Raw genomic sequence first — 57,165 nt, forward strand, 5'->3', positions numbered from 1 at the left:
CCCTCGTAGCGGAGCTACTAGGGCATTTCGGCAACGCGGCATGGGGGTCCCCCCTGGCCTTTCAGGCCTTGGGGGAGTGCGTGCCAGACGCCGCGACGCCGCGCCGACCCATCGGACAGACCCTAGGGTCTGTCCTAGGGGTTCTTGGCCAGGAGGGACTCGATGCCCGCGATCATCAGGTCCAGAGCGATCGTGAAGTCGCGGGCCCACATCTCCTCGACCGTGTCCCCTTCCCGCGCGGCCATCAGCTCGTCCGCACTCTCCAGCAGCCCGTGCGTGGCGAGCTCCTCGCGGACCGTGCCGACCGCCTCGCGGTAGTACGCCTCCTGGGACATCCCCGCCTCCGCGCACCGCGCGCGAAAGTGGCCCTCGATGGTCCCGAAGCCGTACACGAACTGGAAGACCGCCGAGATCGCGCCGTTCTGCGTGTACGCGGGCAGCCCCGTGTTCCGTACCGCGTTCTGGATGGCGAGGGCGAAGGCCAGCCAGTTGGGGCCGATGTTGAGGAAGCGGCCGACCAGCGGCGACACCCAGTAGTGGCGGATGAGTGCCGCGCGGTACTCGTCCGCCAGGGCGCGGAGCTGGTCGCGCCACTCTTCCGGGGACGTCTCCGTGTCGGGGAGCCGCATCTCGCCGCAGACCGAGTCGAGGGCGAGCTCCAGGAGGTCGTCCTTGGTGTCCACGTACCAATAGACGGACATCGCCGTGACGTTCAGTTCACCGGCGAGCCTGCGCATGGAGAACTTGTCGAGGCCCTCCGCGTCCAGGAGCTGGACCGTGGCCTGCGTGATGCGGTCGCGGTCGAGGCCGCTCGGCTGGTCGACCTTGCGGCCGCCGCCGCGGGGCGCCTTGTCCTGCAGCCAGACACTCGTCTTCGCCGCGTTCTTCGTGCGGCCGGCTGCCTTCGCCATGGCGCACCTTCCTCGTCGGTCCTCGGGCCTGGAGAGGTTCTCGTCTCCGGGGGGTGGGGGAGGTGGATCATCGACCGATCATTAACCGGAGCCGGATGATCCGCCTCCCCCTGATGCTATGCCGCTGTCTTACCCACGGAGTCTGCCCTCTCTGCCCTGCGCAGCAACGCGGCTGCCAGGACACCTCCGACGAACACCGCCGCCGCGCCCACGAGCTGGCTCGTCTCCAGGCCGGAGGAGAACGCGTCGGCGATCCGTTCGCGTTCGCCCGCCGACTTCGCCGCGGCCATGGCGGCCGGGAACGACGCGGCGGAGACCGCGACGAGGGAGGCGAAGCGGGAGTTGAGGACCGCGCCGAGCACGGCGACGCCGAGGCCGTTGCCGAACTCCGCGAGCGTGCCGTTGATGCCCGCGCCCACGCCCGCCTTCTCCGGCGGGATGGCGCTCATGATGGCGTTGGCCATGGCGGGCATGGCGAGCGCGATGCCCGCGCCCATCACGATCAGGCCGAACAGCAGGCCGTTGTAGTTGTCGCCGCCGAGCAGCGCTATGGCCGCGAGGCCCGCCGCGAGCAGGCTCATGCCGGACGCGATCGTGACGGGCGTGCCCATCTTGCCGTGCAGCTTCGCGCCGACGCCCGCCAGATTCAGGGCCACGATGGTCACCGCGAGCGGCGCCGTGCGCAGCCCCGCCTCCAACGGCTCGTACCCGAGCACGAACTGCAGGTGCTGGGTGAGCAGGAAGAGCGAGCCGCTCAGGCCGAAGGCGACCAGGATGGCGCCCGCCACGGCGCCGACGAAGCGCTGGTTGCGGAAGAAGTGCATGTCCAGCATGGGGTACGGGATCCGCAGCTCCCAGTACGCGAACGCGCCGAGGACCAGCACGCCGATCGCCGCGGAGACCAGGACCTGGCCCGACGTCCAGCCGTGCTCGGGGCCGGAGATGATCGCGTAGACCACCGAGGCCATGCCGATCGTCGAGAGCAGCGCGCCGAGCAGGTCGGGGCGGTCGCCCTGCGGATTCTTGGACTCGGGGACCAGCTTCAGGACCGCGACGAGGCCGAGCAGCGCCACGGGGATGTTGATCAGGAAGATCGAGCCCCACCAGAAGTGGTCGAGCATGAAGCCGCCGAGCAGCGGCCCTGCCGCGAACCCGAGGGAGTTGATGGTCGCCCAGAGGCCGATCGCCTTGACGCGCTCCGCGTCGTCGAAGATCTGCACGACCACCGCGAGCGTGGTGGTCATGAGGAGCGCGCCGCCGATGCCCATGCCCGCCCGGGCGGCGATGAGCTGCCCGGAGCTCTGGGCGAGGCCCGCGGCCAGCGAGCCGATGCCGAAGAGGGCGAGGCCCGCCGCGAGCATCTTCTTGCGGCCGTAGCGGTCGGCGGCGCTGCCCGCGGTGAGCAGCAGGCCGGACTGGACCAGCGAGTACGCGTTGATCATCCACTGGATGTCGGACGTGGACGCGTCCAGCTCCCGGGTGAGGGAGGGGATCGCGACGCTCAGGACGGTGTTGTCGAGCAGCACGGTGAGCTGAGCCAGGCAGATGACGCCGAGGATCAGCCAGCGCTGCGGGTGCCTCTGCGAGGCGGTGGGGGTCTCGGCGGTCGTTGCCGTCATTCAGCCCTCCCTTTCCGGGTTTCTGTTCTACGGTGTACGAGGCAGGTGTGCGACGTACACCGTAGAGCAGTTCCCGTACGCTGTACAAGGGCTTTTGGCGGAACTACTTCTTCGGCTGTGTCAGGTCGTAGAACGTGGCGCTGCCCACCGTCACCTTCTTGTACGTGGACTGGACCCACGACGTGATCGAGGACGAGGTGCCGTTGCCGCCGCCTCCGCCGCCCATGCCGCCCATGCCGCCCGCGATGAAGTAGTGGACCTTGCCGTCCGCCACGTACTTCTTGAACTGCGCGAGCGTCGGTGACGGGTCGCTGCCGTTGAAGCCGCCGATCGCCATCACCGGCTCACCGGTGGCCAGTTGGTAGCTGGCGGCGTTCTGGGAGCCGATGGCCGCCGCGGCCCAGGTGTAGTCGACGGCGTCCGTCTCCAGGAGCTTCTTGGCCTTGGCGGAGACTTGGGCGCCGTTCAGGAGGCCGCCCATGCCGCCGCGCATGCCGCCGCCCTTGGGGGCGGTGCCCTTCGCCTGCTGCCCAGGGGTGGCGCCGGGGCCGTTGCCCGGAGGCTGTGCGGTGCCGCCGCCCGGCTGCCGCATCCCGCCGCCGTCGCCACCCGGACCACCCGGGCCGCCACCGCCCGGACCGCCGCCGCCCCGCGGCCCGCCCATGCCGCCCATGCCGCCCGCCGAAGCCGGACCCGCCGTCACGATCGACCCCGTGTGCGCGCTGTCCACCGTCGACAGGGTGTACGCCACCGGGCCCGCCAGGGACGCCGCGAGGCCCAGGCCGACCGTGGCCAGCGCAAGACGGCGGCCGAGGCGGCCCACGACCAGCAGGCCCACCGCCCCGACGAGACCCCCGACGAGCACCGCCCAGCGCAGCCACGGCAGGTAGTCCGAGGCCCTGCCCAGCAGCACGTACGCCCAGACCGCCGAGCCCGCGACCGTCACCCCGAGCGTCGCCCCCGCCCACCGCGAGGCGCGTTCCTCCCACAGGACCGTGGCGCCCATGCCGACGAGCGCGGCGATGTAGGGGGCCAGGGCCACCGTGTAGTACTGGTGGAAGATCCCCGCCATGAAGCTGAAGACGCCCGCGGTCATCAGGAGCGAGGCGCCCCACGCCACGAACGCCGCCCGCGCGGTGTCCGTGCGGCGCGCCTTGCGGGTGAGGACGAGGCCCGCCACGAGGAGGATCAGCGCGGCGGGCAGCAGCCAGGAGATCTGGCTGCCGATCTCGGAGTTGAACATCCGGCCGAGGCCGGTCTCGCCCCACTGACCACCGCCACCGCCGCCGCGGGGGCCGCCGCCCCCGCCCACGCTGCCGGTCTCCTCGCCGTTGATGCGGCCGAGGCCGTTGTAGCCGAAGGTCAGCTCCAGGAAGGAGTTGTTCTGCGAGCCGCCGATGTAGGGGCGCGAGGACGCGGGCCACAGCTCGACGATCGCCACCCACCAGCCCCCGGCGACGAGCATCGCGCCCGCCGACACCGCGAGCTGGCCCAGGCGCCTGCGCAGCCGCACCGGCGCGCACACCGCGTAGAGGACCGCGAGCGGCGGCAGGATCAGGAACGCCTGCAGCGTCTTGGTGAGGAAGGCGAGGCCGACCGCGACGCCCGCCCACACCAGCCACTTGGTGCGGCCGTGCTCCAGGGCGCGCAGGACGCAGTACACCGTGACCGTCATCAGGAGCGCGAGCAGCGCGTCCGGGTTGTTGAAGCGGAACATCAGCGCGGCGACGGGCGTGAGCGCGAGGACCGCGCCCGCGATCAGGCCCGCGGCCGCGCTGAACCGGCGCCGCACCGCCGCGTACAGCACGCCGACCGTGGCGACCCCCATCAGGACCTGGGGAACGAGCACCGCCCAGGAGTTGAGGCCGAAGAGGCGCACGGAGAGCGCCATCGGCCACAGCGACGCCGGAGGCTTGTCGACGGTGATCGCGTTGCCCGCGTCGAGCGAGCCGAAGAAGAGGGCCTGCCAGCTCCGGCTGCCCGCCTGGACGGCCGCGGAGTAGAAGGAGTTGGCGTAGCCGGACGCGCTGAGGTTCCAGAGGTAGAGGACCGCGGTGGCGAGCAGCAGGCCGAGCAGCGCGGGGCGCGCCCAGCGGGGGTCGTCGGGGCGGCCGCGCCACAGGCGGGCGGCCAGGGCGCCGGGACGCCGGTGCGCGGCCCCGTCCGGAGCCGCCCGCAGCGGCGCCGGTGTGGGGGAGGTGGTCGTCATCGTGCGTTCCTCGGGTCGTGGGGTGCGGTCATGTCGTACGGCGGGTTCTGGAGGTCGTACGCGGGGTTCTGGAGGTCGTGCGCGTGCGTGATGTCGTCAGTGGGGGTCGGCGTAGGGGCGGGAGCGGAGACCGTGTCCGTACGGCGGTCCGGGAACACCCACGCCCGCAGCAGCAGGAACCGCAGCACCGTCGCCGCGAGGTTCGCCGCGATCAGGACCGCGAGCTCCGTGGAGTGCGCGGGGGCGCCCGATGCCGCGCCGAGCGCCGCGAGGGAGCCGCTGGTCAGGGCGAGGCCGATGCCGAAGACGACGAGGCCCTGCGCCTGGTGGCGGACCGCGCGGTCCCGGCCGCGCACCCCGAAGGTGAGCCTCCGGTTCGCTGCCGTGTTGGCCACCGCCGACACCAGGAGGGCGAGCGCGTTGGCGGCCTGCGACCCCGTGAACGTACGGAAGCCGCTGTAGAGGAGGAGGTAGAACAGGGTCGAGAGGGCGCCGACCACGCAGAAGCCGACGAGCTGGCGGGCGAGGCCGCCGGGGACGCCGGTGAGCTGCCGGTCGCGCGGGTCGTCGCCGAAGGGGCGGACCAGCCGGTCCAGCGGCAGCGCGCCGACAGCGAGCGCGCGGCCCACCCGCCACACGCCCTTGAGGTCGTCCGTGGCCGTCCGCACCAGGTGGACCGTGGAGTCGGGGTCGTCGACCCAGTCGACCGGCACCTCGTGGATGCGCAGCCCGGCCCGCTCGGCGAGGACGAGCATCTCGGTGTCGAAGAACCACCCCGTGTCCTCGACCAGCGGCAGCAGCACCCGCGCCACATCGCCGCGGATCGCCTTGAACCCGCACTGGGCGTCGGAGAAGCGGGCGTGCAGGGAGCCGCGCAGGATGAGGTTGTACGCGCGGCTGATGAACTCCCGCTTGGGCCCGCGCACCACCCGCGAGCTGCGCGCGAGGCGTGAGCCGATCGCCAGGTCCGAGTGGCCGGAGATCAGCGGGGCGACCAGCGGGAGCAGCGCTTTCAGGTCGGTGGAGAGGTCGACGTCCATGTAGGCGAGGACGGGCGCGTCGGAGGCGGACCAGACGGCGCGCAGCGCCCGGCCGCGGCCCTTCCGGTCGAGCCGGACGTGCCGGACCTCCCGGACGGAGCCGGTGAGTTCGGCGGCGACCTGTGGGGTGCGGTCCGTGGACGCGTTGTCCGCGACGGTGATGCGGAAGGGGTAGGGGAAGGTGCGGGTGAGGTGGTCGTGCAGGCGCAGGACGCACGGCCCGAGGTCCTTCTCCTCGTTGAAGACCGGGATCACGACGTCCAGGACGGGCACGTCGCGCCAGGTGGCGGGGAGGTGGTCCCGTGACGGCAGGACGTCCGAGGAAGAGTCGGTTCGCATGCGACCGACACTCGCCAAGTGGTCTGTCAGGGCTGTGTGGTGAGCCTGTGGTCCGGCTGTGAGGTGGCGGAGGGCGTGCTTCCGGCGGCTGGGAGCGCGACGACGAACACCGTGCGCCCCGGCACGCTCTCGACGGTGACCGTGCCGCCGTGCGCGGTCACGATGGCGCGGACGAGCGCCAGACCCAGGCCGGTCGAACCGGCCTGGCGCGAACGGGAGGCGTCCCCGCGGGCGAACCGTTCGAAGACGGCGGGCAGCAGATCGGCCGGAATGCCGGGGCCGTCGTCCTGGACCTCCAGGCGGACGCCGGGGCCGTCCCCGCGCACGCGGGCCGTGACCGTCGTGCCGGGTGGGGTGTGGGTGCGGGCGTTGGCGAGGAGGTTGACGACGACCTGGTGCAGGCGGGCGGTGTCGGCGCTGACCAGAGCGGGCTCGTCGGGGAGTTCGAGGCGCCAGTGGTGGTCGGGCCCGGCGGCCCGCGCGTCGCTGACGGCGTCGACGACGAGCGGCGCAAGATCAGTGCTCCGGTACGAGAGCGGCTGCTCCGCGTCGAGCCGTGCGAGCAGCAGCAGATCCTCGACGAGACCGGTCATCCGCTCGGCCTCGGACTCGATCCTGCCGAGCGCGTGCCGGGTGTCGGGCCCGGTCGACTCACGGCCGCGGCGCGTCAGTTCGGCGTATCCGCGGATGGAGGCGAGCGGGGTCCGCAGCTCGTGGCTGGCGTCCGCGACGAATTGGCGCACCCGCGTCTCGCTGCGCTGGCGCGCGTCCAGGGCGGAGTGGACGTGGTCGAGCATGCGGTTGAGCGCGGCGCCCACCTGCCCGACCTCCGTGCGCGGGTCGGCGTCGGGGGCGCGCTCGTGCAGGGCCACCTCGCCGCTGTGCAGGGGGAGCTCGGCGACCCGGGTGGCGGTGCTCGCGATCCTGCGCAGCGGGCGCAGCGCGACGCCGACCATGGCGGCCCCGGCGAGCGAGGCGGCGACGAGGCCCGCCGCGGTGACACAGACCTCGACGACGATCAGGGTGTTGAGGGTGTTCTGCACCTTGGCGGTCGGCAGTCCGACGAGGAAGTCGCCCCTGTACCCGCTCGTGTACTTTACGCGGTACTCGCCGAGCCGCGGGACGTCGACGCTGTGCGCCTGCCCGTCCCTCGGCACGTCGGCCAGCGCGGCCAGCTGCGCCGCGTCCAGCTCCGTCGCGTCCGGCACCGTGCCGCCGCCGTCGTCCTCCGTGCTGACGAGGGCGCGCCCGACCGTGCCGTCCCGGCCCACCTCGGCGCCGACGGCCCCGATCTCCTGCGGGCCGTGCGTGACGAAGTCCAGCGGGTCGTCCCGCGTCCCCGGACCGGGCCCCGGCGCGGCGACGGGTCCCGAAGCCCGCTGGGCGACCCCGCCGAGCGCCCCGTCCAACTGCTCGTACAGATGGGACTTGAGGGCGATGGTCGTCACCACCCCGATGACCGCACACACGACGGCGATCAGCGCGACGGCGGAGAGGACGAGCCGCGTACGGAGGGTGAGTCTCACGAGGGCACGGGCACCGCGGACTTGATCAGGTAGCCCGCCCCGCGCCGCGTGTGGATCATCGGCTCCCGGCCCGCGTCGAGCTTCCTGCGCAGGTACGAGATGTAGAGCTCGACGACGTTGGCCTGGCCGCCGAAGTCGTAGTTCCACACCCGGTCCAGGATCTGCGCCTTGCTGAGCACGCGCCGCGGATTGCGCATGAGGTAGCGCAGCAGCTCGAACTCGGTGGCGGTCAGGTGGATGGAGTCCCCGCCCCGCGTCACCTCGTGGCTGTCCTCGTCGAGGGTCAGGTCGCCCACGACCAGCGTCGACTCACTGCGCTTGTCGGCGGCACCGGCCCGCCGGATGAGCCCGCGCAGCCGCGCCACCACCTCTTCCAGGCTGAACGGCTTGGTGACGTAGTCGTCGCCGCCCGCGGTGAGCCCGGCTATGCGGTCCTCGACCGCGTCCTTCGCGGTCAGGAACAGCACGGGCACGTCCGGCATCTCCCTGCGCAGCCTGCCGAGCACGGAGAGCCCGTCCATGTCGGGCAGCATCATGTCGAGCACCACGGCGTCCGGCCGGAACGCGCGCGCGGCCCGCACCGCGCCCGCGCCGTCGCCCGCGCTGCGGATCTGCCAGCCCTCGTAGCGCAGGGCCATGGACAACAGCTCGGTGAGCGACACCTCGTCGTCCACGACGAGCACACGGACGGGGCTCCCGTCCGGCCTGAGCAGTTCGGTACGCGACTGGGGCGTGGTCGTGGTCATGCACCACACCCTGCGCGGCGCCCCTGAGAGCACTCTTGCGCGAACCTGTGAATTCCCTGAGAAACCGCGGGCGGGACCGTCCTCCTACCGCACGCCGAACACCCCGGAGGCGTTCCCGTACAGCACCCCGCGCAGCCACGCGTCCCCGAGCCCCAGCCGCTCCAGGGACTCCAGCTGGTGGAGGTAGGTGTACGGGATGTTCGGGAAGTCGCTCCCCAGCAGCACCCGGTCCCCCAGGTCTGCGAGCCGCCCCAGCTCCGCCTCCGGGAACGGCATGAGCCCCTCGCTGAAGTCGGTGAAGGCCATGGTGGTGTCCAGGCGCACCTCGCCGTACCGCTCCGCGAGCGCGAAGAACTCGGCGTACTCGGGCATCCCCATGTGCGCCACCACGAGCCGCAGCCGCGGATGCCGCGCGAGGAGCCGCTCGATCGGCTCGGGCCCGGTGTGCTTGCCGGGCTCTGGCCCTGACCCGCAGTGCATCACGACGGGCACCCCGGCCTCGGCGAGCAGCCCCCAGACCGGTTCGAGCAACGGATCGTTGGGGTCGTAACCGCCCACCTGCACATGGGACTTGAAGACCCGCGCCCCCGCCTCGACGGCCTCCCGCACGTACCTGTCCACTCCCGGCTCGGGGAAGAACGTCGCGGTGTGCAGACACCCGGGCGTGCGCCGCGCGAACTCGACGGACCAGCCGTTCAGCCACTCCGCCATGCCCGCCTTGTGCGGATAGAGCATCGAGGTGAAGGCCCGCACCCCGAACTCCCCGAGCAGCGCGACCCTCCGCTCCTCCTCGTGCCGGTAGGTGATGGGCCACTCCACCGCGCCCGAATCCCCGTAGGAGTCGAAGTACGCCCACACCTTCCGCAGCACGCGGTCCGGCATGAAGTGCGTGTGTACGTCGATGAGCCCGGGAAGCCCGAGCCGCTCCCAGAAGCCCCGCACCGCGGCGGCTTCGCCGGTCCCACTGGCCCCGTTGGCCCTACTACTCCCACTACTCCCGCTGCTCCCCCTACTTCCGCACAAAGCCGTAGCTCCTCTCGACCTTGGCGACGTGCACGACGTACTTCTCGTACCAGTCCTCGCGTCCGCGCCGCTGGGCCGCGCGGTGCTCCAGGTTGCTCCGCCAGACCTTGATGGACTCCTCGTCCCGGAAGTACGAGACGGTGATGCCGATGCCGCCCGGCGTGCGGGCCGACTCGGTGCCGAGGAACCCCGGCACGTCCGCGACCAGCTCGTCCATGCGGTCGGCGGTCTCCCCGTAGCCGTTGTCCCCCTCGGTGCGCACGGAGGTGAAGATGACGGAGTAATAAGGCGGTTCGAAGGGCCCGACAGGACCGGTGGCTTGATCACTCATGTCGCCACACTCGGGCTCCCACCGCACCGGCGTCCACCCCTCGGGGCGATCTCTTGCCCAACGGTCGAGCGGACTTGACCATTCGGTCAGAAAAGCCCGCCCTGCTCGGCGCCGCCACCCGCGGGCTCCACGGCGAGCACCGGCACGCTCACGCCCGCCCCCGCATCGGCCGCCACCAGCGCCCACCCCACGAGCACGCGCGTATCGACCACCAGGACGCCCCCGTCCGCGACCGCCAGCTGCAGATCGGGCCCCGCCGCGGCGACCAGCCGCCCCGCGACCGCCCCGCCGTCCACCAGCTCTCGCACCACCCCGTCCGCCACCGGGCCGCCGAGCGCGCCGAGCCCGAACGCCCCCGCATGGTCGACGGCCTCGAACGGCACCCGCTCCAGCGCCTCGGCCCACCCGTCGAGCGCCACGGCCCGCCCGTAGAGCCCCGCCAGCTCCCGCTCCCGCTCCGCCCACACCGGCAGCGCCCCGCGGACCCCGCGCTTGCGTGCGTACGGCACCCGGTCCGGCACCCCGAGCGCGGCCCGCAGCAGCTCCTCCGTGCGCCGCGCCGCCATCAAAGGACCGCGCCCCAGCCAGCAGAACGCCACCGCCCCCTGCTCAAGGAGCCGCACGGCACCCCGCTGCTCCGCCGTGATCCCCACCTTGACCAGACCGGCCCCGAACCACGCGAGATACACCCGGTACGTACGCGGATCGTCGGGCACCCCGTCCGCCGCCACCGAGAACGCCCGGTCGAGGCGCGCGCACTCCGGACAGCGCGCCTGCGTCGCCCGGCCCGGCACGACGGCCCGCAGCGGACACGGATTGCCCCGCGCACCCACGCACCGCCGCTCCCCGACGGCCCGGAACCCGATGTCCTGTCCGTACGCGAGGACGCTGCGCCGCCCGCCCTCCCACCGCAGCTCGGGCGCCCCCTCCGGCCACCCGAGCCCCGCGCAACGCCATTCCATTGAGCGGCTCCTCGGTGCGTATCCGCCGACGTACAAGGCCCCCGGATCCTATCCGGGGGCCTCGATGCGGCACCGTTCAGCCGCTAATTCCGATTCAGCTGACGGCTTTCCAGGGCCAGTTCCTGATCGGGCTGGACCAGCCACGTGACAATGTCTTCGAGAGATCGACCAGCGCGCCGGGGCGGCGTGTTGGTCTCGTTGTAGACGGAGATGTCCCCGAGGTCCACGTCGTACGCGTTGCTCGCGACCGCCTTGAAAGGGAAGGGGTCTGCCGAGTCGCTCGGGGCGGCTTGCCCATTCCGAGAGAAGGCGGCACCAACGCTGAGTCCGTGGCGCATGGGGTGGTGCAGAAAAAATCAGAGGCCCTGTGAATGTCTCCACAGGGCCTCTGGTGTGCTGTGCACTCGGCAGGATTCGAACCTGCAACCTTCTGATCCGTAGGTTGGGGCGGGGGCCTGGTAGGGGGCTCAACGGCCTGTCGGGCCGATCGTCAGCGGTCGCGATCACGAGCCGCTGTGTGTGCACGTTGCCGTCAGGTATCGGCGCTCGGCGGGTGTCCTGTTTCACCGGGCCTTGAGCGTGTGCCATCGAAAGCGCGCCGCAACCAACGAGCCCAAGCAGTACCGTTCGCTGATCTGTCTGACCGTTCATCGGTGAGGCCCCTCCCGTGTGCGCCGCCATCGGCTGCGGCGGCCTTCATCTATCCAGGTGATCTGCTTCCGATGGAAACAACGACTGGAATTTGGACAGATTTCCCACCCTGTCTCCTGATTTTTCTGATAATGAAGTACCCTGCCCGCCACTTGGAGAGGCGGCGTGCCGACAGAACGCACAGAGGTGCAGGCCAGGGCAGGAGTCGAGGGGAATCTCGACACCCTCAAGGCGGTCTACAACCACTACATACGTGAGACCTGGGTCACTCAAACTCCGCTGGCACACGCTCAAGGTCCACTGACACAGGCCAGCGGGGCCTGTCAGTCGTACTCGCGGAGGGCGGCGACCAACTGTGATCCCTCCTTCGCCCCTCGGCGCTTCAGCACGGCTGCTGTGGTGTGCAGTTCGTTCCACGAGTGAGGCCGACCGACAGCGGCGGCATCAGGAACGCTCGCCACAGCGACGGACGCGGCTTGCCCAGACTCACCGGCCCCCGCGAGTGCGTGCGCGAGGCAAGCGCGGTACCAAGTCTTGTCGCGTCGGTACTCATCCGGCAGTGCTGCGAGCCCGACCGTGATCTGATCCACGGCTTCCCGCCAGTCACGCAAGTGCAGTGCCGCCATGCCGCGTTGCAGGGTGAACCACGTCTCGTCGTAGAAGTACATCCACACCGGCTCGCCCTCGGGGTGCTCGGACGCCCGGCGGATGAGCCCTTGCGCTTCACCGAGCAGCCGGTGAGCCTCGTCGGCCTCACCGTCGAGTGCATGCCCCCTGGCGGCCATCTGTGCAGCCATGCCTTGCACCCCGAGAGAAGTGCCGGGTGCTGACCAGCGGGCCGCTTCCGCCAGGCGGACACACCTGGTGCCGCGGCCACCGGACCACGCCATGTGGGCCTTCATGCTGAGCGTCGTGGCGGCCATGTTGGCGTCTCCCGCCTCCAACGCCCACTCGTGCGAGCGGTCGTACCAAGCAAGGGCGGCGGCAGACTGCGCCTGATCCTGGGCCATCCATGCGAGGAACTGCGCGTGTTCGGAGGCAAGTCGTACGACGCGGTCTGCAAGCGGGCCACGCGCCCCCGCGTACAGGTCGACGACAGTCCGGAGTTGCTGGCGCATCACCTCGACGAGCGGCCGTGACCCGATGTGGTCCTCGGCGTGACGATGCTCAGCGAGCAGTCGGTCAAGCCAATCGAGGGTGGCTGCGTCGACGCGGTGGGAGGAGTCGACCACGCTCGTCACACGGGCCAATAGATCCTCATCCGGCACGGCTCCCGTAAGCGAAAGCCCCGGAACCGGAGTCTCTGCCCGGCCTGCCTCTGCTGCTACGGCCTGGAGTTCAGTCGGAATCCCGAGGCCGGCCACGATGCGTTGCCGCACCTCGACCGAAGTGATCCGGCGACGCTCCCGCTCGATGTCGGACACGTCGGACTGGGCGAGGCCGACCCGTTCCCCGAGCTTCGTCTGACTCAAGCCGGTGAGCTTGCGATACGTGCGAAAGACGGCGCCCCAGTCCTCACTGGTGACCGCCGTGGCTAGCTGCGGGTGGGACCACAAGTTCTCGGGAGTGTCTCCCATATCTTCAATATAGGACGGGTCTATAGGGCCGTGGGATGGGATCAACAGGTGTTCGGCGCAAAAGTCTTGCTGACGAAGGACCCCCGCGACCGTGGTGGACGGCCCGGGGGCGTGGCCATCAACCCAGGAGGTTGACGACATGACTCAAGCTACCGCCAGACTCCAAGTGCCGATCCTGCCGCGAGGTACGGGGGTGATGGCGTGACGATCACGACGCACACGGCGCGTCTGCTCCCTTGGTCGACCCCCGACGGCAAGCCGTGCTACCTGTCCAGCGACGGCAGCGGTTACGCGGCTCGCGTGGCGGACAACATCGAGTCTGTGCAGCTCGGCATGGCGGGCGACCTGCTCGACCACGTTGCCGAGTTGCTCAACGACGGTAAGGCCACTGCTGATCAGCTCCGGTTCGCGCTGTCCTGCATGAGCCAGTCTCTGCGCGACACAAAGCGGATCGCGGACAGCAGGGGCACACGGCTGCCCGTACCGGACGGCGACCAGAGCTTTGTCGACTCGGACGACGACGATCCTGACGGCGAGGATGGTCCACAGCTTCCAGATGAGGCATTCGGATGAGCGCGGGCGGACTCTCGCGAGGCATCTACCGCTTCGCTGAATGGACGCTGAAGGCCGATTCCGGGGCCGCCGTGCGCCACATCGGCAAGTGCCTCGCATGCTCGGAGCGGTGCGACGACACGGCGACCGCAGAGGGCGCCCAACTGTGGTGTCTCAAGCACGCCGGGATCACTGGGCACAACGGCTACGAACTGTCGGCGTTCCAGTACTTCACCGCCCACATGGCCGACTCTGCGGCAACTCCCATTCCGAACTCATGACCTGCTCGTTTCCCTACACCTCGGCCTGAGTGGAGGTGCGCTGACCCCCGTGGCAGGCCCTCACGGCTTTGGCCGGTGTCCTGCCCGGATCGGGGTCAGGCATGGTCAGGGGGCCGTACGCTTCCCGGCAACTCGGGCATGCTTTGGAGCTGCCCGGAATGTGAACGAGTGGCCCCCTGGCCCTGCCCGACGCGGACCCCAATCCGGAGAGGTGGCTAAAGCCGTGAGGGCCTGCCACCCCCCGCCACAGGGAGCGGCGCGACGCTGAGACTCAGGACCACTTCCACGATCTTCGGCACACCTGCGCCTCGCTCCTGCACGAACAGGGCGCAGACGCTCGCACGATCATGGAAGTCCTCGGACACAGCTCCATCCGCGTGACGATGGACATCTACACCTTTGTACGGCTCGACACACAGCGAGCGGCCTTCGATCGCGTCGGCGATGCCCTGTCGGCGGATGACGGCAACGGGCCGGACGACGATGACGGCCCAGCCGGGTCACCCGTCGCGTTTTAGGACGGTTGCCGTCAACGCCTGCCGTCACCCCCAACGCCAGAAGCCCTGACGATTTCTCGTCAGGGCTTCTGGTTTGCTGTGCACTCGGCAGGATTCGAACCTGCAACCTTCTGATCCGTAGTCAGATGCTCTATCCGTTAAGCTACGAGTGCTTGTTTATTTGTGTTTCTGTCTCCGCTCCCCGGCTCTTCGGCCCGTTCGCGGCGACAGGAAGAACATTACATGACTGCCGCCGCCATGTGAAATCCGTTAGTCAGACCCCTTGTGACCTGCGGAAACACCCTCCAGCACCCCTCTGGCCGCGCGCCGCGCGCCACCGTGCCCGTTACGCACCGAAGCCCCGGTCCACAAGGACCGGGGCTTCGGATCAAGCTGCGGAGGCGGAGGGATTTGAACCCTCGATGGGATTTAAGTCCCAAACCGCATTAGCAGTGCGGCGCCATAGACCGGACTAGGCGACGCCTCCAGCTTGCACACCTGCGCGAGCGCGGGGTGCGTGCAGATGATGACACAGCCAGGCGGTGTGTCACCAATCGCGGCACCAACGGTACTAGTCGTGCGGCCCGCAGGGCAAAGCGTTACTGCGCACCGCAACATCGCGGGGCGAACGGCGTTAGAGGGGTAGAGCCACCCGTCCCGCCGTACACATGGAGCCCACATGCTGCGTCGTTTCGCCCTCACCGCCGTCGCCTCCGTCGCCGCGCTGTCCGCCGTGCCCGCCACCGCCCAGGCCACGGCGCTCACCGCACCCCCCACCGACCACCTCACCGTGACGGTCACCGGCTCGGGGGGCGAGGGCGACGGGACGTACGAACTGAACTGCCACCCGACGGGCGGGTCGCACCCGGACGCGGCGGCGGCGTGCGAGCGGCTCGATGAGGTCACCGTCTGGGGAACCGATCCTTTTGCGCCCGTGCCCAGGGACTCGATGTGCACGATGCAGTACGGCGGACCCGCCACCGCGCACGTCACGGGCACCTGGCAGGGGCGCCCCGTGGACGCGACGTACGACCGCAGCAACGGCTGCGAGATCTCGCGGTGGGACGGTCTCGTGCCGGTGCTGCCCGCGGCCTCCGCGTGACCAGGCAGTACGGAAAACTCACATCTTCTGCGTGCGACCTCCCTCTCATCCGGCGTCGCGCCCGCAACCACTCCCCGTAGACTCCCTCCCGTGACACGCCACGGGCCGGCGGGCAAAATGGCCCGAGCGAGTCGGCAAGCAGCGGTAACCAGGGAGGAAGCGTCGTCGTGAGCAGCAGGCCATCCCGAGGCGCTGCTCGCCTCGCAGCCATACTCGACGCGCTCCCTGACGCGCTGGTCCTCGTCAACGCCAACGGCACGGTCGTGAACGCCAACGCCATCGCGCTGGAAGCGTTCGAGACGCCCGGCACCGCGCTCGTGGGGCGCGGTCTGCTCGACCTGCTGCCGGAGTTCGACTCCCGGCTCATCCCCGGGTCCATGCGGCGCCCGGACACCATCGACGAGCGCGGGCGCACCAAGCCGACGCGGATGACCGCCCGGCGCACGGACGGCTTCGAGTTCCCCGTCGAGGTCACGAGCTCCCCGCTGGAGGACGGCAGGGACGCCTACGACCACCACGGATACACGGGCGACGAGCTGCTGATGCTCGTCGTACGCGACCTTTCGGGCACCGTGGACACCGAGGCCGAGCTGGCGCGTTCGCAGCGGCAGACCGAGATGATCCTGCGGGCCGCGGCCGAGGGCGTCGTCGGCACGGACACCGACGGACGCGTCGTCCTGGTCAACCCGGCCGCCGCCCAGATACTGGGCTTCAGGGCGAGCGACCTCGGCGGGCAGGAACTGCACCCGCTGGTCCTGCACTCGCGCGCCGACGGCGAGCCGTTCCCGTACGAGGAGTCCCCGCTCGCCGACACCCTGCGCTCCGGGCGCAAGCATCGGGTGCGCGGGCAGGTCCTGTGGTCCAAGAGCGGCGCCAAGGTGCCGGTCGACCTGACGACGTCGCCGGTGCGCGACGGGGACCAACTGGTCGGCGCGGTGATGACCTTCACCGACCGCAGGCCCTACGACGAGCTGGCCGAGAAGTACGAGGCCGTCCTGGAGCGGCACGCCGAGGAGATCCGCGCCGCCGCTGAGGAGCGCGCCGCCGAGATCAAGGCCGCCGAGGAGCAGCGGGCCGAGGAGCTCGCCGCCGAACAGGAGCGGTACGCGGCGCTGGCCGAGCGCGAGAAGGACCGCTTCGAAGAGCTCGCCGAACGCGAGAAGTCCCGGTACGAGACGCTGGCCGCGCGGCACGAGCAGCTGCTCGCCGTCCTCGGTTCGTCGCTGCGCGGGCCCCTGGACGAGCTGCGCCGCGAGCTGGCCGCGCTCGCCTCGGACGACGCGGGGCAGCTGTGGCCCGAGGCCAACCAGGTCCTGCACCACCTGTCGGCCGGGTACGCCCGGATGACCACGCTCGTCGACAACGTCCTCGGCTACCAGCGGCTCGACGCGGGCGACGAACAGCTCTCCCGTACGCCGGTCATGCTCGACGCGGTCGTCGCCGCGGGCGTGGAGGGCGCGGTCGAGCTGATCGGGCCAGGACGCGCCCAGTTCGCGGTGCACGCGCCGCCGATAGAGCTCGTGGTCGACGCGGAGCGGCTCGCCACTGCGGTCGCCCACCTCGTCGCGGACGTGGCGGGCATCGACGCGACCGGCAACGCGCGCGCGGGTGTCGAACCGGTGGTCGCCGGTGGCTATGTGGACTCGACCATCGTCGTCGCCGCGGCCCAGCGCGGCGAGGTCGTCCGCATCGAGGTGCGGGGGCCGTACGCCGGGGGAGACCCGGTGCACGAGCCGATCGTGCGGGGCATCGTGCGGGCGCACGGAGGCGTGCTGCAGACGCATGAGGTGCCGGGCATGGGCGGTAGTGCGTATGTGCTTGAGGTGCCGATCGGGGCGGGGGCTTCGGAGGCTGGTCCTTCAGAGGCTGGTCCTTCGGTTTCCGCCGTTCCTGCTCTCGGTGGGTCGGTCGTGGTGCCCGAGCAGGCGTCGGGTCCTGGTCCGGCGGGCGGTGGGCGTCGGCGGGCCCGGCGTTCCTCGGTGGACTCCTTCCTGGACAGTGCTGTTGCGGGAGCGGCGGACTCTTCGGGCGGTACGTCGTCCGTGTCCGGTGGCGCGGAGACGGGCGAGGCCGGTGCCAGCGCCGGTTCTGGTGCCGGTGAGGGCGCTGCGCCGAGCGGTACGGGGCGGCGCAGGGGACGGCGTGCGGCGGAGGCTTCTCCGGAGAGCCTCGGCGGTGCGGTGGCCACGGATCTGGTCGGCCCGCGGGCGGGCGGTCCCGGTGTGACGGCTCAGGCTCAGGCTCCGGCTCCGGCTCCGGAGACGCCGGGTGGCGCCATCAGTGGCGGGACGGGGCGGCGGCGCGGTCGGCCGAGTGCCGCCGAAGGTGCCGTGATGACGGCTGCGGAACATGCGGCCGGATCCGCCGCGTTGGGCGAGACGGTGCCGCCGCAGGGCGTGCCCGCCCCCGGCGGGGCGACGGGACGACGTGCCCGGCGCGCCGGTGAGCAGCACGCGTTGCCCGCGCTGGCTTCGGGCCCGTCGGAAACGTCCGGTGCCGCACCCGGCGCCGAGCTCGCCGCGGTGGAGGCCGGACACGGTGACGCCGCGCGGCCCGCGGGACGGCGTGCGCGGCGCGCGCTGGCCGCCGCCAAGGAGCGGGCCGAGGCGGAGGAGGCGAACAACGGACGCGTGTTCGCGCTGCCGCCCGCCGCGGCCGACCGCACCCCTGCGGAGGACGCCGCGGCCGTCCAGGGCCACGGCGCGACCGTACGCGGGGACGACGACCACACCCCGCCGCAGCCCCACCCGACGCAGGCTCCGACGGGGCGCCGTTCCCGTCAGGCGGTTCCTGGGGCCGGGGAGCGGGCGGATCAGGCCGAGCAGGTGGAGCAGGTGGCTCCCCCGGCTCCGCCTGCCCCCTCGGCCGCCGAGCCCGGCCCGCTGCCCGCGCCGCAGCCGTGGCCCGATGGCACCACTCCGCCCGGCGGCGTGCCCGCGCAGGGCACCCAGCATTCCGCTGGTACTCCGGCTCAGGGCGTCCCGACGCCGGGCCGGGGCGCCGCGCTCCCGCCCGAGCGCGGTGCGCAGGCACGGGCGGCCCAGCCGCTGCCCGCCGAGGCCGCGCCCGGTGACCCCAACTCGACGCAGGGGCGCGCGATCAGCGTGCGTACGCTCGGGCAGGGCGTGCCGTTCGGCCAGCAGATCACCGAGCAGCAGGCCGCGCAGGGCGGCGCCGCCGCACCGGGCCAGGGCCAGAGCCAGGGCCAGGGCCAGGGCCAGGGCCAGGGTCGACAGCAGCAGCAACCGCCGCGGAACGCACGCATTCCGCAGTCCCCGCTGCTCCCACAGGCACCGCAGTCCTCGCAGAACCCGCAGTCCCCGCAGTCCCCGCAGTCCCCGTCGGCTTCCCAGCCCGGGGAGACCGGTGCGCAGCAGCAGGCGTCACCGGCCGCCGCGGCGGGCCCGATGCCCGCACCGGAGGGCACCGCCCCCGGACAGCAGCAGTCGCAGCCCCAGTCCCAGACACTCGGTGGCTCCGGGCGTCGGCGCAGGCTGGCCACGCCCCCCGACCCCGCGGCCGACGAGCGTCCCGAGACCTCGGCGCGCCCGCACCCGCAGCCCCAGCCGCACACCCCGGCGCACCCCCAGTCCCGCATCGCGTCGGTCACCGAGGGCGCGGGCCGGTCGTACGCGATCGGCGCGCCGGACGAGGACGCCGACGAGGGCCCGGAGCCGCTCGACGGGCCCGGCGGCGCCGTGGAGGTAGCGAACCGGCCGCAGCCCCAGCCGATGGACGACGAACTGCCGCCCGAGCCGCTGGACAACCCGCGCCGTCTCCTGGTGTGGCCCGCGCCGGACGTCACCACGCAGCAGGCGCTGAGCGACCGCGGCTACCGACCGGTCATCGTGCACTCGCGCGAGGAGGTCGACGCACAGATCGCGGCGTTCCCCGCGGCGCTGTTCGTGGACCCGCTGACCGGGCCGATCACGCGCACGGCGCTGCAGTCGCTGCGCCAGGCGGCCGTGGCGGCCGAGGTGCCCGTACTCGTGACGGCCGGGCTCGGCCAGGCGACGCGCGAGGCGGCGTACGGCGCCGATCCCGCCGTACTCCTGAAGGCCCTTGCGCCGCGCGACAGCGAGCAGCACCCCTCGCGCGTCCTGCTCATCGAGGAGCACGAGGAGATCGCGCTCGCCCTGACGGCCACGCTGGAGCGGCGCGGCATGCAGGTCGCGCGGGCCGAGAGCGATGCGGACGCGGTGACTCTCGCGGCGCAGATGCGGCCGAACCTCGTGGTGATGGACCTGCTGCAGGTCCGCCGCCGCAGGGCCGGGATCGTCGACTGGCTGCGCGCGAACGGCCAGTTGAACCGCACGCCGCTGGTCGTCTACACCGCGGCCGTCGACGAGACGGAGCTGCCGAAGCTCGCCGCGGGCGAGAGCGTCCTGTTCCTGGCGGAGCGCTCCACCAGTGAAGAGGTGCAGGGCCGGATCGTGGACCTGCTGGCGAAGATCGGCACGAACTAGCGGGTTCGGCAGTACGAACCAGCGGGTTCGAGCGGTACGACCGAGCCCTCGGCCTCAGGCCGTGATGCGCCGGACCGCCGCCTTGATGGAGGCGCGCAGCCGCTCGCGGTCGGCGTCCTCGTCGCCGACGAGTATCCGCCGCATCTGCGGCACGGCCGTGGACCAGCCCGCCAGCGCGACCACGATGAAGAGCAGATGGGGCGCGGGGATCTCGTCGCTGATGACGCCGCGGGCCTGCGCGTCGGCGAGCACGGCGACCTTGCGGTCGTAGTGGTCGCGGCGCTCCCGCTCGTCGGGGAGCTCGTCCGTGCCGTACTCGATGCCCTCCCAGAAGAGCAGGCGCAGCAGCTCGGGATGGGCGGCGTGGTAGTCCATCAGCCGGTCCATCCAGCCGTCCATGTCGTCCGCGTCGACCGGGTTGGCGACCGCCATTTCCAGCATGCGCTTCTCTAGAACCTGGGTGAACAGCTCCGCCTTGTTGCCGAAATAGGCATAGATGAGCTGCTTGTTGGCCTTCGCCTCGCTCGCGATGCGGTCGATGCGGGCGCCCGCGATGCCGTACCGGGCGAACTCGGCGACCGCCGCCTCGAAGATCCGCGCCTTGGTGGCCTCGGGGTCTCTGACTGCCATGGACACAGGGTAGGCGAACCCGTTCGGGTAACCAACTGGTTGGTTGCTTGACAGGGCGGCTCGGGCGGACGCAGACTTTTTCCAACCAACCAGTTGGTTGCCTCGGTGCCGACCGGATGGCCTGGCTTTACCAGTACGCCGAAGGAGTCCCTCCCCCATGCCCTCATCCGCGACGGCCACAACCGACCCGACCGCCGAAGCGGCGGTCGGGACAGCCACCCCCCGCCCCCTCCCCGTCCCGCCCGGGATCTTCCTCGCCCTCATCGCGCTCTGCACCGCCGTGACGGCCGCCAACATCTACATCGCCGCGCCGCTGCTCCCCCTGGTGGCCCGCGACTTCGGATCGACTCCGTCGGCCATCGCGTGGATCGCCTCGGTGGCCCAGTTCGGATATGCGGCGGGGCTGCTGTTCTTCGCGCCGCTCGGTGACCGGGTGAATCGCCGCAGGCTCGTCGCGGGGCTCTCCGTCGTCGCGGCGGTCGCGCTCGGCCTGGGCGCCGCCGCCCCGGGGGCCACCACGCTCGCCGCCGCCATTCTGGTGGCGTCCGCCGCGACGGTCGTGCCGCAGCTGCTCGTGCCGCTGGTCGCCGAGCGGGCGCCCGCGCACCGGCGGGCCAGCCATGTCGCCGCCCTGATAGCCGGTCTCTTCACGGGTGTCGTCGCGGCCCGTGTGCTCGGCGCCCTGGTCGGGCAGGCCTTCGGCTGGCGGTACGTGTTCGCGGGCGCCGCCGTCCTCACCGCCCTGCTCGGTCTGGCATCGGCCGCCGTGCTGCCCGCAGAGCGGCGCCGCAGGACCGGGCCGCTCTTCGCCGGGCTCGCCCAACTGCCCGGCGTGGTGCGGGGCTCCGCCGAGCTGCGCCGCGCCTGCATACGCCAGGGCGGGATGTACGGGGCGTGGAGCGCGCTGTGGACCTCGCTGGCCCTGCTGCTCACCGGCAGCGGCGACGGGGGATATGGCATGACGACCGCCACCGCGGGCCTCTTCGGCCTCTTCGGTCTCGCGGCCGCGGTCGTGGCACCGCTGGCGGGCGGACTCGTCGACCGGTTCGGCGCGGCCAAGGTGGTCTCGGCCGGGTATGTCACGGCCGCGATGTCCGTGCCGCTGTTCTGGCTGGGCGGCGGCGCGCTCTGGGCGCTGTGCGCGGGGGCGATCGTCCTGCACATGGCGCTGGTCGCCAACCACATCGCCAACCAGACCCTGGCGCTGACGACCACTTCCACCCCGGCGGTCGCCAACACGGCTTATGTGGTGGCGGGTTTCGCCGGTGGCGCGCTGGCTTCCGCTCTCGCGGGCACCGCCTTCACCCACTGGGGGTGGACGGGCGTGTGCGCGGTCGCCGCCCTGTGGCTCGCGCTCGGCTGGGCGACGACGGCGGCACCGCGCCGTCCCGCAACCCCTATTCGTTGAAGACCCGGCTCTTCGCGATCTCTTTCCCGATGGAAAGCGTGTAGAGCTTCATCTGGTAGTCACCGACGTTGTTCACGTCGTGGGCGAATTTCCCGCAGTTGGCGTCACCACCGTCAGTTGCGGAGTCGGTGACGTACCAGTCACCCCCGATGGGCTTGTAGAACAGCTTTCCCTTGACGCCGAACCCGTCGGCCCGGGTGTCGCAGACGTTGAAGGTGTCGCCGTCATCGTGGAACCACATGACCCCCAGCCGACTCGGGTCCTTGATCTCGATGTCCTCAAGGGCAAAAGCCGGGGAGGCGGAGAACAGGACCGCGGTGGTGACGGCCGCGGCAACTACACCGATTCGCTTGCCAAGTGATCTTTGCATAGCACGGGATCGTAGACAGGGAACCGCCACGACGATCATCACGAGGCGATTTACATCCAACGACTTTTGAATCACGGCCCCATTTCACGCAGGGACATGAAGGGCTTTCTGGCCATGTGCAGTGATTGACGGCCTGAGTTGCCCTTCGCCCGACCGCGCCCCATTTGGGACCCGCGTGACACTCCGCCCTCAGACCTGCGTGACGTCCAACGCCCCCTCCGCGAAGCGCCCCCGCAACACCTTCTTGTCGAACTTCCCCACGCTCGTCTTCGGCACCTCTGCCACCACGGTCCACCGCTCCGGAAGCTGCCACCTGGCAATGCCGCTGGTGGCGAGGTGCTCGCGGAGAACGGGGAAGTCGGCCTCGACGCCCTCCCTGAGCACCACGGCGGCCAACGGCCGCTCGCCCCACTTCTCATCCGGTACGGCCACGACGGCGGCCTCGGCCACGTCGGGGTGGGACATGAGGGCGTTCTCCAGCTCGACCGAGGAAATCCACTCGCCGCCCGACTTGATGACGTCCTTCGCCCGGTCGGTCAGGGTGAGGAAGCCATCCGGACTGATGACGCCGACATCGCCGGTCTTCAACCAGCCGTCCTCGCTGAACTTGTCCGAGGGCCGGGACGGTTCACCGTCCGGGCCGCCGAAATAAGACCCCGCAATCCACGGACCGCGCACCTCGAGCTCACCGGCCGATTCACCGTCCCAGGAAAGCTCTTCCCCGCTCGGGCCGATGAGACGCCCCTCGACTCCGGCCGGGAAACGGCCCTGCGTGACCCGGTAGGCGAATTCCTCTTCGGAACCGGGCGCCGCCGAGGCGGGCGGCCTCGCCACCGTGCCCAGGGGCGAGGTCTCGGTCATTCCCCATGCGTGGAACACCCGCATTCCGAGGGCGTCGAATGCCTTCATGAGGGCGGGCGGACATGCCGAGCCGCCAATCGTCACCTGCGTCAGGGAACTGACGTCACGCGGCTTGGCGGTCAGTTCGGCCAGCAGGCCCTGCCAGATCGTCGGAACGGCCGCGGCGTGCGTGGGCCGCCTGCTCTCGATCATCTCGGCGATCGGAGCGGGCTGGAGGAAGCGGTCCGGCATCAGCATGTTCACACCGGTCATGAACGCCGCGTGCGGCAGCCCCCAGGAGTTGCAGTGGAACTGCGGGACGATGACCAGCGAGAGGTCCGCGTCCGTCAGGCCCATGGACTCGGTCATGTTGACCTGCATGGAGTGCAGATAGATGGACCGGTGGGAGTACGCCACTCCCTTGGGCTCGCCGGTGGTGCCGGAGGTGTAGCAGAGGGAGGCCGCCCGCCGCTCGTCCAGGTCGGGCCAAGCGTAGGCGGTGGGGTGCCCCGCGATCAGTTCCTCGTACTCGTGCACCCGCACCCCGGAGGCCGCGGCCAACGCCGAACGGGCCTCCTCCGTCATCGCCCCGGAAACGACCACGTGCTCGAGCCGGGGCAGCTTCTGGAGGAGCGGCACCAACAGCCCGACCAGCGAGCCGTTCACCAGGATCACCTTGTCGCCCGCGTGGTGCGCGATGTAGGCCAGCTGGTCGGCCGGAAGCCGAAGGTTCAGGGTGTGCAGGACCGCGCCCATGGACGGCACCGCGAAGTACGCCTCGACGTGCTCGGCGTTGTTCCACATCAGGGTTCCCGCGACTTCGCCCTCCGCGACGCCCAGCTCCCCGAGCGCGTGCGCGAGCTGAGCGGCACGCTCGCCGATCTCGCGGAAGCTACGACTCTGCGGGGTCCCGTCGCCGGTCCAGGTCGTGACCTGTGACGTCCCGTGCACGGTCATGCCGTGCCGAAGGATCCGGGTGACGGTCAGCGGTACGTCCTGCATCGTGCTCAGCACGGCGTCCTCCTGGGGCGACATCGCCTACGCGGCAGTAAGGGCTGCGCCGATTCTGCGCGCATACCGCGCGGTATGTCACTAGTCCAGGGGATGATCGATCATCGGCCGCGTCCGTTCAGCGGACCGGCGTGAGCTCCGGGTCCTCACGGAGCTTGCCCAGCGCACGCGACACCGCGCTCTTGACGGTGCCCACGGACACCCCGAGCACCTCGGCGGTCTGGACCTCGCTCAGGTCCTCGTAATACCTGAGGACGACCATGGCCCGCTGCCGCGCGGGCAGCTTCATGATCGCGCGCCACATCGCGTCGCGGAGCACCTGCTGCTCGGCCGGATCCCCCGCCGGCGTCACCTCCGGCTCCGGCAACTCGTCGCACGCGAACTCGTCGACCTTCCGCTTCCGCCACTGCGACGTACGCGTGTTCAGCAGGGCCCGGCGCACATAGCCGTCGAGCGCGCGGTGGTCCTCGATCCGGTCCCACGCCACGTACGTCTTGGTGAGCGCGGTCTGCAGCAGGTCCTCGGCATCGCTCGGGTTCGCGGTCAGCGAGCGGGCGGTGCGCAGCAGTACGGGCTGGCGTGCCCGTACGTAGGACGCGAACGACGGGTACGCGGAGGGCCCGGTGGCCCTCGTCGGACCCGCGCCCCGCGTCGCGGCCTTCGATGCGCTGGTGCACACGGTCACCATGGATGCGGTCATGGCTCCACGCTAGAAGCGCCCCCTACTTCCGCGGATCGGCCGCAGGTCCCGAAGCCGTGTCCGCCTCAGGTTGTACGAGTGGGGGTGGCCCCACCTCCTACAGGTGGAGGAGACGCAGTACCCCCCTGAGGGTTCACCCCCGAGAGCCACCCCGGTGCACCGACCGCCCGAACGGCGGCCGGTCTAGCGAATGCGCGCCACGGGAGCGTGCATCAGATTGCGGTCGATCACCAGCGTGCGCCCGCCGTGCCGCTCCTTCACGTTCCCCGCGTACTGGTGGATACGCCGGGCCGGACGCCACGCCTCAGGGCTCAGGGCGGGCTCACGGTACAGGTGGGGGTCGGTGTGCCAGCGCGCGAACCACATCACCGACGGCAGGTCCCGTACGCCCGCCCGCCGTGCCGCCTCCATGTGCCGCACCCCCGAGTCGGCGCTGCTGTAGAAACCGGGAACGTAGCCGAGCCTGCGCACCTCGCGGTCCCAGGACCTGATGAAGGAGAGCGTGGTGTGCGCGCACCGCTTCTTCCGATAGGTGTACGCCTCCATGTCCAGGTAGAGCGGGCTGTGCCGCCGGACGCCGATCGTCTTGGCCGCGCGGACCGCGTCGCGCCCCTCCTTCCTCCCCTGCCGCCAGGGGTGCCGTCCCATGCGGACGTGCTTCTTGTTCTTCGCGGTGACGCACGGCGACTGCGACCCGACGTACACCGGGAGGACCCGCCAGCCCATCCGCTTCACCGCGCGCATCCAGCCGTGGTTCAGATGCGGCTGCCGCTTGCAGGCCCGGCCGCGGCCCGCGTAGTAGACGCCGACGGCGCGGTAGTCGGACCGGCGCCAGCGCCGCATGGTGTCGGTGGACTGGGTGGCGCAGGTGTCGAAGGCCCAACCGCGGAAGGTCGACGTCCCGGCGGGCGCCCCGCCGGCGGGGCGGTCGGACGCGACACCCGGTGGCGACGCGGTCAGGTCCATGGTCAGGGCCGTCATCACGAGGACGAATCCAATGATCAACTTCCGGATACGCATACGGCGAGTGAAAGCCCACCGCCCCGCTCCACGGCCGGGACACGCGCCGCGTTCAGCCGTCCGACCCCAGAATCAGCCCCGATGTGGGGACGCCCGTGCCCGCGGTCACCAGGGTGCGCGCGGCGCCCGGTATCTGGTTCACGGACGTGCCGCGCACCTGCCGGACCGCTTCCGCTATGCCGTTCATGCCGTGCAGGTAGGCCTCTCCCAGCTGCCCGCCGTGCGTGTTCAGGGGCAGCCTCTCCTCGGCCACGAAGTCCGCGGCCTCCCCGGGCGCGCAGAACCCGAACTCCTCCAATTGCATCAACACGAACGGTGTGAAGTGGTCGTACAGGATCCCCACATCGATGTCCGATGGCGCCAGCCCCGAGGTGCGCCACAACTGCTTCGCCACCACCCCCATTTCGGGCAGCCCCCTCAGGTCGTCGCGGTAGAAGCTGGTCATCTGCTCCTGCGCCCGGCCCGCCCCCTGGGCCGCCGCCGTGATCACGGCGGGCGGATGCCGGAGGTCGCGGGCCCGCTCCGCACTGGTGACGACGATCGCCTGACCGCCGTCCGTCTCCTGACAGCAGTCCAGGAGCCGCAGGGGCTCGACGATCCAGCGGGACGCGGCATGGTCCTCCAGCGTGATCGGCTTCCCGTGGAAGTACGCCGCGGGGTTGGTGGCCGCGTACTTCCGGTCCATGACGGCGACGTGCCCGAAGGCCTCCGGCGCCAGACCGTACGCATGGAGATAGCGCTGGGCTGCCATCGCCACCCAGGAGGCCGGTGTCAGCAGGCCGAACGGGAGGGCCCAGCCGAGCGCGGCGCCCTCGGCGGACGGCTCCCGCTGCTGCACCCCGGAGCCGAATCTGCGCCCGGAACGCTCGTTGAACGCGCGGTAGCAGACGACCACTTCGGCCACCCCGGCCGCCACCGCGAGGGCCGCCTGCTGGACGGTGGCGCAGGCCGCACCGCCGCCGTAGTGGACGCGGGAGAAGAAGGACAGCTCCCCGATACCGGCCGCCTGGGCGACCGTGATCTCCGGGCTCGTGTCCATGGTGAAGGTGACCAGGCCGTCGACGTCGGCAGGGGTGAGCCCGGCGTCATCGAGCGCGGCGCCCACCGCCTCCACGGCCAGCTTGAGCTCGCTGCGCCCAGAGTCCTTGGAGAACTCCGTCGCTCCTATGCCGACGATCGCGGCCCTGCCCCCGAGGCTGTCGCGTGATCGGACACTCATGCGGCGCCTCCCTCGGGCACGGTCACCGTGACCGTGCCGGTGACGTGCTTGCCGATGCCGTTGGCACCGACGACCTTCACCACGGCCGTCGCGCCCCCGGGCGAGGCCTCGACCTGCTCCACGGTGCCGGTCAACACCATCGTGTCCCCGGGGTAGTTCGGCGCACCGAGCCGTATCGCCACCTTGCGCAGCACGGCCGTGGGGCCGAAGTGGTCCGTGATGTACCGCCCGACCAGGCCGTTCGTCGTCAGGATGTTCATGAAGATGTCGGGGGAGCCCTTGGCCTGCGCGAGCTCCGCGTCGTGGTGCACGTCCTGGTAGTCGCGGGAGGCGAGGGCCCCGGCGACGATCAGCGTGCGGGTGATCGGGATCTCCAGCGGAGCCAGTTCCTCACCCGGCGTCGTCCTCATACCGACTCTCCCCTTCACTCCGGCTCCCCCTGCGCGATCAACTCGCCCAACTCCTCGAGGACTTCGCTGCCACACCCCAGATACGCGTCCAGCTGCCGCCCCCACAGGAAGTGCCGGTGCACGGGATGGTCGAGGTCGGCCCCCATGCCGCCGTGCAGATGCTGGCCCGCGTGGACGACGCGCTTGCCCGCCTCCGACGCCCACCACGCGGCGGTGAGCGCGTGTGTGTCGTACGGCAGGCCGGTGTCACGGCGCCAGGCCGCTTCGTAGGCCGTGACGCGGATCGCCTCCGTATCCATATGGGCGTCGGCGGCCCGGAGTTGCACGCCCTGCTTCGCGGACAGGGGACGGCCGAACTGCTCCCGCTCGTTCGTATGGGCCACCGCGCGGGCCAGCGATCCCGCACACACCCCGGCCTGGAGCCCCGCGAAGGCCGTCCGCGCCCCGGCCCGCACGTCGTCGTACGCCCCGGGGCCGCCCAGCCGCTCCCCCGGCGTGCGGTCGAGGACGAGCCTGCCCGCCGCCCAGGGCGCGGTCAGCTCGACCGGCTCCACGCGCGCGTCGGCGACCCGCACCAGCCACAGGGTGCGGTCGGCCGCCGCCACCAGGACGACCGTCGCGTCCCGCAGCCACGGCACCCATCCCACCGTGCCGCTCAGCGACCCGTCCGCGGACGCCGTCACTCCGCCCCGGGCAGGGAACGCCCCCGTCGCGACCGCGCTCCCCTGCCGGAGCGCGGGCAACAGCCGGTCCCGCTGCTCCGCCGTGCCGTGCGCCGCCACCGCCAGCACCCCGTACACACAGCTCGCCGCGAACGGCACCTGCGCCGTCACCCGCCCCTGCTCCTCCAGAAGCAGCACGAGACCGAGCAGCCCGACGTCCTCCACCGCACCCGGCAGCCCCGCCGCACACAACGCCTTCCACAGCTCGGCGTCCGACCCGGTGCCCGCCGCCGCGAGCCGCTCCGGCGTGGCCAGGTCGCCGAAGATCTCCCCGGCGAGATCCCGCGCGGCCGCCTGCTCCTCCGTGGGCGTGAAGTCCATGTCAGCCCGCACCTCCCGCCACGCCTCGGAACACCGGTAGCTCCACCTCTGCGTCCACCCGCTGGAATTCGAGCCGGACCGGCATCCCTATCCGCACCTTGCCGTACGGCACCCCGACGATGTTGCTGACGATCCGCACGCCCTCCGCCAGCTCGACGAGCCCCACGGCGTAGGGAGGGTCGAAGGCGGGGAAGGGCGGGTGGTGCATCACCACGTACGAATAGACCGTGCCCTCACCGCTCGCCTCGACCGTGTCCCACTCGGGCGAACCGCAGGCGTTGCAGCCCGGCAGCCAGGGGAAGCGGAGCGTGCCGCAGCCGCCGCAGCGCTGGATCAGGAGGCGGTGCCCGGACACGCCCTCCCAGAACCCGGCGTTGTCGCGGTTGACCACCGGGCGGGGGCGCTTGCCCTTCGCTTTCCCCTTCGCCGGGGCGTACTTGAGGATGCGGAAGCGATGCGTCCCCGCGAGTGCGCCGCCCGCGCGGACGTCCATCCGCGTCGTGACGAAGTGGCCCGTACCCAGCTTGGTCGTCTTGCGCTCGGACACCGACTCGATCACCGCGTCGAAGGTGATCTCGTCGCCGGGCCGCAGCGCCCGCACGTACTCCTGCTCGCAGTCCGTGGCGACCACCGAGGTGTACCCCGCGCCGTCGAGCAGTGCGAACAACTCGTCGTGCGCCGACGAGCGGCCGTCGTGACCGGAGAGGCCGCCCATCGTCCAGGCCTGCAGCATCGTCGGCGGCGCCACCGGATCCACCCCCGCGTAGGCAGGACTGGTGTCGCCCATCGCCTCGCACCAGTGTCTGATCATGGGCGTGTTGACCGGGTCCTTGCCGTGCCCCGCCTCCGCCGCGACCCTGCCCTCGAACGCCCGCAACTCCTCGTAGGCGATGTCCTTCACGGTCCCGTCGTACGCGCTGCCCTTCACCGTCTTGTCGTACGCGCTGCCCTTCACCGTCGCCCCCTCCGCATGCCGAGCCGCATCGTCGCGACGATCTCGCGCTGCACCTCGCTCACCCCGCCCCCGAACGTATTGATCTGCGCGGCCCTGTTCATCCGCTCCAGCTCGCCGTCCCCGAAACCGCCCGGCGAACCGGCCCGCACGAGCCCGGCTTCCCCCGCGATCTCCTGACACATTCGATACGCCTCGACCGCCGATTCAGTTCCCATGAACTTCACGCCGCTCGCGTCTCCCGGCGCCAGTCGGCCCGCGCCCACATCCCCCACCAAACGCCAGTTGACCAGGCGCGTTGCCGCCAGCCGCGCATGCACCTCGGCCAGCCTCGATCGCACCCACGGAGCGTCAATCCGGCGCTCGCCCGTCACCGGATCGGGTGTACGCGCAGAGTCGAGTACCGCCGCGTAGAAGTCCTCGGCCTGCATGCCGATGGCGGCGAGCGCCACGCGCTCGTGGTTGAGCTGATTGGTGATGAGGCCCCAGCCTCCGTTCTCCTCGCCGACGAGGTTCGCGGCGGGCACGCGGATTCCGTCGTAGTACGTCGCCGTCGTCGTCAGCCCGCCCACCGTGTCGATGGGAGTCCAGGAGAAGCCGGGCGCGTCGGTCGGGACGAGCAGGATGGAGATGCCCTGGTGCTTGGGAGCGTCGGGGTCGGTGCGGCAGGCCAGCCAGATCCAGTCGGCGTTCTGCGCGTTCGAGGTGAAGATCTTCTGGCCGTCGATCAGCCAGTCGTCGCCGTCGCGCACGGCCCTGGTCCGCAGCGCTGCGAGGTCCGTACCGGCGGACGGTTCGCTGTAGCCGATCGCGAAGACGAGGTCGCCGCTGAGAATGCGGGGCAGGAAGGCCGCCTTCTGCTCTGCCGTCCCGTACTTCATGAGAGTCGGCCCGACGGTGTTCAGGGTGACCATCGAGACGGGCGCGCCCGCGCGGTAGGCCTCGTCGAAGAAGACGAACTGCTCGTCGGGGCCGCGCCCTTGGCCGCCGTACTCCACGGGCCAGCCGAGGCCCAGCATGCCGTCGGCGCCGATGCGGCGCAGCAGGCGGCGCTGTCCCGGCACGTCCGCGCCGTCGGGCGGCCCCTCGGGCATCACGTCCCGGAAGTAGGTGCGCAGGTCGGCGCGGAGACGGCGTTGGCGTTCGGTGGGGGCGAGGTGCACGGGGGCGGCCTCTCCGGCTCGTACCGACAAGGGTTTCTGACTGTCCGTCAGATAGCGTGTCGGTGTCAAGAGATCGCCCGGAGCGGGGCAGAACGAAGGCCCGTGGAGGCCCGCGGAGACCCGCCCCCACACACCGCCCCCGAACACACCTGTGCGGCGGCGCCGAAGCACCGCCGCACAAGACGTCACACCCCACAACTCGCTCCCTGGAAGCCGTCCCGATCGGCTCCCGGGGCTATCGGCTCACCAGAGCTGGGCGAAGTTGACCGCGACGTTCTCGTTCGACTGGTCGATCGCCGTGAACGCGGAGCCGTTCACCTGGGCGGTGTTGCTCTGGTTGGAGGCGCCGTTGCCGACGGCCTGCTGCTGCGTCGTGGACGAGTTCCCCGAGTTGTCGTCCCCGACGCCACTTCCGTTCACAGTCGCCACGCCGGCGTTCGATCCGTTGTTCGCGAAGGCACCGTTGTCGGCCAGCGCGACGCCCGAGAAGAGCGCGGCAGCCAGCGGCAGGGCAGCGGCGGCGGCGATGATGCGGGCGGTACGGATGCTTGCCATGTCTATTCCTCCAGAGCAGGAGGTACGCACCGGCCGAAACCGGGTGTACCAGAAGTACGGCTTTTCCCAAGGCAGTTGGCCGAGCGCCTTGGAGTGCTGCACGACGTCGCGACTCCAGAGTTGCCCACCGAATCCCCGGCGAACCACCCCGGAAGCCCCGATTCCCTCGCAAGCGTGATGACAAGTCGATAAACCCGTCTCACGCCCCTTGGGCCCCGCCGCGACCCCTCCCACCTGCTGTCGAGCCACAGCACGAGCCAGGCGCCGCATGAGGCGAAGCGTTTCGGCAGCCCCGTCCGCAAAGGTCGTACGCGGGGGCGCCGCCCCTCCGGAACGATCCATTCCGGCAGCGTTCCGACTCGCCCCCTCTTCCCTTCTTCGAACATGTGTACGAACATGAAGTCATGGCCACCACCGACCGCCATGCCACGACCCTCGCGCTCGCCCACGCCTTATCGGCCGCCGAGCGCGGGCTCGCGGTGATCCCGCTCTCGCGCTCCAAGCTCCCGGCCCTGCGCTCCCCCCACCACGAGGACCCCCACCCCGCCGCCCTCTGCCACGGCGAATGCGGCCGCCTCGGGCACGGGGTGTACGACGCGTCAGCAGACCCGCCGCGCATCCGTGAGCTCTTCGCCGCGGCCCCCTGGGCCACCGGGTACGGCATCGCCTGCGGGTTGCCGCCCCACCACCTGATCGGCATCGACCTGGACACCAAGTCCGGTACGGACGCCTCGGCGGCCCTGCGCGAACTGGCGCTGCGCCACCTCTTCACGATCCCCGCCACCGTCGTCGTGATCACGCCCAGCGGCGGCCGTCACGTCTGGCTGGCGGGCCCGCCCGACGCCGTCGTCCCCAACTCGGCGGGCCGACTCGCACCCGGCATCGACATCAGAGGCGCGGGCGGCTACCTAGTGGGCCCCGGTTCCCGCACCGAACACGGCGTCTACAGCACCGTGCCCGGCACGGCCCACCTGCCGCCCGCCCCCTGCCCACCCGCACTGCTACGCCTGCTCACGCCCTCGCGGCGCACCCCCCACCACGAACACCGACACGCACCCCACCCCGCCGACCCATCGACCGCGATCCGTCCCGGCTCCGAGCCCTCGCACCAACGGGGCCACGGCCTGGTGCAGTTCGTGCTCGCGGCGCACGAGGGCCAACGCAACACCCGCCTCTTCTGGGCCGCTTGCCGCGCCTACGAGAACGGCATGGGCGAAGCGCTGTCCCCCCGGCTCACTGACGCCGCGATCCGCGTCGGCCTCACGGAACACGAGGCCCGCTCGACGATCGCCTCAGCGGCACGCCTCACGGGTCACGCGTGATCCGACCTCGACTTGAGCGGCCTCAGCACTTCTTCGCGGTCTTGACCTGCACCCACGGACGGCACTTGCCCTTGGCCACGGGACCCTGCATCGGGACGTGCTTGTAGATGCGGTGGTTCTTGCACACCTGCACCTGAGAGAGATCGAGGCACGCATTGGGGTCGAACGTCATAGCCTGCGCCTCGTTCTGGTTACCCGGAAGGGCAACAAAGAGGGTGGCACTGAACAGCGCCGTCAGGACGGCCACGCAAGCCTTACGCATTTTCATTCTCCCGTTTCGTCATACGAGCGCCAGATTTCCGACGCCGGGAGATCATGCGTTTCCCGCAACGGCATGTCAAGAAGACTTAAACGCCCCCATGAGCAAACGAGAAACCACCACGAAACCGGCAAACCGCCCACTCGGCACTACGCAATAGCTCACATTTCAGACACACACATGTTTGCGCGACGGCTAATCCAAGCAGCCAGTTCCGAGGATATTCACCTTCACACACCCCGCCACGAACATCGCGCTCAGCGGGAGCGACTCGACACCGAACAATGATCAACAACCCTCAATCAAGCGCAATACTAAGGCGGTTGAAATCAGAGCCGAGAAGCAGCCCGACGGCGACCTCGGTTCAGAAGAGATCTGCCAGCCGCTTACCGATGACCCAGGCCTCGTCGACGGTGCAGGCGGCGAGGTCGGAATCCTGGACCACGGCGGCTTCGGCGAGCTGCTCGGTGGCGTAGAAGTTCACGCGGTCGCAGAAGACTTCGCGGATGTCGGCGCCGGTGGCGGGGGCGAGGGTGACGGCGGCGGTGGCAGGCCTCAGGTCGCGGACGCCGGTCGGCGTGACGGTGAGGGTGATCGGCTCGCCGGTCGAGGCACAGCGGGAGGTGACGGTGCTGGCGGCCTCCTTGAAGACGACGGGGAACATCAGCGCGTCCATGGCGCACCAGCCGTAGCGTCGAACTCCCTGGAGCTGCATGGCGTGGGGGCGCTGATCATCGAGGGAGACACCGGCGCCGATGATGCGGCCGCCCTGATCGGTCTCCAGGTCGAATTTCATGGCATGGAAGCGGTCGAGCACCTGATCCGCGGGCCAGTCCAGCAGCACTGCGGCCCTCTGGAGAGTGAGGGGCCCGTATTCGAGCAGGCCACCGACGACTGCGGCACCTGCGGCCATCAGCTCGACGCCCTGCGGGGAGGTCCACTTGGCGACCAACTGGTCGGACAACTGCTGCACGCGCACATTCGCCATTTGTGCACCTTTCAGGGGAAAAGTCGCCTCGCTTCCGAGCTAAGGGAGCACACATCGATCCACACGCGCGGATCCACGCCACGACAGCCCCGCACCAAGCCGAGACACCCGCCCACGAAAAAGGGTGCCCCTCAATGAGAGACACCCTTCTGACCAGCACACGCGCCAGCCTGCAAGCGGTGGGTGTGGGATTTGAACCCACGGTGGCTTGCACCACGACGGTTTTCAAGACCGTTCCCTTAGGCCGCTCGGGCAACCCACCCCGCGCCCTCCGCCGGAAACGGAACCGGACGGCGCGGGGACAAGACTAGCGGGTCAGCTGTCGCCCTTGCGCTGGCCCAGCGTCACGTCGGCCGTGTGCTCCTTGCCGTCGCGCTCGTACGTGATCTTGACCTTGTCGCCCGGCTTGTGGGTCCAGATCTGGCCGATCAGGGTCGGGCCGCTGTCGATCACCATGTCGTCCAGCTTCGTGATGACGTCGCCGGGCTTGAGGCCCGCCTTGGCCGCCGGGCCGTTCGGGGTGACCGGCTGCGAACCGCCCACGCCGTCCTTGGAGATCGTCGCGCCGTTCGTGCCCTCCTGCTGCAGGGAGACCGAGGCGCCGATGACGGGGTAGACGGGCTGGCCGGTCTTGATCAGCTGCTGGGCGACCTGCTTGGCCTGGTTGACCGGGATCGCGAAGCCGAGGCCGATGGAGCCGGACTGGCCGCCGCCACCGAGGCCCCCGCCGCTCTCGGCGGGCTTGATCGCGGAGTTGATGCCGATGACCGCGCCACGGGAGTCGAGCAGGGGGCCGCCGGAGTTGCCGGGGTTGATGGAGGCGTCGGTCTGCAGGGCGCTCATGTACGAGCTCTTGCCGCTCTGCCCGCCGTCGCTGGACGTCACCGGGCGGTTCTTGGCGCTGACGATGCCGGTGGTGACGGTGTTCGACAGGCCGAAGGGCGCGCCGATCGCGATGGTCGAGTCGCCGACGGCCACGCGGTCGGAGTTGCCGAGCTTGAGCGGCTGGAGGCCGTCCGGGGCGTTCTTGAGCTTGATGACCGCCACGTCGTAGCCCTCGGCGCGGCCGATGACCTCCGCGGCGTACTTCTTGCCGTTCGAGAACGTCACCTGGAGCTTGCCGCCCTCGGCAGCAGATGCCACGACGTGGTTGTTGGTGAGGATGTGGCCCTGCGTGTCGTAGACGAAGCCGGTGCCCGTGCCGCCCTCGCCGCCGCCGCTCTGCGCCTCGATGGTCACGACACTGGGCAGTGCCTTGTTCGCGATGTCGGCGACCGAGCCGGGTTCGCGCTTCAGGTCGGCGGGGGTGTCGGGCGCGGAGACCGTCGTCGAGTTGGTGTCGCTGTCGCCGCGCTCGGCCGCCCAGTACCCGACGCCGCCGCCGATGCCGCCCGCGAGCAGGGCGGCCGCGAGCACCGCGGCGACCAGGCCGCCGCGCCGGCCGCCGGGCTTCGGCTCCTGCGGGTGGTACGAGGCGCCCCAGCCCGAACCGGAACCGCCGTCCGTGGCGTACGACGGCATGGCGGGCGGCTGCGGGGGCGGCCAGTTCCCGGCGCCGGAAGCGGCGTGCGGGGTGCCATGCGGAACGGTGTGCGGAGCGCCGTGCGGGGTGCCATGTGGAGTGCCTTGAGGGGCGCCGCCGTACGGAGCACCCTCCGGCGCGGCCGGAGGCGCGCCCTGAGGGCCACCGTACGGAGCACCCGCAGGCGCATGAGCCGCAGGCGCCTGCCCCGCTGCATGATCAGGCGCCTGAGAGGGGGCGTGCGCGGGAGCAGAGTGCGCCCCCTCGTGCCCCTGCTGCCCGGCGGGCCCTGCGGGTGCGACGGGCGCGGCGGGCGCGGAAGATCCGGCGTCCCCACCCGCAGGGCCGGACGCAGCGGAGTCCGCGGGAGCAGCGGGAGCGTCCACCGGCGCAGGGGGCGCGGACGGGGCCTGTGGTACCTCGTTGCCCTCGTTCTCGGTGCTCACAGCTCTTCTCCTCGGTCCATGCTGTCGTTGCGTGCGTTCTCGGTCACGGCCCGGCCGTGCAGACTCTGCTTCTGTCGTCCGTCGGCGCTTCTGTCAGTGCTCCGTCAGCGCTTCTGCCATCAGTGCCTGCAGTCAGCTTTTCCCATGGGCTGTCAGGGCACCATAAGCCGACGCTGTGTGTCCGGCGCCCCGGGAGGGCGTCTCCCGGCGAGCCTGCGGGTACCCGGTGATGGCACCATGACGCGGTGACCCTCGCACGACAGCACCAGATCCAGGTCGTCGCCCACCGCGGAGCCTCCGAGGATGCTCCCGAGCACACGCTGGCCGCCTACAAGAAGGCGGTCGAGGACGGTGCCGATGCCCTCGAATGCGATGTACGGCTCACGGCCGACGGCCACCTCGTCTGCGTCCACGACCGGCGCGTCAACCGTACGTCGAACGGCCGCGGAGCCGTCTCCGCCCTCGAACTGGCCGACCTCGCCGCCCTGGACTTCGGCTCCTGGAAGAAGCACCACGGCGAGGCCGAGGAAGGACCGGACTGGGAGTCCGCCACGGGTGAGTACACGGGAGAGGACACATCGGTCCTGACCCTGGAGCGACTTCTCGAGCTCGTGGCCGAAAGTAATGCATCGGGCCGCCGCGTGCGGCTCGCCATCGAGACCAAACACCCCACGCGCTGGGCGGGTCAGGTGGAGGAGCGCCTGCTCCTGCTGCTCAAGCGCTTCGGCCTGGACGCGCCCCCGGCCGAGGGCCCCTCGCCGGTACGCGTCATGAGCTTCTCGGCACGTTCACTGCACCGTGTCCGGGCCGCCTCGCCGACGCTGCCGACCGTTTACCTGATGCAGTTCGTCTCGCCGCGCCACCGCGACGGCCGCCTCCCCGGGGGCGTACGCATCGCTGGTCCGGCCATGCGGATCGTGCGCAACCACCCCTCGTACGTGGCAAAGCTGAAGCGTGCGGGACACCAGGTGCACGTCTGGACCGTGAACGAGCCCGAGGACGTCGAACTCTGCGCCGAGCTGGGTGTCGACGCGATCATCACCAACCGCCCCAAGCAAGTTCTGTCCCAACTGAACCAACTGGGACTCCATTAACTCCGGTCACAGGGTGTGCACCGGCGCGTTCGTTCCGTATTCGATCGTTACGAGTGCGTCACCGGACGGGGATTGGCCGGTTTCCGGTCCAGTCCATTGGGGCATCCACACCGTGGCGTGGGGCGAAGGAGGTCTCGGGGGTGGCGTTGGTGGTGGCACGGGAGGTGCCCACGTCGTCGAGCATGGCCGTACCCCATGGCCCTGCGGGCGTGGGGGAAGCAAGGCACCACATGCGCAATCAACTGCGCATGAGCGGGGTGTCCGATTCGGTCGTCGACGATGCCGTACTGATCCTGTCGGAATTGCTCAGCAACGCCTGCCGGCACGGCAGGCCACTGGGCCGAGGAATGGTCGGAGACGGTGACGTGCGCGTGGCGTGGCACGTCGACAAGTCGGGCCGGCTGACGGTTGAAGTGACGGACGGCGGCGGCCCGACCCGCCCGGTGCCCGCCACTCCGTCGGTGACGGCGCACGGCGGCCGCGGGCTCAACATCATCACGGCGCTCTCCGACGCCTGGGGCGTCCGCGACGACGTGCACGGCGAAGTCACCGTGTGGGCCGTCGTGCAAGCGGGGCACCACCATGAGGATTTCGCTACGCGCGTCGCCGCGCCGTCGGCGGCCGCGATATCCGAGCTCGCCCTCGTGGACCCGTTCGACGACCTGGACTGAATCCACGAACGGCAGTGATTCCACAAACGGCTAGGCTCGCGCCCGTACGGAAGAGTGCAACAGAGCCGCAGCCGGGAGACAGCCAAGATGGCCAAGAAGCGCCCCCAGTCCAAGGGCAAGCAGCAGCCGCAGGTCAAGGACGGAGCCCGCGCCGGCGGCGCTGATGAGAACTATCCGGTCGTCGGCGCCCGCGAACCCTGCCCCTGCGGTTCGGGCCGCCGCTACAAGGCGTGTCACGGCCGGGCCGCCGCGCACGCGGTGACCGAGCTGGTGCAGCGCCCGTTCGAAGGCCTGCCCGGCGAGTGCGACTGGATCGCGCTGCGCGAGCTGGTGCCCGCCGCCACGGTCGAGCTGCCCCTCAAGGGCGGGCTGCCCGACGGCATTCCGTCGGTCTCCCTCGCCACCGTGCTGCCGATGGCCTGGCCCGCGCTGCGCCGCGACGACGGCTCGGTCCTGCTCGGCCTGCAGAACGACACCTCGTCCGGCGACATCAGCCGCGACCTTGCCGACACCCTGCAGCGCGCCCTGGAGGCCGAGCCGGGTACGCCGATCAAGGGCCGCCGCGCCCCGGCCGACGGACCGCGACTGCAGGACCTGCTCGACCCCGAGGGCCGTTTCGAGCCGGTCGTGCACCCCGGCTTCGAGTTCTGGGTGCCGGACGCGGAGAACGCCACGCCGGAGGTGTCCGCCTCCCTCGAGCGGGCGAACGACGCCGCCATCCCGACCGTGAAGCTGACCGGTGTGGACGCCGCGTACTGGTGCGAGACGCCGGAGAAGAACCACCTGCGCTGGGTCATGCCGCACCCCGAGGAGCAGCTCCTGGACGCGCTGGCCCGGCTGCACGCGGCCGGCACGTCGAGCCTCGGCGAGGGCACCCGGCTGGTCGGCTCCTTCCGTGCGCACGGTCTGACCGTGCCGGTGTGGGACCTGCCGAGCGGTGTCACGGCCGCGGACGTCGAGAAGCCCGCGGCGGAGTTCGCCGAGCGGCTCGCGGCGGCGCTCGCCTCGCAGGCCCCGCTGACCGCGGACGAGCGCCGGGCGCGCGGTGGCCTCACCAACCGCCAGGTCACGCTCAGCTGACCGCGTGACGGCACGGCGCGCCCCGTCCGGCGCCACCTCACCGTCCACCTGCGTGCCGTGTCGTACCGACTGACGCACCAGTCAGTCGGTACGACAGCGAACGGAACCCGTGACTCCAGTCACAACTCCCCGTAGCGGTAAGTAAATCCCTGTCCGGATAACTGGGATCGAATTTGCCAAGAGCCGATCTCTTGTTACCGTTCAGGTAGCCCGGTTGCTGGTGCATCCCCCGTCGCCAGCAACCGGGCCCTTTTATACCTCGGGACCGGTTCGGGCCTCAACTGTCCCGTGGGGGCGCCGAGTTGCTGCCCGAGCGCAGCAGCAGACCGGCCGCCTCGCCCGCCGCGTACTCCGCCACTGCCGAGTACGCCGCCGCGTCCCCCGCCGACCGCTCGCGCGGGGTCTCGCACGCTGCGGGTTCGTCCTCCGCCGCCACCTCGCAGTGCATCTGCACGGTGCGCCCACCGGGGCCCATCAGGGTCAGAACGGCGGTCAGCTCCTCGCCGGTGGCATTGCGGTAATAGGTACGCGCCCAGGTGTCACGGCCCAGTCTGAGCACACAGGTCTGGGCCTCGATGCCGTCGGGCGAGGAGAGTTCGGGGCCACACCGGGCGGCGGTGGCCGCGCCGGAATCCGCGAGCGACGAGGACTCGGCGCCGGACGCCGCCCCTGCCCGCGACTCCGAAGGGGCGTTCGAAAGGGCGGCTGAGGGGGAGGGGAGGGGCGACTTCGCGTCACCGTCGCCCACCGGCCCCGCGGACGCCCCGGCGAGCGGCAGGAGAACCGTGACGGCCGCGACGCCCAGAAGCATGATCAGGCGGGGTTGCATGAGCCGAACATAACGACAGTGGGCGCGCAGCCTGCTCGCCGCGCGCCCAATTCCCCTACAACTCGGGCGCGCTCACACCCGTACGAGTGAGGGCGTCGACGACGGCGTCCACGACCGCCTCGACGTCCGGCACCCAGGGAGCGGCCGAACCGGGCAGCGGCGCGCGCTCCCAGCGGACCTGGCCCTGCCCGGTCCCGGACGGCGGCAGCGCGAGATAGCCGCCCTCGCCGTGGAAGCGCAGAGAGCCGGGGACATAGTCCTTGGCGTACAGGAGCTCGCCCAACTGGGCCATGGAGTAGGGCGCGACGAGGATGTGCACTCTGGCTTCGGTGGCGACCACCGGGCCGAGCCTGATGCCCGCCTCGTCGAGCGCGGCGAGGGCGCGCACGCCCGCTTCCGCGGGGAGACTGACGGCGCACGGGGCGCGGTCTCCGGTGGCGAGCACGATGGGTGCGCCGGGTCGGTTGTTCCACCACCAGCGGACCATCCGCTCGTCGGTGGTGGCGGCGAGGAGACCGGGGTCGAGGGGATGCGCGCCCGGTACCGCGCAGTCGGGGTCGGGGCAGGCGCACCGGCTGCCGTCGCGTCGGTCGAGACCGACTCCCGGCAGTACGGGCCACCGCCATGCGGTCGCGAAGGTCAGAGCAGCGCCGAGCTGGCCGGTACTCCGGCCGGGCTTCCTTCCGATTCGCCAGGACAGGAGCCTGCGTCGCCTTCCGAGGATCTCGCGCATGAGCGCTCGTTCCTTTCCGTTGCACGCCGGCGTTAGCCGGGGAGACTGCGGGCCACATCACACCATGTGTGGATCACTTCGCTGTACGTACGAGCTGGCACATCTGCACCCAGCCTGCGGCATGGGGAACCACTCTGAACCGAGCGTTGACGTGGCGTGGGGTGGCGGCGCCTGGCGTTTGCCGTCCCGCGATATTGCTTGCCGCCTCCGCCACGGGAGGATGGGGCACGGTCGTCGTGAGTTAGGACGCCCGGGTCCTTCGACAGGTTCCGGATCGATCCCAACTGCCCCTGGCCATCACTGAGTACGTACCCAGCGCGACCACTGCAACGCTCTACCGAACAACGTCAGTCGATCCTAATATGCCCTAACCCTGCGCTGTTTTCAGCCATCTTTCCAAGATCTTTTAGAGTTTCCAGAATTCCCCCGAACACCATGAATCCCGGCAGGACAATGCTGGACATCCCCTCACCAGTGCGTGTACATCTTGAGACATAGCTAGCGGCGCATAATGACATGGGGGTTTGCAATGCTTTTGAGCATTACGCACCGGCCGGAAAGCCGTCAGCCATGAACGCCCCGCACCTTCCGAAAGTGGCCGGAATCGATTCCACTGTTCCGCCACCGGCACACACTGTCGCGCCCAGCGCGCAGACCACACCCGCCGCGGCACACGCGGCGGGCGCCTTCGTTCCGAGCGCCCCCGGCGCCGTGATCCAGGACCGGCTCGCGGGCTGGGTCTCCGACCTCACCACGCTGCAGGAACTCACCGAGCGGCTCGCCCGCACGGCCACCCTGGACGAGGCCGTGCGCGAGTTCCTGCGCGCCGGCGCGTCCCTGGTGGGCGCCCGGCGCGGGCTCGCGGTCATCGAGCCCGCCGACGGCCTGGGCCCCGAGACCACCTTCGGCCTCGGACTCGGCCGCGCCGAACTCGGGCACATCGAGACGGTGCCGCGCGGCGCCACCTCGTACGGCAGGATCCTGGACGCCGCCGAGGGCAGGCCCGGCACCGTGCCGCACGAGATCGCGCAGCCCGACCTCCTCGCCGACGAGGGCCTCGACCCCCGCCACCGCGAAGTCGCCGCCGTCCTCGGCTACGCCGCGAGCTACGCCCTGCCCCTCGCCACCGAAGCGGCGGGCCGGATCGGCGCCGCCGTCTGGCTCTACGACGAGCCCGCCGAACCGGACGAGCGCCGTCGCCACCTCGTCGGGCTCTACGCCCGCCAAGCCACCGAGCACGTGGCGCAGCTGCTCGTCCTGGAGCGCGCCCGCACGACCGAGGCCACCCTCCGCGAGGAGCTCATGCCCTCCCGGCTGCCCCGGGTCGCCGGAGTGCAGCTCGCCGCCCGGCACCGCACCGGACCGCGCGGCGGCGGCGACTGGCACGACGCGCTGCCGCTGCCGGACGCGGCCCTCGGCCTCGCGGTCGGCTCCGTCACCGGGTCGGGCCCCAGCGCCGTGGCCGCGATGGGCCGCCTGCGCGCCTCCCTGCGGGCGTACGCGGTGATGGAGGGCGAGGACCCCGTCGCCGTCCTCTCCGACCTGGAGCTGCTGCTGCGGCTGACCGAGCCCGCGCGGTCGGCGACGGCACTCTTCGCGTACTGCGAGCCCGCCCTGCGCAAGATCGTCCTCGCCGGTGCCGGGCACAGCCCGCCGCTGATCGTCGGGGAGCGGCGCACGGAGTTCGTGGAGACCTCCCTGTCCGCGCCGCTCGGCATGCTCGCCTGCTGGGAGGCGCCGAGCGTGGAGATCAGCCCGGAGCCCGGAGAAACGGTGCTTCTCTACACCGACGGGCTTCTGCACCGCACCGGCGACCCGATGGACCGGGCCTTCGCGCGGCTGCACTCGGCGGCGGCGAGCGTCCCCAAGGCCATCAGGGACGACCCCGGCGCGATCGCCGATCACGTGCTGCACACCGTCCTGCCGGACGGGCTCGACGCCGTGGACAGCGACGAGGACGTGGTGCTGCTGGCGGCCCGCTTCGAGTGAGCGTGGTCCACGCGCGCGTGGCGGCCTTCCGGGTGAGACTCCGGGCACGCTGTGTAAGTGGCCTTCCGGCCCTGGGACCCCTTCCGTACGCCCGTACGATGGAGGACGGCCCAGTGTCGTACATAGGAGGCAGATCGTGTCGGAGGCGCTCAACCCGGCGAACCCGGAAGAGACCGAAGAAGAGCCGATCAAGCAGCGCAAGAACGGCCTGTACCCGGGCGTTTCCGATGAGCTTGCCGAGAGCATGAAGTCCGGCTGGGCCGACACCGAGCTGCACGACCTGCAGCCGATCGCGCAGGCCGAACACACCGCAGCCCGCCGTGCCGCGCTCTCCGCGCGTTTCCCGGGCGAGCGTCTGGTGATCCCTGCCGGGAACCTGAAGACCCGCTCGAACGACACCGAGTACGCCTTCCGCGCCTCCGTCGAGTACGCCTACCTGTCCGGCAACCAGACCGAGGACGGCGTCCTGGTCCTGGAGCCGACCGCCACGGGTCACGACGCGACGATCTACCTGCTGCCCCGCTCCAACCGCGAGAACGGCGAGTTCTGGCTGGACGGCCAGGGCGAGCTCTGGGTCGGCCGCCGCCACTCCCTCACCGAGGCCGAGAAGCACTACGGCATCCCCGCTTCCGACGTGCGCGAGCTCGCCGACAAGCTGCGCGAGGCCACCGGCCCGGTCCGCGTCGTGCGCGGCTACGACGCAGGCATCGAGGCGGCCCTGACCGACAAGGTCACCGCCGAGCGCGACGAGGAGCTGCGCGTCTTCCTCTCCGAGGCCCGCCTGGTCAAGGACGAGTTCGAGATCGGCGAGCTGCAGAAGGCCTGCGACTCCACCGCCCGCGGCTTCGAGGACGTCGTGAAGGTCCTCGACAAGGCCGAGGCCACCAGCGAGCGCTACATCGAGGGCACGTTCTTCCTGCGCGCCCGCGTCGAGGGCAACGACATCGGCTACGGCTCGATCTGCGCCGCGGGCCCGCACGCCACCACCCTGCACTGGGTGCGCAACGACGGCGCCGTCCGCTCCGGCGAGCTGCTCCTGCTCGACGCCGGTGTGGAGACGCACTCGTACTACACCGCGGACATCACGCGGACGCTGCCGATCAACGGCCGCTTCAACGAGCTCCAGAAGAAGATCTACGACGCCGTGTACGAGGCCCAGGAGGCCGGTATCGCGGCGGTGAAGCCGGGCGGCAAGTTCCGCGACTTCCACGACGCGTCGCAGCGTGTGCTCGCCGAGAAGCTGGTCGAGTGGGGTCTCGTCGAGGGCCCCGTCGAGCGCGTCCTGGAGCTGGGCCTGCAGCGCCGCTGGACGCTGCACGGCACCGGCCACATGCTCGGCATGGACGTCCACGACTGCGCCGCCGCGCGCACCGAGGCGTACGTGGACGGGACGCTGGAGCCCGGCATGTGCCTGACGGTCGAGCCCGGCCTGTACTTCCAGGCGGACGACCTGACCGTGCCCGAGGAGTACCGCGGCATCGGCGTCCGGATCGAGGACGACATCCTCGTGACGGCGGACGGCAACAAGAACCTGTCGGCCGCGCTGCCGCGTACGTCGGATGACGTCGAGGCGTGGATGGCGCAGCTCAAGGGCTGAGTCGGAGCCGAATACCGAATTCGGCTCGTAGTACGGCGAAGGGCCGGTTCCCCCCGGAGGGGGACCGGCCCTTCGGCGTTCGATCGCCTCACCGCGCCGCCCGGCGGGGGAATCCCAGCGCCACCAGAGCCGTCAGCGCGATGCCCGCCGTGGCGACGAGGAGTGCGGCGCGCGTGCCGTCGGCCGTGGCCGCCGCCGAGGCGTCCTCGCCGAGGCCCGCGATGCCGACCAGGACCGCGAGCCCCACCGCGCCGCCGATCTGCTGGGCCGTGGACGCCATGCCCGATGCGATGCCCTGCTCGTGGCCCGCGATGCCCGCGGACGCGGCGCCGAACATCAGGGTGTAGCCCGCCCCCTGGCCGAGTCCGAGGATCAGGAAGCCGGGGACCAGTGCGGCGTACGAGCCTTCGGCGGACATCGCCGAGGCCACCAGGGCCGTGCCCGCCGCGCCGAGGGCCAGGGAGCCCGTCATGGCGGTGCGGGTGCCGAGGCGCGTGGTGATCCGGCCCGCGAGGAGCGAGCCCGCGGTGATCGCCACCATCGGGACGAGGTAGGCGAGGCCGGTGCGCAGGGCGCTGTAGCCGAGCACGTTCTGGAAGTAGAGCGTGAGGAAGTAGGCGAGGCTGCCGATCGTCGCCATGAAGAGGAACGTCACTGCCATGCCGGTGCGCAGGCCACGGCCGCGCAGCAGCCGCAGCGGCATCAGGGGGTCGCGGGTGCGCGCCTCGACGAGGAGGAACGCGGCGAGCAGGGTCGCGCCCGCCACCGCCGGGAGGACGACGGTCGCCGAAAGCCAGCCCGAATCGGGTCCCTGGACGAGGGCGAAGACGAGGCCGGTGACGCCGAGCGTCGAGGTCAGCGCGCCCGGCAGGTCGATGCGGCGGCCCGCGCGGGCCGCGGTGTCCGGGGCGATGAGGCGGACCGCGGCGCCCACCGCGATCAGGGCGAGCGGCACATTGACGTACAGGACCGAGCGCCAGCCGAGGAGCTCCGTCAGGACGCCGCCGAGCAGGGCGCCCACGATGAGTCCGCTGCCGCCCGCCGCGCCCCACACCGAGAGGGCGCGGTTGCGCTCGCGGCCCTCGGCGAAGAGCGTGCCGACGAGGGTGAGGGTCGCGGGGAAGAGGAACGCGCCGCCGATGCCCTGCACCGCGCGGGCCCCGATCAGCAGACCCGGACCGGTGGCGAGAGCGCCTGCGAGCGACGAGACCCCGTACAGGCTCAGGCCGAGCACGAACATCCGGCGCGGTCCGAACAGGTCGCAGGCACGGCCGCCGAGGAGCAGGAAGCCGCCGAAGGCGACCGCGTACGCGCTGATCACCCACTGCAGGTGCTGCGCGGAGAAGCCGAGGCCGCTGCCTATCTGGGGCAGCGCCACATACACGATGTTGTAGTCGACGGAGATGATCAGTTGGGCGAAGGCGAGGAGGGCGAGGGTCGCGGCGCTCGCCGTGCGGCGAGCGAGGGCGGGGGCCGGGACGGCGGCCGGGCGGGGGCCGACCGCCGTCTCCATGGAGGTGGCCATCAGTGGGCCACCCGCTCGTCCTCGCCCGCGACCTTGGCGGTGCTCAGGGCGATGCGGTTCCAGGTGTTGATGGTGAAGATCAGGGCGAGGACGCGGGCCAGTTCGGACTCGTCGAAGTGCCGAGTGGCCTCTACGTAGACGTCGTCCGGGATGCCGCCCTGCGACACGAGGGTGACCGACTCGGTCAGGGCGAGGGCGGCCTGCTCCTTCTCCGTGAAGAAGTTACGGGCCTCGCGCCACACGCCGATCATGTGCAGCCGCGCCTCGTCCTCGCCCGCCTTGCGGGCGTCGGAGGTGTGCATGTGGAGGCAGTACGCGCAGCCGTTGAGGAGCGAGGCGCGGATCTGGATGAGCTCCACCAGGGCCGGGTCGAGGCCGTCGCGGGCGGCGGCGTCGAAGCCGATGAGGGCCTTGAAGGCCTTGGGGGCGGCCTTGGCGAAGTTGAGGCGGGGGGTGGGAGTGGTCGAGGCGCCGGGGGCGGTGGTGGAGGCGGCGGTGGCGGTCTGCGTGGCGTTCGTGTTGTTCGTCATGACTATGAATCTAGGCCTCTGAAAGACCTCGGGTAGGGTGCATTTTCATGCCAGAATCATGGGTCAATTTGGCAGAGCGCATCGGCAGTGACCTGCATGTGGACCTGTCAGGTCCCGGCAGCCGCCGCGCCGTTCTCATCCGTGCGCTGCGGGACGCCGTGCGCGAGGGCAGACTCGCCCCCGGCACCCGTCTGCCGCCCTACCGCTCGCTCGCCGCCGACCTCGGCCTGGCGCGGAACACCGTCGCCGACGCCTATGCCGAACTGGTCGCCGAGGGCTGGCTGACGGCCCGGCAGGGGTCGGGGACGCGGGTGGCGGAGCGGGTGCGGCCGCCCAAGCGCCCGCGCAAGCCGAAACCCGCCCCCACGCGCTCCGAGGCGCCCGCGTACAACCTGCGCCAGGGCACGCCGGACGCGTCCTCCTTCCCCCGTGCCGCCTGGCTCGCGGCCGCGCGGCGGGCTCTGAACGCCGCGCCCAACGAGGCGTTCGGGCCTGGCGATCCGCGCGGCCGCGTGGAACTGCGCCGGGCGCTCGCCGACTATCTGACGCGGGCCCGCGGGGTGCGCGCCGACCCCGAACGCATCGTGGTCTGCTCCGGGTTCGCGCACGCGCTGCGGCTGCTGTTCGCGGGGGCGCGCGGCGCGGGAGGCGGGGTGCTGCGCGGGCCGTTCGCCGTGGAGTCGTACGGGCTCGGGTTCCACCGCGAGATCCTGGAGGACTCGGGCGTACGGACCGTTCCCCTGGGTCTGGACGAACAGGGCACGCGCGTGGCGGAGTTGGCCGATGCGCCACGCGCGCGTGGTGTCCTGCTCACGCCCGCCCACCAGTTCCCGACCGGCGGCCCCCTGCACGCCACCCGGCGCGCGGCGGTCGTCGACTGGGCGCGCGGCAGCGGCGGACTCGTCCTTGAGGATGACTACGACGGGGAGTTCCGTTACGACCGCGAGCCGGTCGGCGCCGTGCAGGGCCTGGACCCCGAACGGGTCGTCTATCTCGGCTCGGTCAGCAAGAGCCTGTCCCCCGCGGTGCGCATCGGCTGGATGGTCCTGCCCGAGCAGCTCGTCGACGGCGTCCTCGCGGCCAAGGGGGAGCGGGAGGCGTGGGCGAGCGTCCTCGACCAGCTCACGCTCGCCGACTTCATCGCCTCCGGACAGTACGACCGGCACATCCGCCGGATGCGGCAGCGCTACCGGCACCGCCGCGACCGCCTCGTCACCGCCCTCGCCGAGCGGGCCCCGCACATCACGGCCACCGGCATCGCGGCGGGCCTGCACGCGGTGCTGAGGCTGCCGCCGGGGACGGAGGCGTCCGTGGTCAAGGCGGCGGCCTGGCAGGGGATCGCGCTGGACGGCCTCGCGGCGTTCCGCCATCCGCGGGCGACGATGCCCGCGGGGGACGGGCTCGTCGTCGGTTATTCGACGCCTACGGAGCACGCGTACGGGGCGGCTCTGGAGGCGCTGCTGCGGGCGCTGCCGCCGTCCTCCTGAGAAATAAGCGCGGTCCAGTGATCGTTGAGGGCAATTGCCGTACCGGACGACACAGGGGGAAACGGGCCGTGAGCAGTACGAACAGCACCGCGGGGACACGCGGCGACGACAGGATCAACGACGACGGGGTCGACAACGCCAGCCCCTTCAACCGCCGCGTCATCGAGGAGTTCCGCGCGAACGGGGGCCAGGTAGGCGGGCCCTTCGAGGGCGTGAGCCTCCTCCTTCTGACCACGCGCGGCGCGAAGAGCGGACTGCCGCGGACGACTCCGGCGGTCTATCTGCCGGATCCCCCGGCGGCGGCCCCGGACCCCGCGCACGGCCGCCTGATCGTCTTCGCCTCCAACGGCGGCTCCGAGAAGGCCCCCGGCTGGTACCACAACCTCGTCAAGGACCCTTCGGTCGTCGTCGAGGTGGGCGGCGAGCGGTACGAGGCCCTGGCCACGCCCGTCGACGCGGGCGAGCACGACGAGCTGTGGCGCCGCCAGATCGAACGCGACCCGAACTTCGCGGAATTCCGGGACCGCGCCCCGCGCACGATTCCGGTGATCGCGTTGACCCGTGCGGGTCATACCTCCGGATGAGTCCCCTGAGTCCTTATGCCGTCAGCAACGGCATCATCAACGGCGCGTCCTCGCGCCACTTGAGGATCTTGTCGAAGCTGATCACCGCTCCGCCGCCCCTGCCCGGCTTGTTGCCGAGGTGGACGTGGTCGGCGAGTTCTTCGATCAGGCACAGGCCCCGGCCGTGTTCGTCCGTCTCCGTGGCGGCCGGCCGGGGCGCCGGACAGCCGTGCGACGTCGCGGGAAAGCCGGGCCCGGAGTCGGTCACCTCGATGCGGCACTTCTCGCCGTCCAGGTAGGCAGTGACCCGGTATCCGCCCGGCGTGCCCCCGGGCGCACCCGCACCGCCGTGCTCGACGGCGTTGGCACACGCTTCGCTGAGGGCCACCGACAGGTCGTAGGAGACGTCCGGGTCCACGCCCGCGGTCTCCATCGCGCCGATCAGCAGACGGCGGGCGAGCGGGACGCTCGCGGCTTCGCGCCGCAAATGGAGAGACCACCAGATGCTCATGCTCCAGCCTCCTGGCTGCGGCTCGACATACCGATACCTATTGCCGCCCGCGCACCCGAATAAGCGCCCGATGGACGTGATGCCGCCCATACGGCGGATGCGCACCCGCCGCCACTCGGTGTAGGACGGCGCGGCGAGGACGGCCGTGCGTGATCCGACTGTGCCCGCCCATGCCCCACCTATCACCTGGAACAGGACCTTCCGGACCTGCCGTGTGCCCGGGGTGAGCCCAGTGCGATGATGGCCCGGCCATGACTGCCCCCCATCAGCGCCAGCCGCGCGACGGAGCCGACCTCCGGCTGCTGAGGGCCGCGACGTTCGCCGCGGTCTGTGTCGTGCTGTCCGCCGGGGGCCATGTGCTCGCTTCCTGCGTCACCGTCCCGCTGTGGACGCTGGGCGTGGGCTTCATCGCCGTCCTCGCGGTCGCGCTGCCGCTCGCCGGGCGGGCCCGCTCGCTGCCCGGCATCGCCGCGCTGCTCGCGGCCGGACAGCTGGGCCTGCACGCCCTGTTCGGCCTCGGCCAGCACGGCACGGCGTCGGCGACGACCGCCGTGAGCGGTGACGCGTCCCTGGTGGAGCGGGCCGCGCGCCTGGTCTGCGGGGCGGGCGCCGCGACGATCACGCCCGCGCAGGCCCACCGGATCCTCACCACCGCCGGGCTCGGCCCCGGCGGAGCGGCCGGTTCCGGAGCGGGTCGGTCCGCGGGGCACCGGCACGGCGGCTCCGCCGCCTCGGCCGCGGACACGGCGCTGGACTCGATGACGACCGGCACGCCGGGCAACGGCGGCATGGGGTCGATGGCCCACATGGGGCTCGTGCCCTCCCTGCCGATGCTCATCGCGCACGTCCTCGCGGCCCTCGCCGCGGGCTGGCTGCTCCGCCGCGGCGACATCGCGCTGCTCCGCCTCGTCCGGCTCGCCGACGGGGCGCACGGGGTCGCCGAAGGGGCTCTCGTACGTTCCCTGCGCTCGGCGCTCACGCTCGTACACGCCCTGCGGGCAGGTCTGCCGGGCGCGCCCGAGACAGCCGGGCCGCGGGCTCCCCGCACCGCGCTGCTCGTACCGCGGAAGCCGCGCACGGTCGCGCTCGAAGACGCGGTGATCAGGCGCGGCCCTCCGGCCGACGCCCGCGACGTCGAACTCGCCGCCTGACGCGACACACTCCACACCGCAGTACGGAGAAGCACTCCACACCGCAGTACGGAGGGGTCGCTCGGCGCGCACGCGCGCGTGCCCGCACGGCCGCGCTCACCTCACCTATCCCGTACTTCGAATCCCGTACCCGGCACGGCGTCCCGCACCCCGGGCCGGTCACCACTGACGAAAGTGGAGTGTCCCTGTCATGAAGATGTCCCGTATCGCCGCCGTCGGCACCGTCGCCGCCTCCGCCGTTCTCGTGCTCTCGGCGCCCGCGTTCGCGCACGTCAGCGTCTCGCCGGAGGGCCAGGCCGCCAAGGGTGGTTACGCGACGGTCAACTTCAAGGTGCCCAACGAGCAGGACGACGCGTCGACCAACAAGGTCGAGGTCGCCTTCCCGAGCGACCACCCGCTCGCCTCCGTCATGACGCAGCCCGTCCCCGGCTGGACCGCGAAGGTCACCAAGACCAAGCTCGACAAGCCGTTGGAGATCCACGGCGAGAAGATCGACGAGGCCGTCTCCAAGGTCACCTGGACCGCCGACGGCAAGGGCATCCAGCCCGGCACCTTCCAGAAGTTCCCGGTCTCCATGGGCCAGCTGCCCGAGGACGCCGACGCGCTCGTCTTCAAGGCGATCCAGACGTACGACAACAAGGACGTCGTCCGCTGGATCGAGCCGCAGCAGAAGGGCCAGGAGGAGCCGGAGCACCCGGCGCCCACCCTCGAACTGACCGCCGCTGAGGAGGGCCACGGCGCCACGGCCGACACCGCGAAGGCGGACGACAAGTCCGACAAGACCGAGAGCGCGTCGTCGGATTCCTCCGACAGCAGCGACACCACCGCGCGCGTCCTCGGCATCGTCGGCATCGTCGTCGGCGCCGCGGGCCTCGCGTTCGGCGTGGTCGCCGGCCGCCGCCGCGCCACGAGCTGAGCTGTCGGCTGAGCCCCCTCGGGGTGCACCGGCGCGGCACACGGCCGCCCCGGTGCACCCCGGCCCCCTCACATCTGGGACATTTTCGTATGCGCACGAAGAGCACGAACAAGAAGCTCGCCGCCGCTGCCCTGCTGGCCGTGGCCGCCCTCACCCTGACCGCCTGCGGCGGCGGTGACGACAAGAAGTCGGTCGCCGACGTCTCCGTGGAGTCCGACTCGGGCAAGGCCGCCACGGTCCTCGACAAGCCGTACAAGAAGCCGAACCTGGTCCTCAAGGACACCCACGGCAAGAAGTACGACCTGCGCGAGGAGACCAAGGGACAGCCGACGCTGATCTACTTCGGTTACACGCACTGCCCCGACGTCTGCCCGCTGACGATGAACAACATCGCGGTCGCCAAGAAGGCCCTGCCCAAGGCCGACCAGGACAAGCTCAAGGTCGTTTTCGTCACCACCGACCCCGAGCGCGACACCCCCGCCGAGCTCGGCAAGTGGCTCAAGGGCGTGGACGCCGACTTCGTCGGTCTGACCGGCGACTTCGCCACCATCCAGGCAGGCGCCCGCCAGCTCGCCATCAGCATCGAACCGTCCAAGAAGGACAAGAACGGCAAGATCGTTTCGATGCACGGCACGCAGGTCCTCGCCTTCTCGCCGAAGAACGACGCGGGATACGTCCTCTACGGAGAGGACGCCACCGCCGGCGACTACACCAAGGACCTCCCCAAGCTCCTCAAGGGACAGACCCCGTGAACCACCGCACCACCAAGCACCGCGCACTCGCAGGCGGGGCCATAGCGCTGGCCGCCGCCCTCACCCTCGCGGGCTGCAACGACGACTCGGACTCCGGCTCCGGGAACACCGCGAAGAAGCCCGAGATCAAGGTCAGCGGGGCCTACGTCCCCGAGCCCACCATGGACGACATGGCGGCGGGCTTCCTCACGCTGACGAACGGCGGCGGCGCCGACAAGCTCACCTCCGCCACCAGCGACGCCGCGGGCTCCATCACGCTGCACAGCACCAAGGGCGGCGCGATGAAGGAGGAGAAGACCTTCGACGTACCGGCGAACGGCAAGCTCGCCTTCGTCAGCGGCGGCAACCACCTGATGCTGGAGAAGCTCAAGCACAAGCCGAAGAAGGGCGAGAAGGTCGCCCTGACGCTGCACTTCCAGAAGTCGGACCCGATCACGGTCGAGGTGCCGGTCAAGGAAGCGACGTACAACCCGAAGCAGCACGGCGACGCCACCGCCTCGCACGACTCGAACGCCTCACACACGTCGCACAAGTCGCACTGAGGGACGGACCGTTGATGCAGACCATCGCTCCCCGCTCCAGGATCCCCGGCTCCGGGAGAGTTCCCCGGACCGGAACCACTCCCCGCCTCTGGCGGCTCCTTCTGGTGCTCCTCGCCGCGACCGGCGTCTTCTTCGGCGGCGCCGCGCCCTCGTCCGCGCACGCCGCGCTGACCGGCAGCGACCCGAAGCAGGGAGCGGTGGTCGACCGGGCCCCCGACCAGGTGAAGCTCACCTTCTCGGAGAAGGTCGCCATGTCGGACGGCTCGGTGCGGGTGCTCGACCCGTCCGGCAAGCGCGTCGACACCAAGAAGACCACCGACCTGGGCTCCAACACCTACGGCGTGCGGCTCCGTCCCGGCCTGCCCGACGGCACCTTCACCGTCGCCTACCAAGTGGTGTCCGCCGACAGCCACCCGGTCGCGGGTGCCTTCACGTTCTCCATCGGCGCGCCCTCCGACACCAAGGTCGCGCTGCCCGACCAGGAGGCGGGCGGCGGCCTCGTCGGCGCGCTCTACGACATCGCACGCTACTTCTCGTACGCCGGGTTCATCCTGCTCGTCGGCGGCGCCGCGTTCGTCCTGGGCTGCTGGCCGCGGGGCGCGGGGGCACGGCCCGTGCAGCGGCTCGTGACGGCGGGCTGGGTCGCGCTCACCGCCTCCACCCTTCTCCTGCTGCTCCTGCGGGCCCCCTACACGGGCTCCGGAAAGCTCGCGGACGCCTTCGACATGGGCAAGCTCGGCGACGTCCTCAACACCAAGACGGGCGCCTCCCTGGTCTCCCGGCTGCTGCTGCTCGCCGCCGCCGCGCTGTTCATCGCGGTGCTCTTCGGGGCGTACGTGAAGCGTGAGGGGCCCGATCAGGCCGCCGAGAAGAAGGACCTCACCTTCGGGCTCGCCATCGGCGGCACCGTCGTGGCCCTCGGCATCGCGGCGACGTGGGCGATGGCCGAGCACGCCTCGACCGGCATCCAGTCCGGCATCGCGATGCCCGTCGACGTGCTGCACCTGCTGGCCGTCGCCACCTGGCTGGGCGGGCTCGCGGCGCTGCTCGTCGCGCTGTTCCGCACGACCGCGGTGGACGCCTCGGCCGTGCAGCGGTTCTCGACCGTGGCGTTCACCAGCGTCTGCGTGCTGGCCGCCACCGGCACCTACCAGGCGTGGCGGCAGGTCGGCTCGTGGTCGGCGCTGACCGGCACCTCGTACGGGCAGCTGCTCCTCGTCAAGATCGGTCTGGTCGCCGTCCTGGTGGGCGTCGCCTCCGTCTCGCGGCGGTGGACCGGGCGGATCGCCACCGAGGCGAGCGGTCTCGCCCCGGAGTCCGAGGCCGCAGTGGTCGTCGAGCAGCGCGCGAAGCAGACGTCGAAGAAGCCCCAGAAGAAGCCGGTCACGGTGCCTGCCGCCGCCCGGGGCACGGACGACACCGAGCGCTCCGCCCAACTGGCGCGCCAGCAGGCCGCCATGGACACCGCGCGCGACAAGCGCATCCGCGACGCCGACCCGCACCGCTCGGGCCTGCGCCGCTCGGTGCTCGCCGAGGCATCCATCGCCGTCGTCCTGCTGGGCGTGACGACGTTCCTGACCACCACCGAGCCGGGCCGCACCGAGGAGGAGGCCGCCAAGGCCACGTCCGCGGCGGCCGCGCAGCGCTCGGGCCCGCTCCAGCTCAAGGTGCCCTTCGACACGGGCGGCACCGACGGCAAGGGCACCGTGCAGCTGGACCTCGACCCCGGCCGCAGCGGCAGCAACACCCTGCACATGTATGTGAAGCGCCCCAACGGCAGCGCTTTCGACGTCCCCGAGGTGAAGGTCTCCTTCACCAACGAGTCCAAGGACGTCGGCCCGCTGCCCGTCGCCCCGGACCACATCGCCACCGGACACTGGAGCGCGAACGGCGTGCAGATCCCGATGGCAGGCAACTGGAAGATCGCGGTGACGGTGCGGACCTCCGACATCGACCAGATCACCGTGAAGAAGAACGCGCAGATCGGCTGAACGGAACAACCACCATGGCGGACAACGGGATTTCCAGGCGGCGGCTGATCGGTACCGCAGGCGCGACGGGCCTCGCGCTCGGCGCGGCGGGCGGCGCCGTCGGGTACGCGGCGGCGCCCTCGGACGCCGCCGCGGGCTCCGCGGGATCGTCGACGGCGGAGCTGGCCTCCCTGGGCGCCGATCGGGTGATGTTTCACGGGAAACATCAGCCCGGCATCACCACGCCGCTCCAGTCCCGTGGCCATCTGATCGCCTTCGACCTGTCGGCGGACGCGGGCCGCAAGGAGGCGGCGGCCCTGCTGCGCCGCTGGTCGGCGACGGCCGAGCGGCTGATGGCGGGCGAGCAGGCCGACGGCAGGGACACGGCCGTCGCCCGGGACGCGGGGCCGTCCTCGCTCTCCGTCACCTTCGGATTCGGCGCTTCCTTCTTCTCCCGCACGGGCCTGGAGAAGCAGCGCCCGACCGCTCTGGACCCGCTGCCCGACTTCTCATCCGACCACCTCGACAAGGCGCGCAGCAACGGCGATCTGTGGGTGCAGATCGGCGCGAACGACCCGCTCGTCGCCTTCCACGCGCTGCGCGCGATCCAGAAAGAGGCGTCGGGGACCGCGCGGGTGCGCTGGCAGATGAACGGTTTCAACCGCTCGCCGGGCGCCACCGCGCGGCCGATGACGACCCGCAACCTGATGGGCCAGATCGACGGCACGAACAACCCGAAGCCTTCGGAGAAGGACTTCGACGAGCGGCTCTTCGTGCCCTCCGACGGTGACCCGTCGTGGATGGCGGGCGGTTCCTACGTAGTCGTGCGCCGCATCCGGATGCTCCTCGACGACTGGGAGAAGCTCGGTACGAAGGCGCAGGAGGCGGTGATCGGGCGGCACAAGTCGGACGGCTCGCCGCTGACCGGCGGCACGGAGACGACCGAGCCGAAGCTCGACAAGACCGGCCCGGACGGCAAGGTCGTCATCGCCGCCAACGCGCACGCCCGCATCACCCGTCCCGACCAGAACGGCGGCGCCGCGATGCTGCGCCGCCCGTTCTCGTACCACGACGGCTTCGACGACAAGGGCGAGCCCGACGCGGGGCTGCTCTTCGTCTGCTGGCAGGCGGACCCGATGCGCGGCTTCGTGCCGGTGCAGCGCAAGCTCGACCGGGGGGACGCCCTGTCGGAGTTCATCCGGCACGAGGCGAGCGGCCTCTTCGCGGTGCCGGGCGGGGCGGGGAAGGGCGAGTACGTGGGGCAGCGGCTGCTGGAGGGGTAAGAGCCTGTGTCATAACCCCGGTCGGATCAGTGGGCGTCGTCTGGTGCGTGCGATCGCAAGGCGCCGGAGCGTCCTCGTAGCGGAGCTACTAGGACGTTTCGGCAACGCCGCGAGCGTGCGTGCCAGACGGCGACCACCCGACCGGGGTTATGACACAGGCTCTAAGGCGCCCGCAGCGGGCGGGCGCCGTTCCGTGAGACGCGTGAGCCGCGCCACGTCGGGCCCATTAGGGTGACGGTATGTCGGCGACGCGCTATACGTACCTGGGCCCCGAGGGCACTTTCACCGAGGCGGCTCTCCGTACGCTGCCCGAGGCGGCGGCCCGGGAGCTCGTCCCGATGGTCTCCGTACCGGCCACGCTGGACGCGGTCCGCAGCGGTGAGGCGGCGGCCGCGCTGGTGCCGATCGAGAACTCGGTCGAGGGCGGCGTCACCACCACCGTCGACGAGCTCGCCAAGGGCGACCCGTTGATGATCTACCGCGAGGTCGTCCTGCCGATCGCCTTCGCACTCCTCGTGCGGCCCGGCACGGAGCTCAAGGACATCAAGACGGTGACGGGCCACCCGGTGGCCCAGCCCCAGGTCCGCAACTGGCTGTCCGCCCATCTGCCGGACGCCCTGTGGGAGTCGGCCGCCTCGAACGCGGACGGCGCCCGGCTGGTCCAGGAGGGCCGCTTCGACGCGGCCTTCGCGGGTGAGTTCGCGGCGGCCACGTACGGCCTGGAAGCGCTGGTCAGCGAGATCCACGACGCGGCGAACGCCGAGACCCGCTTCGTCCTGGTCGGCCGCCCGGCCCGCCCCGCCGCGCCGACGGGCGCCGACAAGACCTCCGTCGTCATCTGGCTGGGCGACGACCACCCCGGTGCGCTGCTCGAACTGCTCCAGGAATTCGCCGTGCGCGGCGTCAACCTCATGCGGATCGAATCGCGGCCCACGGGCCAGGGCATCGGCAACTACTGCTTCTCGGTGGACACCGAGGGGCACATCACGGACCGCCGCGTCGGTGAGGCCCTGATGGGGCTCAAGCGGATCTGCCCGCAGGTGCGGTTCCTCGGGTCGTATCCGCGGGCGGGGGTGGCGACGGAGGACGTCCGGCCGCTGCGGCCCGGCACGACGGACCGCGAGTTCATGGCGGCGTCGGACTGGCTCACGCGCTGCCAGGACGGCCGTTTCTAGCCAGGCCCTACGGTCCTACCTGCAGATTTACGTTATCCACAGAAGTTATCCACAGGTGTGCGTCTCGACCTGGGGACAAGTCGACAACGAAGCACGACATGGTCGACAAATCGGCCCACAGGGCCCAACTCCGTCCACAGCCCTGCACGTCACCCCTCGTCCACTCTTTTCCATTGATCAACTCTTTGGGGCGAGGTATTTCCACTCGAAAGTGGGTGTGCGGGTGGTTTGGGGAGGGAATCCCTGGGTGCACGAAGGGCTATCGGAATGGGATGTTCCGGCATCCACAGATCTTTCGCACACCCTGTGGATAACCGTCCGGAGCCCCTGGTTCCTGTGGACAACCGCGGTGGACAAGCGGCCCAAGTCCCGCTCCGCACAAGGGGTTCGGGTCAAGGAAGCGGGTGCACTCTGCCCCATTTCGGGGAATGGCGCCCTTTTTATTGACCGAAGACCGAGACGTGTGCGGCAAGGCTTTTCCGGCCGTATCGGTGCCACGTCGATCTTGATTCGGAGCACTGGACTCCGGAAATTCATATCCCGGCAAAACGGGCATACGGTACACAATGGAATATCGAGTCGTGGGCCGGAAGCGGGCGACGGTAGCCTTGAGGGGTGATTGACCTTCGCCTGCTCCGTGAGGACCCCGACCGTGTTCGCGCCTCCCAGCGCGCCCGTGGAGAGGACGTCGCGCTAGTCGACGCCCTGCTCTCCGCCGACGAGCGGCGCAGGTCCTCCGGCCTCCGCTTCGACGAGCTCCGCGCCGAGCAGAAGGCGCTCGGCAAGCTGATCCCCAGGGCCGCGCCCGAGGAGAAGCAGGAGCTCCTGAAGAAGGCGGGCGAGCTCTCCGCCGCCGTCAAGGCCGCGGACGCCGCCCAGGGCGAGGCCGACGACGAGACCAAGCGCCTCCTGCAGCAGCTGGGCAACCTCGTCCACCCGGACGTCCCGGTCGGCGGCGAGGAGGACTTCGTCGTCCTCGACACCATCGGCACCCCGCGCGACTTCGCCGCCGAGGGCTTCGAGCCCAAGGACCACCTGGAGCTCGGCGAGTCGCTCGGCGCCATCGACGTCGAGCGC

The 57,165-nt window shown here is 71.0% G+C and carries 50 protein-coding genes, 3 tRNA genes and 1 pseudogene (1 of these 54 only partly in view); 22 read left to right on the top strand and 32 right to left on the bottom strand.

Annotated features, from left to right (window positions below; genetic code table 11):
- Window positions 1-134: 134 nt before the first annotated feature.
- The 10 genes from AC068B_RS24155 to AC068B_RS24200 form a co-directional block, all read right to left on the bottom strand.
- Window positions 135-911 carry a TetR/AcrR family transcriptional regulator gene (locus AC068B_RS24155; protein ID WP_478673762.1) on the bottom strand — a complete coding sequence of 259 codons (777 nt, stop codon included), beginning with the start codon at window positions 909-911 and terminating at the stop codon, window positions 135-137.
- A 116-nt stretch (window positions 912-1,027) separates the two neighbouring features.
- Complete coding sequence (locus AC068B_RS24160) at window positions 1,028-2,530, bottom strand: MFS transporter (protein ID WP_478673763.1); 1,503 nt, start codon at window positions 2,528-2,530, stop codon at window positions 1,028-1,030.
- A 103-nt stretch (window positions 2,531-2,633) separates the two neighbouring features.
- Window positions 2,634-4,739, bottom strand: coding sequence for an ArnT family glycosyltransferase (locus tag AC068B_RS24165; RefSeq protein WP_478673764.1), 2,106 nt, complete (start codon window positions 4,737-4,739; stop codon window positions 2,634-2,636).
- Window positions 4,736-6,118: a bifunctional glycosyltransferase family 2/GtrA family protein gene (locus AC068B_RS24170; protein ID WP_478673765.1), complete on the bottom strand. Its 1,383-nt coding sequence runs from the start codon at window positions 6,116-6,118 to the stop codon at window positions 4,736-4,738. The genes AC068B_RS24165 and AC068B_RS24170 overlap by 4 nt, the downstream gene beginning before the upstream one ends.
- Window positions 6,119-6,144: 26 nt before the next feature.
- Window positions 6,145-7,644, bottom strand: coding sequence for a sensor histidine kinase (locus tag AC068B_RS24175; protein WP_478673766.1), 1,500 nt, complete (start codon window positions 7,642-7,644; stop codon window positions 6,145-6,147).
- Window positions 7,641-8,390, bottom strand: a complete 750-nt coding sequence (locus tag AC068B_RS24180) for a response regulator transcription factor (protein WP_478673767.1) — start codon at window positions 8,388-8,390, stop codon at window positions 7,641-7,643. Before AC068B_RS24180 ends, AC068B_RS24175 begins: the two co-directional genes overlap by 4 nt.
- A gap of 84 nt (window positions 8,391-8,474) precedes the next feature.
- Window positions 8,475-9,332 (bottom strand): amidohydrolase family protein, encoded by an 858-nt coding sequence (locus AC068B_RS24185; RefSeq protein ID WP_478673768.1) that lies wholly within the window; start codon window positions 9,330-9,332, stop codon window positions 8,475-8,477.
- A gap of 67 nt (window positions 9,333-9,399) precedes the next feature.
- The gene (locus tag AC068B_RS24190; protein ID WP_478673769.1) at window positions 9,400-9,744 is read right to left on the bottom strand and encodes an antibiotic biosynthesis monooxygenase family protein; all 345 of its coding nucleotides are present in this window, start codon (window positions 9,742-9,744) and stop codon (window positions 9,400-9,402) included.
- An 86-nt stretch (window positions 9,745-9,830) separates the two neighbouring features.
- Window positions 9,831-10,706 (bottom strand): DUF2797 domain-containing protein, encoded by an 876-nt coding sequence (locus AC068B_RS24195; protein ID WP_478673770.1) that lies wholly within the window; start codon window positions 10,704-10,706, stop codon window positions 9,831-9,833.
- 974 nt (window positions 10,707-11,680) lie between these two features.
- On the bottom strand, window positions 11,681-12,934 hold the full coding sequence (locus tag AC068B_RS24200; RefSeq protein ID WP_478673771.1) for a helix-turn-helix domain-containing protein: 1,254 nt from the start codon (window positions 12,932-12,934) through the stop codon (window positions 11,681-11,683).
- A 201-nt stretch (window positions 12,935-13,135) separates the two neighbouring features.
- Between AC068B_RS24200 and AC068B_RS24205 the strand changes: the two genes are divergently transcribed.
- The 3 genes and pseudogenes from AC068B_RS24205 to AC068B_RS24215 all read left to right on the top strand — a co-directional run.
- On the top strand, window positions 13,136-13,507 hold the full coding sequence (locus tag AC068B_RS24205; protein ID WP_478673772.1) for a hypothetical protein: 372 nt from the start codon (window positions 13,136-13,138) through the stop codon (window positions 13,505-13,507).
- Complete coding sequence (locus tag AC068B_RS24210; protein WP_478673773.1) at window positions 13,504-13,767, top strand: DUF7848 domain-containing protein; 264 nt, start codon at window positions 13,504-13,506, stop codon at window positions 13,765-13,767. The genes AC068B_RS24205 and AC068B_RS24210 overlap by 4 nt, the downstream gene beginning before the upstream one ends.
- Before the next feature lie 263 nt (window positions 13,768-14,030).
- Window positions 14,031-14,285, top strand: a pseudogene (locus AC068B_RS24215) (tyrosine-type recombinase/integrase); the annotation flags it as partial.
- Window positions 14,286-14,364: 79 nt separating this feature from the next.
- On the opposite strand, the gene AC068B_RS24220 reads toward AC068B_RS24215, so the two are convergent.
- Window positions 14,365-14,437 (bottom strand) — tRNA-Arg (locus AC068B_RS24220).
- 223 nt (window positions 14,438-14,660) lie between these two features.
- Window positions 14,661-14,751, bottom strand: a tRNA-Ser gene (locus AC068B_RS24225).
- Window positions 14,752-14,943: 192 nt separating this feature from the next.
- Here AC068B_RS24225 and AC068B_RS24230 point away from each other — a divergent pair.
- Together AC068B_RS24230 and AC068B_RS24235 are read left to right on the top strand one after the other, a co-directional pair.
- Window positions 14,944-15,366, top strand: coding sequence for an SSI family serine proteinase inhibitor (locus AC068B_RS24230; RefSeq protein WP_478673774.1), 423 nt, complete (start codon window positions 14,944-14,946; stop codon window positions 15,364-15,366).
- Window positions 15,367-15,533: 167 nt separating this feature from the next.
- The gene (locus AC068B_RS24235; RefSeq protein WP_478673775.1) at window positions 15,534-19,832 is read left to right on the top strand and encodes a hybrid sensor histidine kinase/response regulator; all 4,299 of its coding nucleotides are present in this window, start codon (window positions 15,534-15,536) and stop codon (window positions 19,830-19,832) included.
- 54 nt (window positions 19,833-19,886) lie between these two features.
- Here the strand turns inward: AC068B_RS24235 and AC068B_RS24240 are convergent, their stop codons facing one another.
- A complete protein-coding gene (locus tag AC068B_RS24240; RefSeq protein ID WP_478673776.1) occupies window positions 19,887-20,462 on the bottom strand; it encodes a TetR/AcrR family transcriptional regulator in 576 nt (191 codons plus the stop codon).
- A 157-nt stretch (window positions 20,463-20,619) separates the two neighbouring features.
- Here AC068B_RS24240 and AC068B_RS24245 point away from each other — a divergent pair, with 157 nt between their 5' ends.
- A complete protein-coding gene (locus AC068B_RS24245; RefSeq protein ID WP_478673777.1) occupies window positions 20,620-21,870 on the top strand; it encodes an MFS transporter in 1,251 nt (416 codons plus the stop codon).
- Here the strand turns inward: AC068B_RS24245 and AC068B_RS24250 are convergent.
- From AC068B_RS24250 to AC068B_RS24295, 10 genes are all read right to left on the bottom strand, one after another.
- Entirely contained in the window at window positions 21,860-22,240 is a 381-nt protein-coding gene (locus AC068B_RS24250) for a hypothetical protein (RefSeq protein WP_478673778.1), read from the bottom strand. The two genes, AC068B_RS24245 and AC068B_RS24250, sit on opposite strands and share 11 nt — an antisense overlap.
- Window positions 22,241-22,429: 189 nt before the next feature.
- On the bottom strand, window positions 22,430-24,115 hold the full coding sequence (locus AC068B_RS24255) for a long-chain fatty acid--CoA ligase (RefSeq protein ID WP_478673779.1): 1,686 nt from the start codon (window positions 24,113-24,115) through the stop codon (window positions 22,430-22,432).
- Window positions 24,116-24,209: 94 nt separating this feature from the next.
- Window positions 24,210-24,791 carry a SigE family RNA polymerase sigma factor gene (locus tag AC068B_RS24260; RefSeq protein ID WP_478673780.1) on the bottom strand — a complete coding sequence of 194 codons (582 nt, stop codon included), beginning with the start codon at window positions 24,789-24,791 and terminating at the stop codon, window positions 24,210-24,212.
- Window positions 24,792-24,974: 183 nt separating this feature from the next.
- A complete protein-coding gene (locus AC068B_RS24265) occupies window positions 24,975-25,811 on the bottom strand; it encodes a DUF1906 domain-containing protein (protein WP_478673781.1) in 837 nt (278 codons plus the stop codon).
- A 52-nt stretch (window positions 25,812-25,863) separates the two neighbouring features.
- Window positions 25,864-27,030 carry a lipid-transfer protein gene (locus AC068B_RS24270; RefSeq protein WP_478673782.1) on the bottom strand — a complete coding sequence of 389 codons (1,167 nt, stop codon included), beginning with the start codon at window positions 27,028-27,030 and terminating at the stop codon, window positions 25,864-25,866.
- On the bottom strand, window positions 27,027-27,440 hold the full coding sequence (locus tag AC068B_RS24275) for a MaoC family dehydratase (protein ID WP_478673783.1): 414 nt from the start codon (window positions 27,438-27,440) through the stop codon (window positions 27,027-27,029). Before AC068B_RS24275 ends, AC068B_RS24270 begins: the two co-directional genes overlap by 4 nt.
- A 14-nt stretch (window positions 27,441-27,454) precedes the next feature.
- Window positions 27,455-28,483, bottom strand: coding sequence for an acyl-CoA dehydrogenase family protein (locus AC068B_RS24280; RefSeq protein ID WP_478673784.1), 1,029 nt, complete (start codon window positions 28,481-28,483; stop codon window positions 27,455-27,457).
- A gap of 1 nt (window position 28,484) precedes the next feature.
- Window positions 28,485-29,411 carry a bifunctional MaoC family dehydratase N-terminal/OB-fold nucleic acid binding domain-containing protein gene (locus tag AC068B_RS24285; protein WP_478674157.1) on the bottom strand — a complete coding sequence of 309 codons (927 nt, stop codon included), beginning with the start codon at window positions 29,409-29,411 and terminating at the stop codon, window positions 28,485-28,487.
- Window positions 29,412-29,434: 23 nt separating this feature from the next.
- Window positions 29,435-30,598: an acyl-CoA dehydrogenase family protein gene (locus tag AC068B_RS24290; RefSeq protein ID WP_478674158.1), complete on the bottom strand. Its 1,164-nt coding sequence runs from the start codon at window positions 30,596-30,598 to the stop codon at window positions 29,435-29,437.
- 243 nt (window positions 30,599-30,841) lie between these two features.
- Complete coding sequence (locus AC068B_RS24295) at window positions 30,842-31,153, bottom strand: hypothetical protein (RefSeq protein ID WP_478673785.1); 312 nt, start codon at window positions 31,151-31,153, stop codon at window positions 30,842-30,844.
- A 404-nt stretch (window positions 31,154-31,557) separates the two neighbouring features.
- On the opposite strand from AC068B_RS24295, the gene AC068B_RS24300 reads away from it, so the two are divergent.
- Entirely contained in the window at window positions 31,558-32,475 is a 918-nt protein-coding gene (locus AC068B_RS24300) for a bifunctional DNA primase/polymerase (RefSeq protein WP_478673786.1), read from the top strand.
- Between the two features lie 22 nt (window positions 32,476-32,497).
- Here the strand turns inward: AC068B_RS24300 and AC068B_RS24305 are convergent, their stop codons facing one another.
- From AC068B_RS24305 to AC068B_RS24320, 4 genes are all read right to left on the bottom strand, one after another.
- On the bottom strand, window positions 32,498-32,722 hold the full coding sequence (locus tag AC068B_RS24305; RefSeq protein WP_478673787.1) for a hypothetical protein: 225 nt from the start codon (window positions 32,720-32,722) through the stop codon (window positions 32,498-32,500).
- 376 nt (window positions 32,723-33,098) lie between these two features.
- Window positions 33,099-33,722, bottom strand: a complete 624-nt coding sequence (gene merB / locus AC068B_RS24310; protein WP_478673788.1) for an organomercurial lyase — start codon at window positions 33,720-33,722, stop codon at window positions 33,099-33,101.
- A 177-nt stretch (window positions 33,723-33,899) separates the two neighbouring features.
- Window positions 33,900-33,984 (bottom strand) — tRNA-Ser (locus tag AC068B_RS24315).
- A gap of 53 nt (window positions 33,985-34,037) precedes the next feature.
- Complete coding sequence (locus AC068B_RS24320) at window positions 34,038-35,690, bottom strand: S1C family serine protease (protein ID WP_478673789.1); 1,653 nt, start codon at window positions 35,688-35,690, stop codon at window positions 34,038-34,040.
- Window positions 35,691-35,935: 245 nt separating this feature from the next.
- Between AC068B_RS24320 and AC068B_RS24325 the strand changes: the two genes are divergently transcribed.
- From AC068B_RS24325 to AC068B_RS24335, 3 genes are all read left to right on the top strand, one after another.
- Window positions 35,936-36,784: a glycerophosphodiester phosphodiesterase gene (locus AC068B_RS24325; RefSeq protein WP_478673790.1), complete on the top strand. Its 849-nt coding sequence runs from the start codon at window positions 35,936-35,938 to the stop codon at window positions 36,782-36,784.
- Window positions 36,785-36,837: 53 nt separating this feature from the next.
- Entirely contained in the window at window positions 36,838-37,455 is a 618-nt protein-coding gene (locus AC068B_RS24330; protein ID WP_478673791.1) for an ATP-binding protein, read from the top strand.
- An 87-nt stretch (window positions 37,456-37,542) separates the two neighbouring features.
- Window positions 37,543-38,535 carry a DUF5926 family protein gene (locus tag AC068B_RS24335; protein ID WP_478673792.1) on the top strand — a complete coding sequence of 331 codons (993 nt, stop codon included), beginning with the start codon at window positions 37,543-37,545 and terminating at the stop codon, window positions 38,533-38,535.
- 277 nt (window positions 38,536-38,812) lie between these two features.
- Here the strand turns inward: AC068B_RS24335 and AC068B_RS24340 are convergent, their stop codons facing one another.
- Window positions 38,813-39,364, bottom strand: coding sequence for a hypothetical protein (locus AC068B_RS24340; RefSeq protein WP_478673793.1), 552 nt, complete (start codon window positions 39,362-39,364; stop codon window positions 38,813-38,815).
- 55 nt (window positions 39,365-39,419) lie between these two features.
- Complete coding sequence (locus AC068B_RS24345) at window positions 39,420-40,097, bottom strand: bifunctional DNA primase/polymerase (protein ID WP_478673794.1); 678 nt, start codon at window positions 40,095-40,097, stop codon at window positions 39,420-39,422.
- A gap of 516 nt (window positions 40,098-40,613) precedes the next feature.
- Between AC068B_RS24345 and AC068B_RS24350 the strand changes: the two genes are divergently transcribed.
- Window positions 40,614-42,086, top strand: a complete 1,473-nt coding sequence (locus AC068B_RS24350; RefSeq protein WP_478673795.1) for a PP2C family protein-serine/threonine phosphatase — start codon at window positions 40,614-40,616, stop codon at window positions 42,084-42,086.
- 136 nt (window positions 42,087-42,222) lie between these two features.
- Entirely contained in the window at window positions 42,223-43,683 is a 1,461-nt protein-coding gene (locus tag AC068B_RS24355) for an aminopeptidase P family protein (protein WP_478673796.1), read from the top strand.
- A gap of 88 nt (window positions 43,684-43,771) precedes the next feature.
- Here the strand turns inward: AC068B_RS24355 and AC068B_RS24360 are convergent, their stop codons facing one another.
- On the bottom strand, window positions 43,772-45,208 hold the full coding sequence (locus AC068B_RS24360; RefSeq protein ID WP_478673797.1) for an MFS transporter: 1,437 nt from the start codon (window positions 45,206-45,208) through the stop codon (window positions 43,772-43,774).
- Window positions 45,208-45,738 (bottom strand): carboxymuconolactone decarboxylase family protein, encoded by a 531-nt coding sequence (locus AC068B_RS24365; RefSeq protein ID WP_478673798.1) that lies wholly within the window; start codon window positions 45,736-45,738, stop codon window positions 45,208-45,210. The genes AC068B_RS24360 and AC068B_RS24365 overlap by 1 nt, the downstream gene beginning before the upstream one ends.
- A gap of 47 nt (window positions 45,739-45,785) precedes the next feature.
- Between AC068B_RS24365 and pdxR the strand changes: the two genes are divergently transcribed.
- Together pdxR and AC068B_RS24375 are read left to right on the top strand one after the other, a co-directional pair.
- On the top strand, window positions 45,786-47,225 hold the full coding sequence (pdxR, locus tag AC068B_RS24370; protein WP_478673799.1) for a MocR-like pyridoxine biosynthesis transcription factor PdxR: 1,440 nt from the start codon (window positions 45,786-45,788) through the stop codon (window positions 47,223-47,225).
- A gap of 68 nt (window positions 47,226-47,293) precedes the next feature.
- The gene (locus AC068B_RS24375; protein WP_478673800.1) at window positions 47,294-47,809 is read left to right on the top strand and encodes a nitroreductase/quinone reductase family protein; all 516 of its coding nucleotides are present in this window, start codon (window positions 47,294-47,296) and stop codon (window positions 47,807-47,809) included.
- 13 nt (window positions 47,810-47,822) lie between these two features.
- On the opposite strand, the gene AC068B_RS24380 is transcribed toward AC068B_RS24375, so the two are convergent.
- Window positions 47,823-48,299, bottom strand: a complete 477-nt coding sequence (locus AC068B_RS24380) for an ATP-binding protein (protein ID WP_478673801.1) — start codon at window positions 48,297-48,299, stop codon at window positions 47,823-47,825.
- Between the two features lie 251 nt (window positions 48,300-48,550).
- On the opposite strand from AC068B_RS24380, the gene AC068B_RS24385 reads away from it, so the two are divergent.
- The 8 genes from AC068B_RS24385 to serS form a co-directional block, all read left to right on the top strand.
- Window positions 48,551-49,450 (top strand): hypothetical protein, encoded by a 900-nt coding sequence (locus AC068B_RS24385; RefSeq protein ID WP_478673802.1) that lies wholly within the window; start codon window positions 48,551-48,553, stop codon window positions 49,448-49,450.
- Between the two features lie 190 nt (window positions 49,451-49,640).
- A complete protein-coding gene (locus AC068B_RS24390; protein ID WP_478673803.1) occupies window positions 49,641-50,366 on the top strand; it encodes a YcnI family copper-binding membrane protein in 726 nt (241 codons plus the stop codon).
- A gap of 89 nt (window positions 50,367-50,455) precedes the next feature.
- Window positions 50,456-51,118, top strand: coding sequence for an SCO family protein (locus AC068B_RS24395; protein WP_468565568.1), 663 nt, complete (start codon window positions 50,456-50,458; stop codon window positions 51,116-51,118).
- Window positions 51,115-51,660: a copper chaperone PCu(A)C gene (locus tag AC068B_RS24400; RefSeq protein WP_478673804.1), complete on the top strand. Its 546-nt coding sequence runs from the start codon at window positions 51,115-51,117 to the stop codon at window positions 51,658-51,660. Before AC068B_RS24395 ends, AC068B_RS24400 begins: the two co-directional genes overlap by 4 nt.
- Window positions 51,661-51,674: 14 nt before the next feature.
- Entirely contained in the window at window positions 51,675-53,651 is a 1,977-nt protein-coding gene (locus AC068B_RS24405; RefSeq protein WP_478673805.1) for a copper resistance CopC/CopD family protein, read from the top strand.
- A 14-nt stretch (window positions 53,652-53,665) separates the two neighbouring features.
- Window positions 53,666-54,913 (top strand): iron uptake transporter deferrochelatase/peroxidase subunit, encoded by a 1,248-nt coding sequence (efeB, locus tag AC068B_RS24410; protein ID WP_478673806.1) that lies wholly within the window; start codon window positions 53,666-53,668, stop codon window positions 54,911-54,913.
- Window positions 54,914-55,152: 239 nt separating this feature from the next.
- The gene (pheA, locus tag AC068B_RS24415) at window positions 55,153-56,088 is read left to right on the top strand and encodes a prephenate dehydratase (RefSeq protein WP_478673807.1); all 936 of its coding nucleotides are present in this window, start codon (window positions 55,153-55,155) and stop codon (window positions 56,086-56,088) included.
- A 615-nt stretch (window positions 56,089-56,703) separates the two neighbouring features.
- Window positions 56,704-57,165, top strand: partial view of a serine--tRNA ligase gene (serS, locus tag AC068B_RS24420; protein ID WP_478673808.1) — the start only. 828 nt of this gene lie beyond the right edge of the window; only the first 462 of its 1,290 coding nucleotides appear in the window; its start codon is at window positions 56,704-56,706; its stop codon lies off the right edge, out of view.

Source organism: Streptomyces sp. NPDC042371, from assembly GCF_056437465.1.

Coding starts and splice junctions, on each gene's coding strand:
- AC068B_RS24340 (WP_478673793.1), bottom strand. CDS start 39,364: ATGCAACCCCGCCTGATCATGCTTCTGGGCGTCGCGGCCGTCACGGTT.
- AC068B_RS24395 (WP_468565568.1), top strand. CDS start 50,456: ATGCGCACGAAGAGCACGAACAAGAAGCTCGCCGCCGCTGCCCTGCTG.
- AC068B_RS24210 (WP_478673773.1), top strand. CDS start 13,504: ATGAGCGCGGGCGGACTCTCGCGAGGCATCTACCGCTTCGCTGAATGG.
- AC068B_RS24380 (WP_478673801.1), bottom strand. CDS start 48,299: ATGAGCATCTGGTGGTCTCTCCATTTGCGGCGCGAAGCCGCGAGCGTC.
- AC068B_RS24200 (WP_478673771.1), bottom strand. CDS start 12,934: ATGGGAGACACTCCCGAGAACTTGTGGTCCCACCCGCAGCTAGCCACG.
- AC068B_RS24365 (WP_478673798.1), bottom strand. CDS start 45,738: ATGACGAACAACACGAACGCCACGCAGACCGCCACCGCCGCCTCCACC.
- AC068B_RS24190 (WP_478673769.1), bottom strand. CDS start 9,744: ATGAGTGATCAAGCCACCGGTCCTGTCGGGCCCTTCGAACCGCCTTAT.
- AC068B_RS24350 (WP_478673795.1), top strand. CDS start 40,614: ATGGGGGTTTGCAATGCTTTTGAGCATTACGCACCGGCCGGAAAGCCG.
- AC068B_RS24280 (WP_478673784.1), bottom strand. CDS start 28,483: ATGGACTTCACGCCCACGGAGGAGCAGGCGGCCGCGCGGGATCTCGCC.
- AC068B_RS24255 (WP_478673779.1), bottom strand. CDS start 24,115: ATGTCGCCCCAGGAGGACGCCGTGCTGAGCACGATGCAGGACGTACCG.
- AC068B_RS24230 (WP_478673774.1), top strand. CDS start 14,944: ATGCTGCGTCGTTTCGCCCTCACCGCCGTCGCCTCCGTCGCCGCGCTG.
- AC068B_RS24405 (WP_478673805.1), top strand. CDS start 51,675: ATGCAGACCATCGCTCCCCGCTCCAGGATCCCCGGCTCCGGGAGAGTT.
- AC068B_RS24165 (WP_478673764.1), bottom strand. CDS start 4,739: ATGACGACCACCTCCCCCACACCGGCGCCGCTGCGGGCGGCTCCGGAC.
- AC068B_RS24155 (WP_478673762.1), bottom strand. CDS start 911: ATGGCGAAGGCAGCCGGCCGCACGAAGAACGCGGCGAAGACGAGTGTC.
- AC068B_RS24170 (WP_478673765.1), bottom strand. CDS start 6,118: ATGCGAACCGACTCTTCCTCGGACGTCCTGCCGTCACGGGACCACCTC.
- AC068B_RS24360 (WP_478673797.1), bottom strand. CDS start 45,208: ATGGCCACCTCCATGGAGACGGCGGTCGGCCCCCGCCCGGCCGCCGTC.
- efeB (WP_478673806.1), top strand. CDS start 53,666: ATGGCGGACAACGGGATTTCCAGGCGGCGGCTGATCGGTACCGCAGGC.
- AC068B_RS24345 (WP_478673794.1), bottom strand. CDS start 40,097: ATGCGCGAGATCCTCGGAAGGCGACGCAGGCTCCTGTCCTGGCGAATC.
- AC068B_RS24390 (WP_478673803.1), top strand. CDS start 49,641: ATGAAGATGTCCCGTATCGCCGCCGTCGGCACCGTCGCCGCCTCCGCC.
- AC068B_RS24265 (WP_478673781.1), bottom strand. CDS start 25,811: ATGCGTATCCGGAAGTTGATCATTGGATTCGTCCTCGTGATGACGGCC.
- AC068B_RS24260 (WP_478673780.1), bottom strand. CDS start 24,791: ATGACCGCATCCATGGTGACCGTGTGCACCAGCGCATCGAAGGCCGCG.
- AC068B_RS24295 (WP_478673785.1), bottom strand. CDS start 31,153: ATGGCAAGCATCCGTACCGCCCGCATCATCGCCGCCGCCGCTGCCCTG.
- AC068B_RS24300 (WP_478673786.1), top strand. CDS start 31,558: ATGGCCACCACCGACCGCCATGCCACGACCCTCGCGCTCGCCCACGCC.
- AC068B_RS24245 (WP_478673777.1), top strand. CDS start 20,620: ATGCCCTCATCCGCGACGGCCACAACCGACCCGACCGCCGAAGCGGCG.
- pdxR (WP_478673799.1), top strand. CDS start 45,786: ATGCCAGAATCATGGGTCAATTTGGCAGAGCGCATCGGCAGTGACCTG.
- AC068B_RS24335 (WP_478673792.1), top strand. CDS start 37,543: ATGGCCAAGAAGCGCCCCCAGTCCAAGGGCAAGCAGCAGCCGCAGGTC.
- pheA (WP_478673807.1), top strand. CDS start 55,153: ATGTCGGCGACGCGCTATACGTACCTGGGCCCCGAGGGCACTTTCACC.
- AC068B_RS24180 (WP_478673767.1), bottom strand. CDS start 8,390: ATGACCACGACCACGCCCCAGTCGCGTACCGAACTGCTCAGGCCGGAC.
- AC068B_RS24275 (WP_478673783.1), bottom strand. CDS start 27,440: ATGAGGACGACGCCGGGTGAGGAACTGGCTCCGCTGGAGATCCCGATC.
- AC068B_RS24385 (WP_478673802.1), top strand. CDS start 48,551: ATGACTGCCCCCCATCAGCGCCAGCCGCGCGACGGAGCCGACCTCCGG.
- AC068B_RS24250 (WP_478673778.1), bottom strand. CDS start 22,240: ATGCAAAGATCACTTGGCAAGCGAATCGGTGTAGTTGCCGCGGCCGTC.
- AC068B_RS24270 (WP_478673782.1), bottom strand. CDS start 27,030: ATGAGTGTCCGATCACGCGACAGCCTCGGGGGCAGGGCCGCGATCGTC.
- AC068B_RS24160 (WP_478673763.1), bottom strand. CDS start 2,530: ATGACGGCAACGACCGCCGAGACCCCCACCGCCTCGCAGAGGCACCCG.
- AC068B_RS24195 (WP_478673770.1), bottom strand. CDS start 10,706: ATGGAATGGCGTTGCGCGGGGCTCGGGTGGCCGGAGGGGGCGCCCGAG.
- AC068B_RS24240 (WP_478673776.1), bottom strand. CDS start 20,462: ATGGCAGTCAGAGACCCCGAGGCCACCAAGGCGCGGATCTTCGAGGCG.
- merB (WP_478673788.1), bottom strand. CDS start 33,722: ATGGCGAATGTGCGCGTGCAGCAGTTGTCCGACCAGTTGGTCGCCAAG.